This is a genomic window from Blastococcus sp. SYSU DS0973 (assembly GCF_054051055.1).
In genome coordinates this window covers 55,655-100,100 of record NZ_JBJHAN010000011.1, presented here as the reverse complement: position 1 = coordinate 100,100, position 44,446 = coordinate 55,655, and the positions used below count along the sequence as shown (strand labels likewise).

The window sequence follows — 44,446 nt, the reverse complement described above, 5'->3', positions numbered from 1 at the left end:
GCGGACGCGCAGACACTCAACCCTTCCGGGCCTCGTCCCTGGCTGGATGTCCAACTCTACGCCGGTTTCCAGCAGCCCGTCGAGCGGGGGGCTGGTCCGGCGGCCCTTCCGGGCCGCGCGGCGCAAAAAGAAAACTACACGCCCCCACCAGCCCCGTGCAACCCGACCCCCCGGTGACGCCCGCCACGCGTCCGCCACGTCCCTGTCACGCGCCGTTCACGCGGGGCCGAGGGGCCCACCCCAGGCGGGCGGCGGTGACGCGGGGGCGTCGCGGCCTGGGACGGCGGCCCCTTCCCGGCGACCGGCCGGTTCACGCGACGCCGCAGGGGCGGAACTGGACGCTCACGCGCGGTCCGATCGGCTTCGTGGTCTTCGGGATGCAGTGCTCCCAGGTGCGCTGGCACGAGCCACCCATCACCACGAGGTCGCCGTGGCCCAGCGGGAAGCGTAGGGAGTCGCCGCCGCCCATGCGGCGCAGCAGCAGCGGACGAGGGGAGCCGAACGAGACGATGGCGACCATCGTGTCGCTGGAGCGCCCGCGCCCGATGCGGTCGCCGTGCCAGGCGACGCTGTCCCGACCGTCGCGGTACAGGCACATCCCGGCGGTCACGAAGGGCTCGCCCAGCTCGGGCCCGTAGTGGCGGTTCAGCTCTGCCCGGGCCTCGCTCAGGAGCGCGTGGGGCAGCTCCTCCCGGCCGGAGTACCAGCGCAGCAGGCGCGGCACGGCGACGTCCCGGTCGTACATCTGGCGGCGGTCCTCCCGCCAGCCGATGTCACCGAGCAGGACGTCGAGCACCTCGTCGGACCCGGAGACCCAGCCCGGCAGGTGGTCGACCCAGGCCCCTCGGCCCAGGGCGTGGCGGGTGACGCCCTTCAGCGGCGCGAGCGTCGCCTCCTCGGCGAGGTCCCACATCGAGGGCTGGTGCGCCAGCGTCATACCGGCACGCTACCCGGACTTTCGCACATCTGTGCGAAAAGCTGTGGACGGAGCTCACTCAGGCGGCGAGGGCGAGGGCGAACGGGAGGACGGCCGATGCACCGGCCCGGCGCAGCTCACGCCCGGCGACGGTCACGGTCCAGCGCGAGTCGGCGAGGTCGTCCACCAGGAGCACCGGGCCGTTCACCGACGCGAGGGCCTCGCGCAGCTCCGGGCCGACGACGACCCGGCCCCACACGGCGGCGAGCCGGAAGGCGCTGTTCCCGCCCGGCTGCCCCGTGGGCCCGCCGTGGGCGAGCGAGAGTTCCCCCAGGTAGGGCAGCCGGCCCATCCGCGCGAGCCCCTGCGCCACCCCGCGCACCAACTGGGGACGCCGGCGCGACGGCACGGCCACCACGGCCGCCGGGCGCTCCTTCCAGTCCCAGGCAGCGAGCACCCGGCCGCAGGCCCGCAGCAGCTCTTCATCCGGTGGGACGTCGGAGACGGAGCGGCGCCCGGGCACGTCGAACGCGGCGTCGGGGTCCTCCTCGATGCTCGGCGCCTCGAGGTCGAGCTCCACCACGCCGCCGACGCCGTCGTCCCCGAGCAGGGAGCGCAGCCGCTGCCCCCAGCCCAGGTCGGTGAGCCGAGCGACGGCGCGACCGGTCTCCAGCTGGTCGGAGGGCGGGATCTTGCCCTTGACGTCGACGCCCAGCCGGTCCGCGCCGGTCGGCCACATCGCCCGTGGGGCCAGCTCCACGCCCGGCCGGTCGAGGGCGGCGGAGGCGGCGTCCGCCGCGGCCTCGGGGACGTCGGTGGCGTACCAGGGCGCGGCGCAGACGTCACAGCGTCCGCAGGGCGCGGCCGTGGGGTCGTCCAGCGCGGACTGCAGGAAGGCCATGCGGCACTCCGCCTCGTCCACCGGCTTGGCGTAGGCCAGCATCGCGCGCTGCTCGGCCTCCCGGGTGCGCGTGACGCGGGCGTAGCGGTCGGCGTCGTAGACCCACGGCCGCCCGGTCGAGCGCCAGCCGCCCTGCACCCGCTCCACGGCGCCGTCGACGGCGAGCACCTTGAGCAGCAGCTCGAGCCGGGAGCGGCGCACGTCGGCCACCGTCTCCAGCCGGGCCACCGACCACGCCTTGCCGTCGGCCATCGCCGTGAGCACCGCGGCGGCGTGGTCCTCCCGCGGCATGGAGGAGGTGGCGAACCACTGCCAGATCGCGATGTCCTCCGGCCCGGGCAGCAGCAGGACGTCGGCGTGCTCGACGGCCCGGCCCGCGCGGCCGACCTGCTGGTAGTAGCTGACCGGGGAGGAGGGGGCGCCCAGGTGGACGACGAACCCCAGATCGGGCTTGTCGAACCCCATGCCGAGGGCCGAGGTGGCGACCAGCGCCTTCACCTCGTTCTTCCGCAGCGCCTCCTCCGCGTCCTTGCGGTCGGCGTCGTCCAGCCGGCCGGTGTAGGCCCGGACCTCGTGTCCGGCGCCGCGGAGCAGGTTCGCCGTCTCCTCGGCCGCGGCGACGGTGAGGGTGTAGACGATGCCGCTGCCCGGCAGGTCGCCCAGGTGGGCAGCCAGCCAGGCCAGCCGCGCCCGGTCCGACGGCAGTCGGAGCACGCCCAGCCGCAGCGAGTCGCGGGAGAGCGGGCCGCGCACGGTCGTCACCTCGACGCCGCCGGCTCCCAGCTGCTCCGCGACGTCGGCCACCACGCGCTCGTTCGCCGTCGCCGTGGTCGCGAGGACGGGTGTGCCGTCCGGCAGCGTGCCCAGCAGATCGCGGATGCGGCGATAGTCGGGGCGGAAGTCGTGCCCCCAGTCGGAGACGCAGTGGGCCTCGTCGACGACGACCAGCCCGCACCGGGCGACCAGGCCGGGCAGCTGCTCCTCGCGGAAGCGGGGGTTGGTGAGCCGCTCCGGGGAGACGAGCAGGACGTCGACGTCGTCGGCGGTCAGGCGGGCGGCGATGTCGTCCCACTCGGTCATGTTCGCGCTGGAGATCTCGACCGCGCGGATGCCGGCGCGGGCGGCGGCGGCCACCTGGTCGCGCATCAGGGCCAGCAGCGGGCTCACCAGCAGCGTGGGCCCGGCGCCGCGGCGGCGCAGGAGCGCGGTGGAGACGAAGTAGACGGCCGACTTGCCCCAGCCGGTGCGCTGCACGACCAGCGCCCGTTGGGAGCGCTCGACCAGCGCGGCGACCGCAGCGTCCTGCCCCTCGCGGAAGACCGCGTCGGGCCGGCCGGTGAGCTCCCGGAGGATCTCCAGGGCTTCGTCGGCGATCGAGGACGGCGGTGCGGCGGTGCTCATGCCGACGACAGTAGGCACCCCGAGGGACGAGAACGGGTGCCCGCGCGCGGCCTGGGGACGACGGTGGAGAATCCCCAGGCGATGGCACACCAGGGGCAGCTTCCGGCCGACAACCACGTGCACACCCACTGGTCGTGGGACACCCCCGACTCGTCCACCATGCGCAAGGCCTGCGAGCGGGCGATCGCCCAGGGCCTGCCCGCGATCGCCTTCACCGAGCACCTGGACTTCACCGTCTGGCACGACGAGGACCGGGCCACCGAGGAGGGGCTGGTCGACCGCAACCCGGCGCACCAGCTGCCGATCGACGTCGAGGGCTACTTCGCCGAACTGGCGGAGGTCCGGGACCGGTTCCCGGACCTGCGGATCTGGTCGGGCGTCGAGACCGGTGAGCCGCACCTGTTCGCCGCGAGCATCGCCCGCCACCTCGAGGACTCACCGGTCGACCGCATCCTCGGTTCCCTGCACTCGCTGTCCGACCAGGGCCGGCTGGTCGGCGTCGGCCGGCTGCTGCACGTCGACGCCGACGCCACGATGCGCCGCTACCTCGGCGAGATGGTCGGGATGATCGAGAGCAGCGAGGTCTTCCAGGTGCTGGCGCACGTGGACTTCCCGCGGCGGTACTGGCCCGGCGGATCGCACCGGTATGTGGAGAAGGACTACGAAGCGGAGTACCGGGCGGTGTTCCGCGCGCTGGCCGGCAGCGGCCGCGCGCTCGAGATCAACACGAGCAGCCCGCTCGCCTCGGCCGACCAGGTGCGCTGGTTCCGCGAGGAGGGCGGCGAGGCGGTCAGCTTCGGCAGCGACGCGCACGCCCCCACCGCGGTGGGCCAGAAGTTCGACCTCGCGGTGGCCGTCGCCGAGGCCGCCGGGTTCCGGCCGGGACGCGACCGGTTCGACTTCTGGCGCCGCTGACCGTCCCCCCTCACGCCGAGACGACCGCGCCCTGAGGCCGGGTCGGGGACCAGGCCCAGAAAGCCAGGCCCACGACCAGCGACCAGAAGGCCGACCCGATGCCGCCCACGGTGATGCCGCTGATCGCCACGAGGAAGGTCGCGACGACGGGGATCCGGTCCTCCGGTCGCGCCAGGGCTCCGCTCAGGGACGAAGCCAGCACCGGCCAGAGCGCCAGGCCAGCAGCCGCGGCGACGAACCCGGCGGGGGCCGTGACCACGAGCGCGGCGACGGCGGCGGAGACGAGCGCGAACCCGACGTAGGTCAGCCCCGCGGCGCGAGCGGCCCGGTAGCGGCGTCCCGGGTCGGCGTCCGCCTCGGGACCGGCCGCCAGGGCGGCGCTGATGGCGGCCAGGTTGATTGCGTGACCACCGAACGGCGCACCGAGGACCGTCCCGGCTCCGGTGACGGCCATGGCCGGCCGCCAGGGCGCCCGGTAGCCGTGGGCGGCCAGCACGGCCATGCCCGGCACGTTCTGGGAGGCCATGGTGACCAGGAAGAGCGGCAGCGCGAGCCCGATCACCGCAGTGGAGGCGAAGTCCGGCGTCGTCCACTCCAGGGTGGGGACCAGGGCGGCGGCCGGGACACCCCCCTCGCGCCAGGCGAGCCACCCGATGATGCCGAGGGTGAGGGCGAAGGCGGCCGGCACCGCCCAGCGCGGGGAGAACCGCAGCAGCACCGCCCAGACCAGGACCACCGGCGCCACCAGCCAGGGCATCTCCAGCGCGGAGCGGACCGGCTGGAGGCACAGGGGGACGAGCACGCCGGCCAGCATCGCCTGAGCCAGCACCGGCGGGATGGCTGCGATCGCGCTGCCCAGCCGGGGCCACCCCGCGGTGAGCAGGACGAGGGCGCCGACCAGGACGAAGGCGGCGACGGCCACGGGCCAGGACGGCGCGGCGGCGGTCGCCAGCAGGGCCGCGCCGGGCGTGGACCAGGCCACGGTGATCGGCATCCGCGTCCGCTGGGCCAGCAGCACGGTGGCGATCCCCATGGTGAGCGACAGGACCACCAGCCCCGAAGCCGCCTGCCCCGGCGTGGCCCCGACCGCGCGGAGGCCGGTGAGCACGACGGCGAAGGAGCTCAGGAACCCGACGAGTGCGGTCACCAGCCCGGCGACGGTCGTCGACGACGGGGCGGCGGGCACGGCGCGGAACGCTAGCGGAGCCACCCTGATGCAGACCGCCACCGCAGGCGGACGGCCGGAAGCGGGTGGCCGACGTCACCTCCGGGGCGGGTGGCCGGTCCCGCAGACGGTCGCCGCCGGGCAGGGGGCGCACGTCAGCCCCGGGTGCCGGCACCCCGAAAGCGGACCTCGAGCGGACAGCCGTCCCCAGGTCCTTCACCGCTAAGGAATTTCCGGCTAGGGTCGGCGGGGTGACGTCGAGCCGCGTGGTCATCGCCCTCGGAGGCAACGCCATGACCGGAGCCGACGGGTCGGCGACGCCGGCGGCCCAGCGCGCCGCGCTCGCCGAGGCGGCCACCCACATCGCCGCCGTCGTCGCCGCAGGCGCCGAGGTGGTGATCACCCACGGCAACGGCCCCCAGGTGGGCAACCTGCTGGTGAAGAACGAGCTGGCCGCGCACGAGGTGCCGCCGGTGCCGCTGGACTGGAACGTCGCGCAGACGCAGGCCACCATCGGTTTCACCCTCGCCGACGAGCTCGACGCCACCCTGCGGGCCCGTGGCCTTCCGCAGCGCACCGCGGGCCTGATCACCCGGACGCTGGTCGACGCCGACGACCCGCACTTCGCCGAGCCGTCCAAGCCGGTCGGCCGCTACCTCCCCCGCGAGAAGGCGGACCGGTTCATCGCGCTCGGCCAGACGTGGGAGGACCGCGGCGACCGCGGCTGGCGGCGGGTCGTCGCCTCCCCGGAGCCGAAGGCCGTCATCGACTCCGCGGCGATTCACGCGCTGGCGGGGGCCGGGTTCGTCGTCGTCTGCGCCGGCGGAGGCGGCATCCCCGTGGTCGACGACAGCCGCGACCACGACCGGGTCCGGTCGCCGCTGCACGGCGTCGAGGCCGTCATCGACAAGGACCTCACCGCGGCCATCCTGGCCCGGGACGTCAAGGCCGACACCCTGGTCATCGCCACCGACGTCACGAACGTGATGGTCGACTTCGGCACGCCGGACCAGCGCCCGCTCGGCCGGATCACCGCGGCCCAGATGCGCGATCTCGCCGCGGCCGGCCAGTTCGCCCGCGGCTCGATGGGCCCGAAGGTGGAAGCAGCTCTCCGCTTCGTCGAGGCCGGCGGCGCCCGCGCCGTCATCACCTCGCTCGAGCACATCGCCGACGCCGTCCGTGGTGACGACGCCGGCACCGTCCTCACCCACTCCTGAAGGGAACCCGCATGCCCGCACCGATCGAGGTCCGCAAGGTCCCGCTGCACAACGTCTCCGACGCCTCGGAGCTGGCCAAGCTCATCGACGACGGCGTCATGGACGCCGACCGCGTCATCGCGGTCATCGGCAAGACCGAGGGCAACGGCGGGATCAACGACTACACCCGGATCATCGCCGACCGCGCGTTCCGCGAGGTGCTCATGGAGAAGGGCAGCCGGTCGAAGGAGGAGGTCGGGGACATCCCGATCGTGTGGTCCGGCGGCACCGACGGCGTCATCAGCCCGCACGCGACCGTTTTCGCGACCCTCCCCGAGGAGTCCGTCGAGAAGACCGACGAGCCGCGGCTGACCGTGGGATACGCGATGAGCGACGTCCTGCTGCCCGAGGACATCGGCCGCGTCGCCATGGTGGAGAAGGTGGCCGCCGGCGTGAGGAAGGCGATGGCCGAGGCCGGCATCACCGACCCGGCCGACGTGCACTACGTGCAGACCAAGACGCCGCTGCTCACGATCGACACGATCCGCGACGCCCACGAGCGCGGCCAGACCACCATCCTGGAGGAGCCCCACGGCTCCATGGACATCTCCAACGGCACGACGGCGCTGGGCATCGCGGTGGCGCTCGGCGAGATCGAGATGCCGACGCAGGACCAGATCATGCGCGACCTGTCCCTGTACTCCTCGGTCGCGTCCTGCTCGTCGGGCGTGGAGCTGGACCGGGCGCAGATCGTCGTCGTCGGCAACGCCCGCGGCCACGGCGGCACCTACCGCGTCGGCCACTCCGTGATGAAGGATGCTCTCGACCAGGACGGCATCTGGGCGGCGATCCGCGACGCCGGCCTGGAGCTGCCCGAGCGGCCGCACCACACCGACCTCGGCGACCGCCTGGTCAACGTCTTCCTCAAGTGCGAGGCCTCCCCCGACGGGAAGGTCCGCGGGCGGCGCAACGCGATGCTCGACGACTCCGACGTCTCCTGGCACCGCCAGATCAAGGCGTGCGTCGGCGGCGTGACGGCGTCGGTCACCGGTGACCCGGCGGTCTTCGTCTCGGTCGCCGCGGTCCACCAGGGCCCGTCGGGCGGCGGCCCGGTCGCCGCGATCGTCAGGGCGTGACGACAGCCCCGGGAGCATCGCAGCGAGGGGCGGACCGGGCCGCGCGGTCGCGCCGGCATCGAGGCCTGACCACCGGGTGACGCAGGAGGAGGGGTCCGGGACGTCGTCCCGGACCCCTCCTCCTGCGCATCCGGGGCGGACGCCGGGCCAGGAGCCGGCGGGGGCGACGTGGTGCAGGACGACGGTGTCGCACCGCTCCCCGACACGGCGCAGGAACTCGGCAGCGAGTGGTCGATGACGGTCCGGCCCGGGGTGAAGGCGGCGCCGGGCACGATCCGCTCGGTCTGTCCGTGCGGGACCGGGCCACTCACCGGCGCGCCTTCCCGGGGCTCCGGGCGTACGCCTTACGGTGCTCCTCGAACCTCCCCGGCTGCGGGCGGTCAGATGGTTCTCCAGGCAGCTGTGGGAGGGATCGGTCGTGCGCTCGTCGACGTCACGGGGTTCCACGTCCTCACCACCGGTGGCACCCCCGCGCGCCGTTCCGGCGTCTCCGGGCCGGCGACGCACCGTCGAGCGGGACACCAGCATGGAGGCCGCGGCCCAGCAGGCGGGCGTCCTCGCGCAGGCGTCGCGGGAGGTCTCCGACACCTCCGCAGAGGCGGCCGCATCGCTGGCCGAGCTCCGGTCCGCCATCGGGGACATCTCGGCCAGCACCGGTCGCGCCTCCGCCGTCGCCGAGGAGGCGGTGCGTGATGCGCGAGCCGTGGACGAACGGATCGCGGCGCTGCAGGCCGCGAGCGAGTCGATCACCCAGTTCGTCCGCCTGATCACGGCCATCAGCCAGCAGAGCCGTTTCCTGGCGCTCAACGCGTCCGTGGAGGCCGCGCGGGCCGGCGGCGTGGGCCGCGGGTTCGCCGTCGTCGCCGACGAGGTCAAGGAGCTCGCCGGGCGCACCGCCCAGGCCGCGCAGGACATCGACGCGCAGATCAAGGCGGTGCAGAAGGAGACCGAGCAGGCGGTCGAGGTGATCTCGCGCATCACCGGCACCCTCGGCTCCATCGCCGACGCCCAGGACACGATCGCCGCCGCCGTGGAACAGCAGCGGGCGGCCACGGAGCGGGTCGTGGAGAACGTCGACCGGGCGGCGAGCGGATCAGCCCGCATCACCGACGCGGTGGCCCAGCTCGCCGACAGCCAGCGCGTCATCTACGTCCGCCGGGCGCTGTCGGTCGCCGAGCAGCACCTCGCCGAGCTCGGCGGAGCGCGGCTGGGTAGCACCCGCGCGCCGGTGACCGTGCGCGACCAGGCCACCGGCGCCACCTCCACCGCCCAGCTGGCCGACGTCCTCATCGGGGAGGTGCCGCTGGACCGCAGCGACGACCCCCGTCGCCCCGCGCTGCTCGTCGACGAGGTGGTCCGCCGGGCCGGCGGCAGCTGCACGCTGTTCCAGCGGCTCGATGACCAGGGCAGCATGGTGCGGGCGGCGACGACCGTGCTCGACGCCGCCGGGCGGCGCAACGTCGGCACCTCCATCGCGCGGACGAACCTCGACGGCTCCCCCAACCCGGTGCTGGCCGCGGTCCACGCCGGCGACGTGTACACCGGCGCAGCCACCGTAGCCGACCGGCCCTACTTCACCGCGTACGCCGGCCTGCACGACGAGGCCGGCGTCCTCATCGGGATGCTGTACGTCGGGCTGCCCATGGACGCCATGCCGGGCTCCACGGGCTGATCGGCTCCCCGGCGGAACGGCCCGCCGGTCCAGGCGTCGTCCTCTAGGTTGGACGCCGCTGGAGGGGCAGGCGGCAGCTCGCGGCCGGACGAGGGGGACGTGGTGGACCGGTCGGAGCGCTTCCACCAGGCGCTGCCCGCCCTCGCCCTGGCCCTGGTGGTGCTCGCGGAGGCCCTCAGTGGCCGCGGCCAGGTGGTGCTCGGGCTGGCCGTGGTCGCGCCGCTGGTGGCCGCGACCGCGCTGAGCCGGCGGGCGACCGTCGCCTACGGGGCGGCCGCCTTCGTCGTCGGCACGCTGCTGGGCCTCTACGAGCAGCAGTACACCGCCGAGACGGCGGTGGCCCAGAGCGTCCGGCTCGTCGCCGTCGCCCTCGCCGGGGTGCTCGCCGTCGCCACCTGCGAGCTGCGGCTGCGCCGGGAGGCGCAGCTGGCCCGGCTCGGCGCCGAGGCGGCGGCGACGCGCGCCGCCGTCCGGACCGGCGAGACGCTGCAGCGGGCCCTGCTCGGCGACGCCCCGCGGGTGCCCGGCATGGAGACCGCCGCCCGCTACCTGCCGGGCGCGCGGGAGGCCCAGGTCGGCGGGGACTGGTACGACGCCTTCCCGCTCGCCGACGGCCGCACCATGCTGGTCATCGGCGACGTCGCCGGGCACGACGCCCCCGCCGCGGCCACGATGGCCCAGACCCGCGGCATGCTGCGGGCCCTGGCCCGGTCGGGGCACACCTCGCCGGCGGCCGCCCTCACCGCGCTGGACGACGTCCTGGCCGGTCTGTCGCTGGAGACCCTGGTGACCGTCGCCGTGTCCACCGTGGACGTGCGCGGTCTCGCCGCCGGCGCCGTCCCGCTGCGCTGGTCCAACGCCGGGCACCCGCCGCCGGTGCTCGTCCGCGCCGACGGCAGCGCCGAGGTGCTCCAGCGGGTGCCCGACCGACTGCTCGGGACCACGCCCACCGACGCCCCGCGCAGCGACCACGAGCTCGTCCTGCACCGCGGGGACACGCTGCTGCTCTACACCGACGGCCTGATCGAGCGGCGCGGCATGACGCTCGACGACGGCACCGCCTGGCTGGTGCGGGCGCTGCGGCAACTGGGGCGCGAGCCGCTGGACCGGATGTGCGACGGGCTGCTGAGCGCCCTGGGCACCCGGGGCGACGACGACATCGCGCTGCTGGCGGTCCGGCTCCCTGCCTGACCGTGCGCCGGGAATCCGCGCGCAGCGTGCCCCCGTGGCCCGGATACCGCACGATGGATCCACCGCCCGACACGGACGGGGCCCGGTGCGGCGACGACGCCGTCACCCCACGTCAGGAGATCCGATGAGACCTGCCCGCGTGCTCGCCGCCCTCCTCGCCACCTCCCTGCTGACCGCGTGCGGCGGTGAGGACTCCGGATCCGGCGGGGACGCCGCGGGCGACTTCCCGACGCAGAACGTCCGGCTGCTCGTCCCCTACACAGCCGGCGGGCCGACCGACATCGCGGCGCGCGCCCTCGCCGCGCACATGGAGCAGGAGCTCGACGAGTCGGTCGTCGTCGAGAACCTCCCGGGCGCCTCGGGCGCCACCGCCTACCAGCAGCTGATCCAGGCCGAGGCCGACGGGCACACCCTCTCCATGACCGCGCTGCCGACCGCGGTCCTGAACTACCTGAGCAACGACGTCGGGTACACCCGCGAGGACTTCACGCCGGTCGGCGTCGTCACCCGCGTGCCGTCGGGGATCGTGGTGCCGGCCGACTCGCCGTACCAGGACCTGGCGTCGCTCTTCGGGGCCGCGCAGGCCGAGCCCGGGTCGATCACCGTGGGCACGCCCGGCGCCACCAACACGCACGCCGCCGAGACCCGGCGGATCACCCAGCTCTACGACGTGCCCCTGACCGTGGTGCCGTTCGAGGGCAACTCGGAGGTGCAGACGGCGCTGCTGGGCGAGAACGTCAGCGCCGGGTTCGTGAACCTCTCGCAGGACATGCTGCCGGCGATCGAGTCCGGCGACCTCCGGGTGCTCGCCGTCGGCAGCGAGGAACCGCTCCCCTACGTCGACGCGCCCACGTTCGTCGAGGAGGGCTTCCCCGAGCTGGTGCAGAGCACGACCACCTTCGGGGTCATCGCGCCCGCCGGCGTCCCGGACGAGGTGCGCCAGACCCTCGAGGACACGCTGCGCAGCGCGGCGGAGGAGCCGTCCGTGGTGGAGACGCTGGGCGAGCGGTACGTGCCCGAGGAGTTCATCGGCGGCGAGGGCCTGCAGGAGCTGTTCGTCGAGACCGAGGAGACCTTCCGCGACGTGATGGCCGGGTGACCGACGGGGTGGTCAGCCGTCCGGCGCGGACGCGGCGTCCACCACGGTCAGGAACCGCGGGGGGACGGTGTCGACGAGCCACACGCCGTTGGCCGAGCGGCTGAAGGAGGACCCGCCGGCGGCCATGCCGGCGGCGTCCACCCGGAGCACGACCGGGCGGCCCCGCCGGCCGCCCACGGCCCGGGCGGTGACGACGTCGGCGGAGAGGTGCACCGCGTGCCGGCGCCCCGGCCGCAGCCCCTCGGCGAGGATGGCCGGGAGGACGCGCTCGACCGTGCCGTGGAACAGCACCTCCGGCGGCTGCTCGGGCCCGTAGCCGAGGTCCACGGCGACGCTGTGCCCCTGACTGGCCCGGATCCGCGTGCCGGTCGGGTCGAAGGCGAACCGGCGCTTGTCGTTCGTGGCGACGACGAGCTCGAGCTGCTCCCTGGAGATCCGCAGCGCGGCGAGCAGCTGGCCGACGTCGGCCCAGCCGGCGTCGTCGAGAGTGAGCCCCACCGAGTCGGGGCGGTGCCGCAGCACGAACGACAGCCGCTTGCTCGTCCGGACGACGTCCATCTCGGCCTCCCGGGCGTCAGCCGCAGCGGAACAGGACGAACGCGACGTCGTCGTCCGGCGCGTCACCGAGCAACCGCTCGGTGAGCCTCGCCTTCAGCTCGGCGGGACCGAGGTGCCGCCCCGCCACCAGCGCCTCCGCGGCCCGGCCGATCCCCTCGTCCAGCGCCTCGTCCCGCCGCTCGACCAGGCCGTCGGTGTAGAGCAGCAGCGTGGAGCCGGCAGGCAGCGCGACCCCCGCCGCGGGGCGGCGGGCCCCCGCCACGACGGCGAGCGGGAGGGCGCTCCCGCCCTCCAGCAGGTGGACGGCGCCGCCGTCCTCCACGAGCACCGCCGGCGGGTGCCCGGCGCTGCTGTAGCAGAGGCTGCCCGCACGAGGGTCGATGACGGCGCAGAACACGGTGCTCACGGCCGCACCGGGGACCAGCGCCGCGAACCGGTCGAGGGCCGACAGCACGTGGGCGGGCGACCGGCTCTCCAGCAGCAGCGCCCGGCCGGCGCTGCGCAGCTGGCCCATCACGGCCGCGGCGGGCAGGCCGCGGCCGACGACGTCGCCGACGACCACGCCGTAGCCGCCGCCGGGCAGGTCCACCACGTCGTACCAGTCGCCGCCCACCTCCAGCGTGCCGGTGGCCGGTTCGTAGTGGACGGCGAAGCCCTCGGGCAGCACGGTCGGACCGAGGACCGCGCGCTGCAGGGTCACGGCGACGTCGGTGAAGAACTGCGCTCGCGCCTGGTCCGACCGCGCCCGCTCCTCGGCCCGGCGGCGCTCGGCCGCGACCGCCTGCGCATCGGCGACCGCCGCGGCGACCTGCCCGGCCGCCAGGGCCATGAAGATGCGATAGCCCTCGTCCAGGGGGAGGTGCGGGCTGGCGCCCAGGACCAGCGCGCCGATCGGCCGCTCGGCACCGGCGGCGGTGAGCGGTAGGACGACCGCGGTGCGGACGTCGGCCTGCCCGGCGGGGCTCGCGGCGGCGCTGGACAGCCCCGGCAGGAGCGCGGCCAGCGAGGTCACCGTCTGCGCCTCCCCGGTCGCCATCGCGCGGAGCACCTGCCCGGGGACGACGCCGCCGGCCGGCTCCCCGCGCACGTCGAGGCCCTGCCCGGCGACGAACCGCGGGGTCCCGTCGTCGCCGTCGGCCAGGTAGACCAGACCGAAGGGGCAGTCCGCCCGGGCATCGGCGAGCACCCCGAGCGCGGTCGACACCGCTTCGGTCGTGTCCCCGTGCGAGGCGCGCGGCAGGCTGCCCAGCCGCTGCAGGACGCCGAGCCGGCGGGCCGCCAGTACGCGCTGGGTGGTCTCGACGACCGTGTCGAGCAGGCCGACCACCTGGCCACCCGGCTCGAGGACCGGGCTGAACGAGAAGGAGAAGTAGGTCTCCTCCTCGTAGCCGTGCCGCGTCATGACCAGGGGCAGGTCCTCGGAGTACGTGGCTCGTCCGGCCATCACCTCGGCGACCATCGGCTCGAGGGCGGCCCAGATGTCGGACCAGACGTCGCGCGCCGACCGGCCCAGCGCGGCGGGGTGCCGGGCGCCGAGCATGGGGGCGTAGCCGTCGTTGTAGATCATGACGAGCTCCGGGCCCCACATGAGCAGGAACGGGAACCGCGAGTTGAGCGCGGTGCTGACCGCCGTCCGGAGCGTCGGTGACCAGTCCGCCTGAGGCCCGAGGGCGGTCGTCCCCCAGTCGTGCTCGAGGACCAGTCGTTGCAGCCCGGTCCGGGGACCGCTGGGAATCAGCTCCGCCAGGTGCCTGTTCAGCTTCGCTCCCCCACGCGGCCGGGGCGCTGCGCCGCCGTTCCAGCGGCCGCTCGATCGTGTACCGAGCATCATCGCATCCGCGTGACGGGCAGGCTAATTGGGCACTACCTACCGCATCTTCGCTGGGGCCCGCGGGACGTCGCCGCCGTCGACGACCTGCTCGCGGCGGCCCGACCCGGCTGGATCGGGGCGAGATCGCCGATCTCGCCAGTTTTCCCGGCCGGATGGGGGCGAGATCGCCGATCTCGCCCAGAGGCCTCAGCCGGCGAACCAGCTGTCCGGCGGCAGGTCGGGCCGGGGCCGGTGCTGTTCACCTCGCGGGGCGGGCGGCGCCCACGCCAGAGCGTCACGACGTTCTCGGCCGCGCGGGACGACGACCCGGAGCGGACCCTCGGGCGGCAGCGAGTGCAGCCACCAGTCCAGCTCCAGCTCCCCGCCGGAGCCTGACCCCTGGTTGAGCACGATGCCGTCGTCGAGCTCGTCCGCGGAGCCGACCGTGCTGGCCCGCCGGCCGTCGGCGAGTAGACCTGGAGGCCGACGAGCGCGATCGCGGCGTCGTCCGTGCGGGCCAGCAGCGCCTTCACCGGCAGGGCGGCCGGGATTCCGTTCGTCCGGGGCCACCGGAGCCCGACTCGGGATCTGCGCGCACCGTCCGCCAGGTGGCCCCCACCGCGGGTCGGTGGCGCAGCTCCCGCCCGGGGGTCAGCGGGAGTAGTACTCCACGACCAGCTGCTCCTCGCAGACGACCGGGACCTCCTCGCGGTTCGGCGTCCGCTCGTAGCGGGCCACCAGGTCGGCCAGCCGCACCTCGAGGTACTTCGGCGCCTCGGCGTGCGCGCCGGAGGCGGCGACGACGAACGGCTCCCTGGTGCGGGACTTCTCCGCGATCTGCACGAAGTCACCCGGCACGAGCCGGTAGGAGGGCCGGTCGACGCGCTTGCCGTTGACCAGCACGTGCTGGTGGGTGACGAACTGGCGAGCCTGGTAGATCGTGCGGGCGAAGCCGGCGCGCAGGACGGTGGCGTCGAGCCGCGACTCGAGGTCCTGGATCAGGGCCTCACCGGTCTTGCCGCCCGACCGCCTTGCGCGGTCGAAGGCCGCTCGCAGCTGCGTCTCGCTGATGTCGTACTGGGCGCGCAGGCGCTGCTTCTCCCTGAGGCGGGTGGAGTAGTCGCTGTCCTTGCGACGCTTCCGCCCGTGCTCGCCCGGCGGGTACGGGCGGCGCTCGAAGTACTGGACGGACTTCGGCGTGAGGGGGATGCCCAGCGCGCGACTGAGCCGGACCTTGGGACGGGGCGTGTTCACTCAGATCTCCAACTCGGCGGTGGCGGAGGCGACCGCCACCCGCGACGGCGACGTCCCCGCGCAGCTGACCACCCCGGGCAAGGCGCCGTTCCGTTGCGCCACCCGGTTCGTGAGCTCGTGCAGGAGACGGGCGTGACAACCCGCGTGCACGGTCAGGACATTCCCGGGTGCCGTTCGCCGCCCCGCTGGACGACGTGGACGGACTTGCCTCCGCCGTGACCCCCTGCCCACCTGCGGCCCCGCTTCAGTTCCGCCCGGACCTCCCGCCCGGGGCGGACGACACGCCCGACGGCGACACCCCGGCCAACCGGCCTGGGACGGCATCCCGCCCCGATAGCCTGCGCGGGTTCCAAGACGCGTCCGTTCTAGAAGGAGAGGGGGGCAATGATGGCGGAGAACCCGGGGGTGGACTACCCGGAGCCGCGGACGGTGGTGGACCTGCTGGCCACCAGCAGGGGCGACGTCCTGATGAGCCTGGTCGAGTCGTCGGGCAGCGCCGAGATCGTGGTGTCGATCGGCGAGGACCGCTCGAGACGGCGGGTGCGGCTGGAGCCCGGTGAGCACGTCGAGGTGATCTGGCGCGGACCCGAGGAGCTGCGGTCCCTCCCGACCGAGCTCGTCGCCGCGGAACTCGGCCCGCCGCAGTGGCGACTGCGCCCCGTCGGCCCTTCCACCCGGGGCCAGCGCCGGTCCGCGGTGCGAGCGCCGCTGACCCTGCAGGTGCGGATGACCGTCGGCACCGACGCGCTGCACGGCGTGACGGTGGACATCAGCGAGGGCGGGATCCGGGCCCTGTTCCCGCGGCTCGACGCCGGACGTCCCGCCGCGCCCCGCGCAGCCACGACGACCGAGCAGCCCGGAACCGGCACGGACACCACACCGGAGCCGGCGGCGACGGACGGCGCGGGCGGCACGGAGCAGGCGCTGCGCGTGGGCGCCGTCCTCCCGCTCGCCGTGTGCCTGGAGCAGGACGAGCTGCCCTGCCAGGGCGAGGTGATCCGGCGCGTCACGCGCCAGGACGGCGGTACGGAGGTGAGCCTGCGCTTCGTCGGCATGCCGGACAAGACGCAGGACCTGATCCGCCGGCACGTCTTCGCCGGGCTGCGCTCGCTGCGCGCCCGCGGCCTGCTGTGAGCCGACACCGGCACAGGGCCCGGGGCGTCCGGCTGGGAGGACCCCGGGTCCTGCCGGGTCGGCTCAGGCCTTCCGCGCCTCCTCGGCGAGCGCGACCAGGGCCTGCTCGAAGCACTGCTGCGGGGGCTGCACCAGCCCGGCGCCGACCTGGCCGGTGCCGGCGATCCGCCCGGCCATGCCGGTGTTGATCTGCGGCAGCCAGCCGGTGCGGGCGACCCTGAGCACGTCGATGCCGGTCGGTGACCCACGGAAGCCCATGATCGGGATCGCCATCGCCGGGTTCTCGGTGAGCGTCAGCTGGTACATGCGCTCCGTCGTCGCCAGGGCGTCGGGGACGGTGCCGCCGACGAACCGGACGATCGCCGGGGCCGCGGCCATGGCGAAGCCGCCGATGCCGTAGGTCTCCATGATCGCGGAGTCGCCGATGTCGGGGTTGGCGTCGTCCGGGCCGTAGTCGCCCAGGAAGAGCCCGACCGGGGTGTTCGCCGGGCCGGTGAACCAGCGGTCGCCGGTGCCGGCGGTCTGGATGCCGAACTCCGTGCCGTTGCGCGACATCACGGTGAGCATCGTGGAGCCGGGGACGTCGCGGGCGGCGTCGAGCGCGAGCTTCGCCGTCGGCATGCCGAGGTTGAGGAAGAAGTGCTCGTTGCCGCCGATGAACCGCAGCACCGCGGCGATGTCCGACGACGGCACGCCTTCCACCGCGACGATCGACGGCGACAGCTCGCGCAGCGCCATCAGCGAGCCGGCGCGGTTGCGGTTGTGCCCCTCGTCGCCCATCTGGAGCATCTGCGCCAGCACGGCCTTCACGTCGAGCGGGTCGTTGCCGGCGTCGATCGAGCCGCGCACGGCCTTGGACAGCACCGGGCCCAGCACGTCGCGCATCCAGCGCAGCCGGGCCTGCACCTCCTCGTTGAAGGCGCCCATCCGCAGCACCTTGCCGAGGCCCTCGTTGAGGTTGCAGAACGCCTGCCCGCCGGTGACCGGGTCCTCCAGGCACCACATCCACATCGACGGGCTGGTGACCCCGGCCATGGGGCCGACCGTGCGGTGGTGGTGGCAGGGATCGAGGGTCACCGCGCCGGTGGAGAGGAGGATCTCCGCCTCCTCGACGTCCGCCGCCCACCCCTCGAACAGGCAGGCGCCGATCAGCGCGCCGCGCATGGGGCCGGAGGCGTTCTCCCACTCCAGCGGCGGGCCGGAGTGGAGCAACATCCGGTCGGCCAGGCCGATGACCTCGCGGGCGGGCCGGACGTCGACCAGCACCGACCCGGCGGCGAGCAGCCGCTCCACCGCGGTGCGGTTGGCGGCGGCGCGGCGGGTGTCCAGGGCGAGCGCGGCGAGGTCGCCCGGGTCGCCGAAGCCCGGCGGCCGCCAGTCGACGTCGGCCACCTCGGCGCCCTGGGCGCGCAGCGCGTCGGAGAAGACATCGACGCCGGCCGCCACGACGGACGGCGGGCCGGAGAGCAGGTTCCCGAGGTTCATGCGGATGCTCCCAGCAGGTCGAGGGCGTACCGCGTGGCCGCGGCGTTGGACGAGAAGACGGCACAGCCGGCGGCGGCCAGGGCGTCGGCCTGGCGCGACCAGCCCTGCGGATCGCCCTCGGTGCCGATCAGCGCGACGACGACCGGCAGCTGCTTCTGCGCCCGGGCCGCCTGCAGCGCAGGGACCAGCGCGCCGGCCGGATCGGGGTCGGCCCCGTACCCGAGGACGACGTCGAGCAGCAGGACCGCCGGCTCGTCGGCGGCGGCGACGCCGGCGATGGCCTCCAGCCGCAGCGTCGGGTCGATCATCGGGTGCGCGCGGCCCACGGTGAGGGCGTCGTCGCCGAAGTCGACGACCAGGTGGCCGGAGGCGGACAGGTCCGTACCGAGGTCGAGCTCCGGCTCCAGCGGGGTGTTCGAGCGGATGCCGCCGAGCGCCGGGGCGGCGATCAACATGGCCTCGTCGGCGAGCGTGCCGCCGGAGTAGAGGCCCTTGAGCGCCGCGCCGGGAACGGCGGCCTCCGCGGGCCCGGGGCGCGACGGCCACACCGGGACGTCGAGCCCCATGTCGGTCAGCAGCGCCTCGACGGCGGCGGTGAGATCCGGGGTCTCCGCCGACAGCGCGGCGCTGCTGACGGGGACGGAGAGCCCGTCGGCGAACGACGTCACCGCGGCGGCGACCGAGGGCGCCGGCGGCTTGGACACCACCAGCACCCGCTCGGTGGCGGGGTCGGCGTCCAGCGCGGCGAGCGCGTCGAGGGTGGCCAGCCCGCCGACCTCCTCCTTGAGGTCGCGGCCGCCGACGCCGAGCACGTGGGAGACCCCGACGCCGGCCATGTCGAGCAGGCAGGACACCTGCTGGGCGCCCGTGCCCGACGCGGCGACGAGCCCGACCGGGCCGGGGCGGACGACGTTGGCGAAGCCGAGGGCGACGCCGGAGACGATCGCGGTGCCGCAGTCGGGCCCCATGACGAGCACGCCGGCGTCGTGGGCGGCGCGCTTGAGCGCGACCTCGTGCTCGACGGGAACGCCGTCGGAGAAGACCAGCACGCTGCGGCCGGCGGCGATGGCGTCGGCGGCCTCGGCGACGGCGTACTGGCCGGGGACGCTCACGATGGCCAGCGCCGGGGAGTCGGGCGCGAGCTCGTCGAGCCCGGCCCCGACCGTGCGGTGCGCGACGGCGGTGGCGCTGCCGGTGGAGCGCTCCCGCTCGGCCAGCGCGGCGTCGACGTCGGCGAGCGCATCGGCCAGCGCGGCGTCGTCCTCGGCGCGAACGGCGATCAGGAGCTGCTCGGGCGAGGCGTCGCCGGCAGGGGCGAGCCCCATGTTCGCGGCGAGCTCCAGGTTCAGCGGCGTCGCCATGGCGACGAGCACGGCCGAGACGCCGTCGCGGGCGCCGACGCGGCGGCTCACCTGCATCAACTTCACCGAGTCGGCATAGACCCCGGATCGCAGCTGCACCGAGACCGCGGCGTCTCCACAGGAGGGGGCTGAGGGGCTCATCCTCGAAACCGTACCGACAGATCTCTCAGCGGTGAAGTATCGGCATCTGCGTGCAATAACGATTTAGCATTGAGGTACTTCCGCCCACCGGGTGGGGCGTGCCACATTGACGCCTCCCGGTGGGGACGACGACCCGTCGCCCGACACCGCACCGCATCGAAAGTGCACGTCGAGGAGGCACTCATGGCGTTCGGGTGGAAGCTCTACGGGGACGGCAAGACGCCCCCGCTCGGGGAGGCCGTCGCACCCGACGAGCGCCTCTCCTGGCCACGCACGGTCGGCATCGGCGCGCAGCACGTCGTCGCGATGTTCGGGGCGACGTTCGTCTTCCCGATCGTCATGGGGCTGGACCCCAACCTCGCCATCATGATGAGCGGCGTCGCCACGATCATCTTCCTGCTGATCGTGAAGAACCGGGTGCCGAGCTACCTCGGCACCAGCGCCGCCTTCGTCGGCGGTGTGGCCGCGATCCGGGCCAACGGCGGTGACTCCAGCGACGTCGTCGGCGCGCTGCTGGTCGCCGGCGTCGTCCTCGCCCTGGTCGGTCTGCTGATCCACTTCGCGGGCCTGGGCGTCATCAACCGGGTGCTCCCGCCGGCCGTCACCGGCGCGGTGGTCATGCTCATCGGCTTCAACCTCGCCCCGGTCGCCGCGGGCGTGTACTGGCCGCAGGACCAGTGGGTCGCGCTGGCCACGATGGCCTTCGTCATCGTCGCCTCGCTCGCCCTGCGCGGCTTCCTCGCCCGCATCTCGATCCTGCTCGGCCTGATCTTCGGCTACCTGCTGTCGGTCCTGCTGGACGCCACCGCCGGCCAGATCACCTCGGTCGACGGCACGGGCGCGGTCAGCACCCGTGACCGGATCAACTTCGACTCGGTCGCCGACGCCGACTGGTTCGGCTTCCCCGACTTCACCGGGCCGACCTTCTCGCTCAACTTCTCGCTGCTGGTGATCCCCGCGGTGATCGCCCTGGTGGCGGAGAACGCCGGCCACGTCAAGGCCGTCTCCGAGATGACCAAGCGCGACCTCGACCCGTACATGGGCCGTGCCGTCGCGGCCGACGGCATCGCGACCGTCGTCGCCACCTCCGTCGGCGGCTCCCCCACCACCACCTACGCCGAGAACATCGGCGTCATGGCTGCCACCCGCGTGTACTCGACGGCGGCCTACTACGTGGCCGCGGTCGTCGCCATCCTGCTGGGCCTGATCCCCAAGTTCGGCGCGCTGATCAACATCGTCCCGGGCGGCGTGCTCGGCGGCATCACCGTGGTCCTCTACGGGATGATCGGCCTGCTGGGCGCCAAGATCTGGAAGGAGAACCGGGTCGACTTCGCCAACCCGATCAACCTCGTGCCGCTCGCGGCCGGGATCATCATCGGCATCGGCAACGTCACCCTGACCTTCACCGACGAGTACGTGCTCAACGGCATCGCGCTGGGCTCGATCGTCGCGGTCGTCGCCTGGCACGTGGCGCGGGCACTGGCGCCGGCCGAGATGAAGGCGGCGCTGCTCCGCGAGGGCGCGCACCCGGCCGCCGGCAGCACCTTCGGGCACGGCGTCGGCGACGAGGTCAGCTCCGACCCGTCGTCGGTGGACGAGGTCGGCCGCCCCGGCGTCCTCGACGGCAAGACCCCGGGCTCGGACGCACACCGCCGCTGACGCCCGCACCACCCCCCGCCGCCCCCGGCGCCCGGACGACACCGTCCGGGCGCCGGGGGCGGCGTTCGTCCGGAGACGTCGCCGAGGACGTGCGGTGCCGGATACGGGCGGTTGGCGGGGAGCGGGTGGCGCTCCGCGGCCGCCGTTACGAAGTTTTAGCGCTGAGGTACTTTCGCCCGCCTCCACCCGGGTGACAGAGTGACTTCTCCGCCAGCCGCTCGCACGGAGGTGACCGCAGCCGGTGAAGCCCGCCCCCTTCCGCTACGCCGACCCAGGCTCCCTGGACGAGGCCCTCGAGGTCCTCGCCGAGGAGGGCGCCAAGGTGCTCGCCGGGGGCCAGTCGCTCCTGCCGCTCCTCTCGATGCGCCTCGCCGCGCCGGCCACGCTCGTGGACATCAACCGGGTCCCGGGCCTGGGCTCCGTCGAGGCCACCGACGACGGGGTCACCGTGGGGGCGCTGGTCCGCCACCACGCCCTCCTGCACGACGACGGCGCCGCCCGGGTCCAGCCCCTGCTGGCCCGCGCCACGGCGAACGTCGCCCACCCGGCGATCCGGAACCGAGGAACCACCGTCGGGTCGATCGCGCACGCCGACCCGTCGGGCGAGATGACGTCGGTGCTCGCCCTGACCGGCGGCTCCGTCACGGTGGCGACCGCGGCGGGCAGCGAGACCGTCGGGTGGCGGGACCTCTTCGTCGGCCCACTGGAGACGTCGATCACCGGGCCCGCCGTCGTCACCTCCGCCTTCTTCCCCGCCCTGCCGGCCCACTCGGGCACCGCGTTCGCCGAGGTCGCCCGCCGCAAGGGCGACTACGCGGTCTGCGGCGCGGGCGTCGTCGTCACGCTGGACGCCGACCGGCGGGTGGAGTCGGCCCGCGCCTCCTACGTCTCGGTGGGCCTGACCCCCGAGGTGCATGATCTGACCGAGGCCGTCGCCGGGTCGCCGGTGGAGAAGGCCGACTGGGCGGCTGCCGGCGCGCTGGCGCGGACACTGGTGGACCCGGACACCGACATCCACGCCAGCGCCGACTACCGGCGCCTGCTGGTGGGTGTGCTCACCGAACGAACTCTGGCCGAGGCTGCCGCCGAAGCCGCTGGGAGGGCCGCATGACCGCCGTCGACACCGAGCGGACCATCACCGTCACCGTGAACGGTGTTCCCCGTGAAGCCACCGTGCCGGTGCGCCGGCTGCTGTCCGACGCCCTGCGGCACGACCTGGGGCTGACCGGTACCCACGTCGGCTGCGAGCACGGCGTCTGCGGAGCGTGCACGGTGATCGTCGACGGCGCTCCGGTGCGCTCGTGCCTGATGCTCGCCGTCCAGGTGCACGGGTCGGAGGTGCGCACCGTGGAGGGGCTGGCGCACGACGACCACCAGGGCGGCCAGGTGCTGCACCCGGTGCAGGAGGCCTTCCGCGAGTGCCACGCGCTGCAGTGCGGGTTCTGCACGCCGGGCTTCCTCATGACGATCGCGGCCGGGCTCGAGGGGCGCGACAACTCGGTGGAGATCACCGAGGAGGAGGTCGACGAGATGGTCGGCGGCAACCTCTGCCGGTGCACCGGCTACGCCAACATCAAGAAGGCCGTGCACACCGCGGCCGCCGCGATGAGGGACGACGCGTGACGACGAAGCTCTTCGGCGAGCCGGTCCGCCGGCGTGAGGACCAGCGGCTGATCACCGGCAAGGGCCGCTACCTGGACGACATCGGCTCGCAGGCGCTGGCCGCCGCGTTCGTGCGCTCGCCGCACGCGCACGCCCGCATCGTCTCCGTCGACGTCGACGAGGCGCTGGACGTCGAGGGTCTGGTGGCCATCTACACCTACGAGGACCTGACCGGCCCGATGGCCGAGCCGCTGCCGGTGCTCATCCCGCACCCGCAGCTGCACGCCCCGCGCACCGGGTTCCCGCTCGCGAACGGCGAGGTCAACCACGTCGGCGAGCCCGTCGTCATGGTGGTGGCCACCGACCGGTACGTGGCCGAGGACGCCGTCGAGAAGATCGTCGTCACGTACGAGGAACTGCCCGTCGTGGTCGGCGTGGACGCCGCCCGCGCGGCGCGCCACGCGGTGCACGAGGAGATCCCGGACAACGTCGCGGCCCGGCACCACCAGGAGACCGGCGACGTCGAGCCGGTGCTGGCCGCCTCGCCGCGCACGCTGAGTTTCACCCAGTACATCGAGCGCAGCGCCTGCATGCCCATGGAGGGCAAGGGCGTGCACGCCCGCTGGGACGCCGACGACTCCTCGCTGCGCGTCTACACGAGCACCCAGGCGTCGACGTCGGTGCGCGCGGCGATCGCGGCGAAGTTGAACCTCTCGCTGGACAAGGTCGAGGTGATCGCGCCCGACGTCGGCGGCGGCTTCGGCGTGAAGATCGTGCACCCGTGGCCCGAGGAGCTGCTGGTGCCGATGGCCGCCATCGCCCTGGGCCAGGAGGTGAAGTGGGCCGAGGACCGGCGCGAGCACTTCATCGGCTCGGCGCACGAGCGCCAGCAGCGACAGGAGATCACCGTCGGGTACGACGACGACGGCCGGATCACCGCCCTCGACGTGCACATCTGGCACGACAACGGCGCCTACACGCCCTACGGGATCATCGTGCCGATCGTGACGGCGACCCAGCTGGTCGGGCCGTACGCGCTGCCGGTGTACCGGGTGATCGTGGAGTCGGTGTTCACCAACACCGTCATCGTGACGCCGTACCGCGGCGCCGGGCGGCCGCAGGGCTGCTACGCGATGGAGCGGACGATGGACCGCATCGCCGATGAGCTCGGCCTGGACCGGGCGCTGGTGCGCGAGCGGAACCTCATCCAGCCCGATCAGTTCCCCTACGACCACCACCTGACGTTCCAGGACGGCCGGCCGGTCATCTACGACTCGGGCGACTACCCGGGGCTGATGGTGAAGCTGAAGGACCTCGTGGGCTGGTCCTCGGTGGACGAGCTCCGAGCCGGAGCCGAGGCGCGCGGGAAGCTCCTCGGCGTCGGGATGGCGCTGTACGTGGAGGGCACCGGGCCCGGGCCGTACGAGGGCGGGCACGTGCAGGTGCTGGGTTCCGGCAAGGTGCTGGTGTCCACCGGGCTCACCTCGCAGGGACAGGGGCACGAGACGGCATTCGCGCAGATCGTCGCCTCCGAGCTCGGTGTGCCGATCGAGGACGTCGAGGTGACCACCGGCGACACCCGGCGCTTCGGCTACGCCGTCGGCACGTTCGCCTCGCGGGCCGCGGTGATGAGCGGCAACGCGATCGCGCTGGCCGCGCGCGGGGTGCGGGAGAAGGCGCTGCGGATCGCCGCCGAGGTGCTGGAGGCGTCGCCCGAGGACCTGGAGATCGACGAGGGCCTCGTGCAGGTGAAGGGCGTGCCGGGCACCTCGATCCCGCTGCGCACGGTGGCGGTGCTGTCGAACCCGCTGCGGTACGCCTTCGACGAGGCGGCCCGGCAGGCGACCCAGTTCGCCGGCCCGAACGACGACTCCAAGCCGCCGGTGGCGCCGGGCGACGCGCCCGGGCTGGAGCACCGCGACTACTACTCGCCGATCCGGTCGACGTTCGCCTCCGGGGCGCACGCGGCGATCGTGGAGATCGACCCGGCGACGTGGGAGATCGACGTCGTGAAGTACGCGGTGGTGCACGACTGCGGCAACGTGGTGAACCCGATGATCGTCGAGGGCCAGGTGCACGGCGGCGTGGCCCAGGGCGTCGGCGGGGCGCTGTACGAGCGGATGGCCTACGACGCCGACGGGCAGCTGCAGAACGCCTCGTTCATGGACTTCCTGATGCCCTACGCGTCGGAGGTCCCGGACATCGACATCGACCACCAGCAGACGCCGTCACCGCTGAACCCGCTGGGCATCAAGGGCGCCGGGGAGGCCGGCGTCATCCCGGGGACGGCGGCCCTGGCCTCGGCGATCGAGGACGCGGTGGGACGGCGGATCGCCTCGATGCCGATCTCGCCGACCGAGCTGTACGACCTGGTGCGTTCCCCTGATTCGGAGAAGACCGCTGCGGCCGGGCGCCGGGCGGGGACTGGAGTGATGGCGTGAACCTGGACGGCTCTGCGGTTCTCTCGGGCGACCCGGAGAAGGTGTGGTCGGTGATCACCGACCCGGCCGTGCTGGCGCGCACGATCCCGGGCTGCGAATCGCTGGAGCAGGTCGGGGACGACGAGTACAAGATGAACGTCTCCGTCGGCGTCGGCGCGATCCGCGGCACGTACGCCGGTGAGGTGAAGCTGTCCGACAAGCAGCACCCGGCGTCCTACGTGATGCACGCCTCCGGCGCCGGTGCCCCGGGGAACGCACGGGCGACGGTGACGATCAACCTCTCACCCGCCGAGGACGGCAGGACCAACCTGACCTACTCGGCCGACGCCGTGATCGGCGGACCGGTGGCCGGCGTGGGCCAGCGGATGATCACCGGCGTGGCCAAGCGGATGGCCGGCCAGTTCTTCAAGGCGATCGACGACGAGCTGACGGGCGCGGCTGTGGCTGCTCCGGCAGCGGCCCGGCCGACGGCCGCTGCGGTCAGCGGCACGTCGGTCTCTGCTTCCACTGGGGAGCAGAGCCCGACTGCTGCACCCCCCGTGTTCGCCGGCACGGCCGCCGGCGTTCCGGCGGGAACGTCCAGCGATGCGCAGACGCTCGCGCTGGGCGCCGCCGGCGGTGCCCTGCTGACGCTGATCGGTGTCCTCGTGGGCTACCGCCTCGGCCGCCGGGTGTAGTCCCGTCGCCCGTCCTGTGATCCCTGTCAGGGTCGGGCGCCGACATCGTCGACGAGCTGTCCTCCGACCACCGACCCTGGCGGACTCCCGTCATCCGGGCCACGCCGGCGGGGACGGAGCGGAACAGGACGGGGAACGCGGGCGCTGACGACGGCGGACGCCCGACGAAGGAGATTCCGCATGCCCAAGACCTGGTTCATCACCGGCGCATCCCGTGGCTTCGGCCGCGAGTGGTCGATCGCCGCCCTCGAGCGCGGCGACGCCGTCGCCGCCACCGCCCGGAACACCGACAGCCTCGGCGACCTGGTGCGGCAGTTCGGCGACAGGGTGCTGCCGGTCGAGCTCGACGTCGACGACCGCGATGCCGTCTTCGCGGCCGTGCAGCAGGCGCACGACCACTTCGGCGCGCTGGACGTCGTCGTCAACAACGCGGGCTACGGCCAGTTCGGCATGGTCGAGGAGATCAGCGAGGCCGAAGCCCGCGCCCAGTTCGACACCAACGTCCTCGGCGCCCTGTTCGTGACCCAGGCCGCCCTGCCCTACCTGCGGGCCCAGCGCTCCGGCCACATCCTGCAGGTCAGCAGCATCGGTGGGATCAGCGCGTTCCCGAACATCGGCATCTACCACGCCTCCAAGTGGGCGCTGGAGGGGTTCAGCCAGTCACTGGCCGCGGAGGTTGCCGACTTCGGCATCAAGGTGACGATCATCGAGCCCGGCGCCTACGCCACCGAGTGGGGCGGCGCCTCGGCCAAGCACGCCACCCCGAATCCGGCCTACGACGACTTCCGCGAGAAGGCCGCCGAGCAGCGGAAGGTCCGCGCCGGCAACCCGGGCGATCCGCTCGCCACCCGCGAGGCGGTGCTGCAGCTCGTCGATGCGGAGAACCCGCCGCTGCGCATCTTCTTCGGCGACGGCCCGCTGGCGATCGCCGAGCGCGACTACGAGTCCCGGCTGACCGAGTGGCGCGCATGGGAGCCGCTCTCCAAGGCGGCGCACGGCAGCAAGGGCTGAGCCGGGGCGGGCCACGCCGGGGACCGTGCCCGCGGGCCAGGTGATCAGCACCCACCGAGGGCTGTCCGCGAACCGGTCCGGGCAGCCCTCGGTACGTTCTCGTCGGCGTCAGCCCGCGAGCAGCCGCCGGGTCTGGCGGCCGAGGGCGACCAGCGAGCCGTCCTCCGCCCGCAGCCCCACGTCGTCGATCGCGACGTCGGCGTCGCACCAGACGGTGCGCTGGTCCACCCGCACCCACGCCCCGGTCCCGGGCACCGGCCCCGCGAGGTGGGCGGTCAGCTCGACCGTGGGCATCGCCGCCGGCACCGTACGGACGGCGAACAGCGACGGGGGGAGCACATCCAGCAGCACCCCGAGCTGGACCAGCGGCTCCAGCTCCGCGCCCCGGATGCGCACCCACGCGTGCAGGCGCGGCTCGGCGCCCCCGGCCAGCGGGCGCGACGTGCCCAGCGCCCGGATCTCGGTGTGCTCGGCGACCGGCACGTACTCGGGCGGCAGCTCGAACGGAACGCCGTCGGCGATCCGCGGCGGCTCGGCCGCCGCCCAGTGCTCGATCCCCGGGGACGCCGGGCGCGCCAGGGTGAGCGTCTGGGCCACCGCGCGGAGGACGCCGTCCTGGACCAGCTCGCTGCGCACGCTGCCGGTGCGGCCGCCGCGGTCGGCGGTCGCCGTCACCACCGCCTCGACGCCGGGGGCGACGCCGCCCGTCAGGTGCGCGGTCACCGCGCGCGGGGGCGCACCGGCCAGCGCCGCGGCGGCCGCGAGCAGGTGGCCGACGACCAGCCCGCCCTGCGTGTGGGTGAACGACCGCCAGCTCGGGTCGAAGGAGAGCCGACGTCCGGACGTGGTGGCGAGGGTCATGGGGTCCTCTCAGCGGACGGAAGGGGGTCGGGGTGCCGGTGGGCGGCGCGCCCGGGGGCAGGGCGGACGATGCCGCCGCCGCCGACAGGTTGGCGAGCGTCAGCCCGACGCCCAGGCCGGTGAGCAGCTGCCCGGGGAGGAAGGCGGTGACGTACTGGGGATCCGTGCCCACCTGCGCCAGCCACCAGGGCCCGCCGAGGGCGAACAGCGGAGCCCGCCTCGATCGCCGAGTAGCCCCAGCCGCCGGTCAGCCACAGCACGGTGCCCAGCAGCATCGCGGCGAAGGCGGCCATGAAGGCGTGCGCAGCAGCAGGGCCGACGACGTCGCCGTCACCATCGCCGCACCCGCAGACAGCACGACCCGGAAGGCGACCAGGCTGCCCACGCCCCAGGCGGGCGCGCAGCCCAGCGAGCCGGCACCGCAGGTGCCCAGGCCGGGGAGGACGACCCGCCGTCGTGCTCATGCGCACCCCTGCCGCCGACGGTTCGACATCCGAACCGAGGGAGTCGGACGTTACACGACTTGGTTCGACATGCGAACCTCGAGGCATGACGCGACTGGACGAGCTACCGGGCCGGCGCTGCTCCATCGCGGGCGCGCTCGACGTCGTCGGCGACCGGTGGGCGCTGCTGATCGTCCGCGAGGTGTCGCTGGGTGCCCACCGGTTCAGCGAGATCCTGCGGGGCACCGGTGCGCCCCGGGAGCGGCTGACCGCCCGGCTGAACGCCCTCGTGACCGCCGGCGTGCTGGAGCGTCGCGAGTACAGCCGGAGCCCGCCGCGGGCCGACTACCACCTGACGAAGGCCGGCCGGGACCTGCTCCCGGTGCTGCAGGCGCTCATGCAGTGGGGCGACCGCCACGTCGCCGACACCCCGCCGGTCGAGCTCCACCACCACGGGCACCGCATCTCGGCCTCCTGGGTGTGCGACGTCTGCGGCGAGCCGGTCGGGCGCGACACCGAGCGGCACGTTCCCGGCGGGCACTGACCGGACGCGCCTCGCGCGGGGGACGAGGGCTCCGGCCACCACCGGCAGCAACCGGGCGGCGCCGAGCCCCCTCAGCCCAGGGCGGCGTAGACGGCGCGGACGTAGGCCTCGCTCCGCGGAGAACCGATCAACCCGCTGCCCATCCTGTTCATCATGTAGCTGATCGTCAGCCGCCGGTCGAGGTCCATCACCACCAGCGAGCCACCCCAGCCGCCCCAGAAGAACGTCCGGCCCGCGGGCACGTAGGGGACCGTCGGGGAACCCAGGCAGAAGCCCATCCCCCACCGGAACGGCGCGCCGAGCACCAGGTCCTCGCCGTCGGCCTGCTGGTCGAACACCTTCTCGACCGTCTCCGGCGACAGCAGCCGGACACCACCGGCCTCGCCGCCCAGCGAGAGGATCCGCAGCACCCGCATGACGCCGCGGGCGTTGGAGTGCCCGTTCAGCGCGCCGAGGTCGGCGGCCCGCCACTCCGGGGAGTTCGCCGCCTTCGCCGACGCGGTCGGCCCGGTGAAGGTCTTGACGCTCACCGACCCGGGGTCCAGCGTGCGCGGGTCGACGTCGGGCCGCGGTGGGGGCACCACCGGCGCGATCCGGGACACCTCGGACTCCCGCGCCCCGACCTGGAAGTCCGCCCCCAGCGGATCGGCGACGTTGTCGGCGACGAACTTCTTGAACGTCGTGTTCGTGATCCGCCGGATGACCTCGCCGACCAGGTGCCCCTGGTTGTTGGCGTGGTAGCCCGAGGCCGTTCCCGGCTCCCACCAGGGACGCTGCTGGGCCAACCGCTCGGTGGCCGAAGGCCAGTCGTACATGTCGCGGATGGAGAAGGGCTGCTCCCAGCCCGAGACGCCGGAGGTGTGCGAGAGCAGATGGCGCACCTGGACGTGCTTCTTGCCCTTGGCGCAGAACTCCGGCCAGTAGTCGCCCACCGGCGCGTGGAGGTCCAGCTCGCCGCGCTCGACCAGCAGCAGCGCCGACAGCGCCAGCACGCACTTGGTCGTCGACCAGACGTTGACGATGGTGTGCTCGGACCACGGCTGGGTGCGGGCCTCGTCCCGGTAGCCGCCCCAGAGGTCGACGACGGTCTCGCCGTCGAGGTCGACGGCGATCGACGCGCCGAGCTCCTCGCCGTCCAGCTGCTGCGCCAGCGCTTCGCGCACCCCGGCGAACCGCTCGTCGCACCTGCCGTGGACCTCCGCCATGAGCCCTCCTCGTCGCGACCCCGACTGCCGCCTGCTGTGGATGAGACCACCACACACTCGCCGCCCGGACCGGTGCCCGCCACCGCGCGGGCCCGCCCGCCGAGGAGAGCGCCCGTTCGGCCGGGTGGGCCGCCGGCAACCCCGGACGACGTCGGCTCCCCGGTCGAGCGGCAGCGGTACCGCGCCACGTGGTGCGGCTACGCCCCGGCCGGCTCCGTTCTCATCGGCACAGACCCCGGTCAGTGATGGAATGCTCAACCATCGGTGCCCGTTGCCCCGCCCGGAACGACCACTCGAGCAGCACGGAGGAATCGACATGGCACGGATCGGCGTGTTCGGCGGAACCGGTTACGCGGGCGGCGCGCTCGTCGCCGAGGCGGCCCGGCGGGGTCACGCGGTGACCTCCTACAGCCGGAGCCTCCCCGACCAGCGGGTCGACGGCGTCGAGTACGTGGCGGGGTCGCTGCTGGACGAGGGCACCCGCCGCACCGCCGTCGAGGCCGCCGACGTGATCGTGGTCGCCGTCGCCCCCCGCGGGGACATGGCCGGCTCCGTGCGCGGTGGCATCGCCGCCCTGGCCGCCGACGCCGAGCGGGCCGGCGTCCGGCTGGGCGTCATCGGCGGTGCCGGGTCGCTGCAGGTCAGCGAGGGAGGACCGCTGCTGTTCGACACCTCCGAGTTCCCCGCCGACTACCGCCCCGAGAGCCTGGAGATGGCCGGGGCCCTGGACGACCTGCGGGCCACCGAAAGCCTGGACTGGTTCTACCTCTGCCCACCGGCGGGCTACGGCGCCTTCGCCCCCGGGGAGCCGCGGGGCACCTACCGGGTGGGCGACGACGTCCTGCTGACCGACGAGCAGGGCAACTCCTTCATCGGCGGCGCAGACTTCGCCCTCGCCCTGGTCGACGAGATCGAGCGGCCGGCCCACCGCCGGGCGCGCTTCACCGTCGCCTACTGATCCGCGGAACCCGGGGCGTGCACCGGGACCGGGTCGTCCAGGTCCTCGCGCGGAGCTCCGTTCAGCCGTCGGTACGGCCGGCGGCGCGGGCACACATCGGCCCGGTCAGGCGCGCGCGGTCCGCCGGCGCTGGGAGCTCTTCGCCCCGTACATGGCGCGGTCGGCGCGGGCGATCACGTCGTCGGCCGCCTCGTCGGGGTGCCCGACGGCCAGACCCACGCTGACCCCGATGACCAGCGGTCCGTCCGGCCCGGGAAAGGGCACGCCGAGCCGCGCGACGACGCGGCGGGAGAGGTCGGCGAGCTCCTGCTCGTCGCTGCGGGGGCTGAGGATGACGAACTCGTCGCCGCCGAAGCGCGCCACCAGGTGGTCCGCTCCGGCCACCTCCACCAGGCGGGTGGCCGCCTCGGCGAGCAGCCGGTCGCCGACCCCGTGCCCGTACTCGTCGTTGACCGTCTTGAAGTCGTCGAGGTCGCAGAACAGCACCCCGCAGCCGCCCGATCCGAGCTGGACGGCGAGCATGTCGAACAGCGCGCCCCGATTGGCCACGCCGGTGAGCAGGTCGGTCCGGGTCTGCTCGTGCAGCCGGGCCTCGCGCGCCCGGTCGTCGGTGACGTCGAGGCCGACGCAGGCGATCCCGTAGGGCCGCCCGTCGTCGTCGAGCAGGACGGTGTTGCGCATGGTCACCCGGCGCAGCTCGCCCCGGGCGTCGATCCAGTCGGCCTCCTGCGGGTGAGCCTTCCCGCTCGCGATCGCCAGGCGCACGGCGTCCTCGGCGTACGGCACGTCGGCCGGGGTCACCCACACGTCGACGAACCGCCGGCCGACCAGCGCGTCGTCGTCGCGGCCGGTGAAGCGCTGCAGGGCCGGGTTGGCGAGCACGATGCGGCCCTCGGCGTCGATGATGCACAGCAGCGCGTCCACCGCCTGCACGAAGGCGTGTGCCATCTGCACCTGCAGCAGGGCGGGGCCCGCCTCGCCCTGCTGGGCCGAGCCTCCCTGCGCCTTCATCAGGCCTCACTCCTGGCAGTCATCAGACGGATTCGTTCCGCACCCGGAGCTGCGAACATACGACGCCGCGGCGTTCCCCGGACCCTTTCCGGAGCTGCCCCGCCACCCCGGGTTGCCTAACGTGGATCGCGGAACCAGCACGCCGCAGCCCAGGGGGAAGGAACCCGCATGCTCTCCGAGAGGTCCACACCCGTCATCCAGGCGACGCTGCCGGTGGTGGCGGAGAACATCCAGGAGATCGCCCGGCGCTTCTACGCGCATCTGTTCGGAGAGCACCCGGAGCTGCTCGACGGCACGTTCAACCGGGGCAACCAGACCGAGGGCACCCAGCAGCTCGCGCTGGCCGGCTCGGTCGCGGTCTTCGCCAGCGCGCTGGTCAACCACCCCGACCGGTTGCCCGAGCACCTGATGAGCCGCATCGCGCACAAGCACACCTCGCTGGGCATCACGCCCGAGCAGTACCAGGTCGTCCACGACAACCTGTTCTGGGCGATCGTCGACGTCCTCGGCGACGCCGTCACACCCGAGGTGGCCGCCGCCTGGGACGAGGTCTACTGGTTGATGGCCAACGCGCTGATCAACCAGGAACGCGGCCTCTACAGCGCCCGCGGGGTGCGGCCGGACACCGTCTGGCGGCCGTGGGAGGTCACCGAGAAGGTCGCCGAGACCGACGACGTCGTCACCTTCCGGGTGCGGCGGGTCGACGACCGGCTGGTCAAGACGTCATTGCCCGGCCAGTACGTGACCGTGCGGCCGGTCATGCCCGACGGCGTCCGCCAGCCCCGGCAGTACAGCCTCACCCGGGCCGACGACGGCGAGCACCGCCAGTTCTCCGTCAAGCGGGTGCGCGGCGGCGACAAACCCGACGGGGAGGTCTCCAACCTGCTGCACGACTCCGTCGACGTCGGCGACCGGCTGGAGCTGTCAGTCCCCTTCGGCGACGTCGTCCTCGACGACTCCGGCCGGCCGGTGGTGTTCGCCAGCGCCGGCATCGGCATCACGCCGATGGCCGGGATGCTCTCGCACCTCGCGCACGCGGGTTCGGGTCTCGACGTCCGGCTGTGGCACGCCGACGTGGACGAGGAGTCCTGGGCGCTGCGGCAGCAGGTGCTCGGCGACCTCGGAAAGCTGCCGAAGGCCTCGGTGCACGTCTGGTTCGAGCGGGGAGCCGAGTGCTCGCTGCCGGTCACCGGGGTGCACGCCGGGCAGATGGACCTCGCCGACGTCGAGCTGCCGTGGGGCGCGGTCTACTACCTCTGCGGCCCGCTGCCGTTCATGCAGGCGCTGCGCAGCGCGCTGATCGACGAGGGCGTTCCGGCGAAGGACATCCAGTACGAGGTGTTCGGCCCCGACCTCTGGCAGGCCGACCTGGATTGAGCGCCGAGCCGCGCACCCGCCGGAGGAGCCTGGGCCCCGGCGGGTGCAGCGGAGCGGGTCAGCGGGCGGCGGCCAGGAACGGGTAGTCGACGTAGCCCTCGGGCCCGGGCGCGTAGAAGGTCAGCGGGTCGGGCTCGTTCTCGGGGTGCTCGCCCCGCCACCGCTCGACGAGGTCGGGGTTGGCCAGCACGGGGCGCCCGACGGCGACGGCCTCGGCGTGCGACTCGTCGACCAGCGCCACGGCCTCGTCCCGGGTGGTGACGGTGCCGAAGCCGCTGTTCGCGACCAGCGGACCGCCGAACCGGCGGCGCAGCTCCTGCACCAGGTCGCCGGCAGGTTCCACGTGCAACACGCTCAGGTAGGCGAGGCCGAGCGGGCGCAGCCCGTCCACCAGCGCGCCGTAGGTGGCGAGCACGTCCTCGCGGTCGGTCTCCAGGGCGTCCTGGATGTTGTGCTCGGGGGAGATCCGGAGGCCGACGCGGCCGGCCCCGACCGCCTCGGCCACGGCGGTGGCCACCTCGATGACGAAGCGGGCGCGGTTCTCCGGGCTCCCGCCGTAGACGTCGTCGCGCTGGTTGGCGGCCGGCGACAGGAACTCGTGCAGCAGGTAGCCGTTGGCCGAGTGCACCTCGACGCCGTCCACCCCCGCCTCCACGGCCCGCTTCGCGGCGGCGACGAAGTCGGCGATCGTCGCGCGCGCCTCCTCGGTGGTGAGCGCGTGCGGCACCGGGAAGGCCTTCTTCACACCTCCGCCGACGTGCACCTCGCCCCGGATGGCCACCGCGCTCGGTGCGACCACGCGGGTGCCGGTGAGCTCGGGGTGGGAGACCCGCCCGCCGTGCATGAGCTGCAGGACGATCCGGCCGCCGCGGGCGTGGACGGCGTCGGCGACCCTGCGCCAGCCCTCTGCCTGCTCGTCGGTGACGATGCCCGGCTGGCCGGCGAACGCGCGCGACTCGTCGTTCGGGAAGGTGCCCTCGGTGATGATCAGGCCGACGCCGGCCCGCTGCTCGTAGTGCTCGACGACGATGTCGCGGGGGATGCCGGCGCGGCCGGAGCGCATCCGGGTCAGCGGGGCCATGACGACGCGGTTGGCCAGCTCGAGGTCACCGAGCCGCACAGGGGAGAACAGGTCCATGCCGGCCGCAACCACCCGCCGAGCGGCAGGGATTCCGCGGTGCGGCGATCGTCACGCCGTCGCCGTCCGCGGACGAGGTCCTCGACCTCGCGGTACTGCAGCCGGCCCCGCGAGGGTGGCCGGCGGCGTCCTCGGCGGGCCTGGTCAGCCGGCGAGGACGGCGTCCCGCTGCGCGATGCCGGCCAGCCGGGCGTACCGGCCGCCGAGGGCCATGAGCTCCTCGTGCGAGCCCTGCTCGGCGACCCGCCCGGCGTCCAGGACGACGATCCGGTCGGCGTCGCGCACCGTGGAGAGCCGGTGCGCGATCGTGATCGTCGTGCGGCCGCGGCTGGCCTCGTCGAGCGCCGCCTGCACCGCCCGCTCCGTCTCGTTGTCCAGGGCGCTGGTCGCCTCGTCGAGAACGAGCACCCGGGGATCGCGCAGCAGCGTGCGGGCGATGGCCAGCCGCTGCTTCTCCCCGCCGGAGAACCGGTGCCCGCGGGCGCCGACGACCGTCTCGTACCCGTCGGGCAGCGCGGCGATGACCTGGTGCACCTGCGCCCGGCGGGCGGCGTCGACCAGCTCGGCGTCGGTGGCCTCCGGCCGGGCGTGCAGCAGGTTCTCCCGGACGGTGCCGTGCAGCAGGTAGGTGTCCTGCGAGACGACGCCGACGACGCGGGCCAGGTCGGCCAGCGACACGTCGCGCACGTCGACCCCGTCGATGAGCACCCGCCCGGTGGTGGGGTCGTTGAGCCGGGCCACCAGCGAGGCCAGCGTGCTCTTGCCCGAGCCGGTCTCGCCGACCAGCGCGAGCGCGGAGCCGGCGGGGACGGTGACATCGACGTCGGAGAGCGCGGGGCGGGCCCCGTCGGGGTAGCGGAAGCCGACGTGCTCGAACCGCACCTCGCCGCGGACGGCGGTGGCCTCGAGCGGAACCGGATCGGCGGGGTCGGCGATGTCGACGGGCAGGTCGAGGTACTCGAACACCCGGCTGAACAGCGCCATCGAGGCGGTGAGCGAGACGCCGATGTCCAGCAGCTGCATGAGCGGGCGGAAGAGCGCCCTGCAGGGTCGTGAAGGCGACGAGGGTGCCGATGGTCATGCCGCCCGAGGTCGCCGGCAGGCCCGCGGCCAGGTAGATCAGCGCCGGGATGCCCGCGAACACGATGCTCATCGTGGCCATGCGCCAGCGGCCGGCCAGCTGCGAGCGCACCTCGAGGTCGACCAGGAACTCCGAGGTGCCGGCGAACCGCTGCGACTGCGCCGGCCCCGCGCCCAGCGTCTTGCCCAGCAGCACGCCGCTGACGCTCAGGCCCTCCTCGACCTGGGAGTGCAGGTCGGCCAGGTGGCGCTGGCGCTGGGCGGTGATCGCCCGCCGCATGCGGGCGACCCGGCGGGTGAGCCAGACCGCCGGGGGCAGCACCACCAACGAGAGCAGGGACAGCCGCCAGCTCAGCACGGCCATCGCGACCACCGTGCCGATGACCGTGGTGGCGCTCGATGCGAAGGAGGTCGCCGTCGAGGTGACCACCGACTGCATGCTGCCGACGTCGTTCATCAGCCGGGACTGCACCTCACCGCCCTTGGTGCGGGTGAAGAAGCCCAGCGACTGGCGCTGCAGGTGGGTGAAGACCGCCGTCCGCAAACCATGCATGACCCGCTGCCCGACGGTGGTGGACAGCCAGGTCTGCACCACGCCGAGGACCGCCGTGACGACGGTGACGGCGAGCATCCCGCCGACGGCCCACAGCAGCAGGGGAACGTCCTGCTCGGGGATCGCCTCGTCGATGACCAGCCGGATGAGGAACGGGGTGGCCAGCGCGACGGCCGAGGACGCCACGATCAGGGCAACCACCACGGCCAGCTGCCACCGGTAGGGCCGGAAGAGCGTGGCCACCCGGCTCCACCGGACCGGGGAGCGCTCGAGCTGGGCGCGGTCGGCGGGGTCGGGCTTCCGCCCGGCGTTGCCGCCGCCACCACCGGGCCCGCCACCCCGGCCACCGGTCATCATCATCCCGCTGATGTCGCCACCTCCCGCCGTGGGTTGTTGAGGTTACCTCACTGTCCCCCAACCTCAGGACCGTCGTTACCATTCCTCCGTGGCGGATGACGGGGCCGGCGAGCTGGGTGACCTGCTGATGCGGGTGGCCCGCAGCCAGCGCCGCCGCTGGCGGGACGCTCTGGCTCCCTGGGACCTCTCCCCGCACCAGGCGCGGGCGCTGCGGGTGATCTGCGAGCGCGACGGCGTCCGGCTGTCCGACCTCGCCGAGTCCCTGCACATCGCCCCCCGCTCGGCGACCGAGGTGGCCGACGGGCTGCAGGAGCGCGGCCTGGTCGAGCGCACCCCCGATCCGGGCGACCGCCGGGCGGTGCTCCTCCGCCCGACCGCCGAGGGCCGGCGCGTCCGCGACGAGGTCGGGCGCGCACGGGCCGCCGACTCCGCCGAGCTCTTCGGCCGCCTCGGGCCCGAGGAGCAGGACGCGCTCACCCGGATCCTGCGCGCGCTCGCCGACTGAACCTCCGCTGCGCCGACAATGGGCACCCGTTCGCCGTCCGGGGAGGCCGATGATGGATCAGCTGGGGATCGACGCGGGAACGGCCGGGTTCGTCGTCCTGACCACCGTGGCCATGTACCTGCTCCTGGTGCTCTGCGTCCGGCTGGTGGGGCAGCGCAGCCTCGCCACCATGTCGAGCTTCGACCTCGGCTGCGCCATCGCGCTCGGCGCGGTCGTCGGCCGCACGGTGCTGCTGCTCGACCCCACGCTGGCCACCGGCGCCGTCGCCATGGTCACGCTGTTCGCGACCCAGACCGCGCTCGCCCGGCTACGGCAGAGCCGGTGGGCCGACCGGCTGATGAACCGGCCGCCGGTCCTGCTCATGGCCGGGGACACCCCGCTGCGGGAGAACATGCGCGCCGCCCACGTCGCCGAGGACGAGCTGCGCCAGAAGCTGCGGCTGGCCGGGATCCGCAACCTCGCCGAGGTGCGGTGCGTGGTCCTCGAGCGCACCGGGGCGGTGAGCGTGGTGCGCCGGTCGGAGCCGCTGGACCCGTGGCTGTTCTCCGACGTGCCCGGTGCCGAGCACCTCTGCGGGGCGGAGGAGCCCGGCGGGCGGCCGACGTCGTCCTGACTACTGCCGCTCCGGCGGGTGCTCGGCCCGCCAGGCGTCGAAGGCGTCGAGGAACGACACCGCCATCCGGTTCTCGGTGAGCACCTCCGCCTGGTCCCGCTCGTCGTGCATCCGGTCGGCCAGCGCCAGCGTGTTGAACTTGATGGCGCGGAAGTAGGGGATGAACGAGCCCGGCGTGAAGGCACGCTTCGACGGGCGGGGCTCGACGCCGTCGGGCGCCCACGGGGCGGGCTCCCGCAGCGCCGGAAGGCCCAGGCCCTCGAGCGCGGCCAGGAACGGTTCGTCGTCGGTCCGGTCGGTGAAGTCACGGGAGAGCTCGAAGAAGACCTGGGCGCCGTCCGGGGCCACGGCGACGACCACCGGCCGGAAGATCGCGGCGTCCTCGTCCCAGGCGCCCAGCGGCTTGGCCAGCCGCGCACCGTCCGGGTCGCTCGCCCAGCGGAACGGGACGTGCCAGGTGCGGTCGAACGCGAGCTGGACCTCCGTCGGGTCGACCGAGGCGAGGACGACCTCGGTGCCGGCGGCGGCGAGGCGGGGCAGCGACCGGGCCAGGCGGACCGCCTGGGCGCAGCAGTAGGGCTACCAGTCGCCGCGCAGACCGACCAGGAGCAGGGCGGCGCGGTCGTCGGAGCGCAGGGCGAGCAGATCCCGGGTGTCCATCCGCCTACGGTAGGAAGCGCGGGGCGACCGCGCACGGCGGAGCCCCGGGCTGTCGGGACCGCTCGCCACCGTCCGGGTCGAGCGGCCGGCCGCCTTCCGCGGCGGGAGGGGCGGTCCGGGGCGCAGGGCACCGGCGGGCCGGAACCTCGACGCCGGTGCTTCCCGAGCAGGTATCTCAGCGCTAAGCTTTCACCCATGACTGCGCGCCGGGTCCGCATCGGCATCGACACCGGCGGGACGTTCACCGACGTCGTCGCGGTGGACGAGGAGACCGGCGCGACCACCACCACCAAGACGCCGTCCACGCCCGCCGATCCGGCCGAGGGCTTCCTGAACGGGGTCCGGAAGGTCCTGGGCATCATGGGCCTGGACGGGTCCGCCGTCACGGCCGTCAGCCACGGCACGACGGTCGCCACCAACCAGCTGCTCGAGGGCAAGCTGGACCGGATCGGCTTCATCACCACCGAGGGCTACGAGTCGGTGCTGGAGATCGCCCGCCAGTCGGTGCCCGACGGCTACGGCAACAGCTACTTCTGGGTGAAGCCGCCGCGGATCGTCCCGGCCGACCTGGTGCGCACCGTGCGCGGTCGCCTGGACCACACCGGCGCCGAGGTCCGCCCGTTCGACGTGGACGACGCGCGTGCGGCCGCCCGCTTCTTCCGCGACGCCGGCATCACCACCATCGGCGTCTGCTTCCTGCACGCCTACGCGAACGACGCCCACGAGCGGGCGATGCTCGAGCTGATCCGCGCGGAGCACCCTGGCGCCGTGGTGAGCATCAGCTCGCAGGTGCTGCGGGAGTACCGGGAGTACGAGCGCTCGGTGACCACGCTCGTCGACGCCGCGGTCAAGCCCAAGGTCGGCGCCTACGTCACCAACATCCGCACCCGCCTGGACGAGATCGCGCCGGGCGTGCCGTTCTACGTGATGAAGAGCAACGGCGGCGTCCTGTCGGCGACCGAGGTGGTGCACCAGCCGATCACCACGATGCTCTCCGGCCCGGCGGCCGGCGCCCTGGGCGCGGCGCTGATCGCGGGAACCGCCGGGTTCGACCGCGTACTCACCTGCGACGGCGGCGGCACCTCGACCGACGTCACCGTCGTCATCGACGGTGAGCCGGCGCTCACCACCGAGGGCTCGGTCGGTGACTACCCGTCGAAGATCCCGATGATCGACGTCGTCACCGTCGGTGCGGGCGGCGGCTCGATCGCCTGGCTGTCCCCCGAGGGCACCTTGAAGGTGGGGCCGAAGTCGGCCGGCGCGGACCCCGGACCGATCTGCTACCCGTCGGGCGGCGACCAGCCGACGGTCACCGACGCGCACGTCGTCCTCGGCCGCATCCCCCCGCACCTGCTGGGCGGGGAGATCCCGCTGTCGGTGGACGCGGCGCGCGCGGGCCTCGAGCAGCTCGGTGGAAAGCTGGACCTCACGCTGGAGCGCACCGCCACCGGGATCCTGGAGATCTCCGCGTGGAACCAGGCGAACGCGCTGCGCCAGGTGACCGTGGCCAAGGGCCTCGACGTCCGCGATTTCACGCTCACCACCTTCGGCGGTTCGGGCTCGCTGCTGGCCTGCCGGCTGATGGACATCCTCAACCTGCCGCGCACGCTGGTTCCCCCGAACCCGGGCAACGTGAGCGCGTTCGGGCTGCTGACCGTGGACGTCCGCAACGACTACGTGCAGACCGTGGTCAGCAAGCACCTCGACCTGGACCTGGATCGGGTGCGCTCGGTCTACGGCGCGCTGGAGGACCAGGCCCGCGAGGCGCTGGACGGCGAGGGCTTCGGCCGCGACGAGCAGCGCATGCAGCGGACGGCGGACCTGCGCTACGTCGGCCAGGCATTCGAGGTGCGGGTGCCCGTGCCCGACGGCCGACTCGACGCCGAGGGCAGTGACACGGTTGCGCAGGCGTTCCATGCCGCGCACCGCCAGCTCTACGGCTACGACTTCGCCGACGACCCGCGCCAGGCCGTGGAGTGGGTGAACCTCCGGGTCAGCGGGATCGGGCCGATCCGCCGTCCCGACCTCGTCGAGCTGCCCGCGAAGCCGGGGGGCGTGGACCGCGCCGTCACCGGTTCCCGCCCGGTCTTCTTCGACGACTGGGTGGACACCCCGACCTACGACCGGCTCGGCCTCGCCCCCGGCGACGTCGTGCACGGCCCGGCGATCGTCGAGGAGTTCGGCTCGACCGTCCCGGTGCACCCCGGCTTCACCGCCACCGTCGATGCCCACGGGAACCTCATCCTCACGCGAGAGACCACGAGCGACCCGCTGCTCACGAAGGAGACCGGCCGATGAGCCTCACCGACAGCAGCGTCGCCGCCGACCCGGTTCTCGTCGAGATCGTCGCCGGCACGCTCGCGGCGATCGAGAAGGAGGTCGAGACCTCCATCGGGCGGACCTCGCGCTCGCCGATGATCCGCGACGCCCACGACTTCCGGGCCGGCATCCACGACCGGCAGCTGCGCAAGCTCACCGGCCGCTCGTACTCGGCGCTGGTGCACCCGGTGGTGCGCGACTACCCGATCGAGACGATGAACGCCGGGGACGTCTACTTCCACAACGACGTCTACCTGTCCGAGGGGGGCATCGGCCACCTGCCGGACCTCTGCGTCACCGTGCCGGTGTTCGCGCACGTGGACGGCGCGGAGCGCGTGGTCGCCTTCGTGCAGGCGTTCGGCCACCACGACGACATCGGCGGCGCCGTCCCCGGCTCGATGCCGAGCGCGGCCACCAGCGTGTACGAGGAGGGGCTGATGGTCCCCCCGATCAAGCTGTGGGACCGCGGCGTGCCCAACGAGAGCGCGCTGAAGATCATGACCCGCAACTCGCGGATGCCCGACTCGCTGGCCGCCGACCTCGACGCCGAGTGCTCGGCCTGCCTGGCCGGCGCCCGGCGGCTGGGCGAGCTGTTCGACCGGTACGGCGTGACCGCGGTCGAGGCCTGCTTCGACGCGATCCTGGACGGCTCCACCGAGATCTACCGGCGCGAGATCCTGTCGCAGATCCCCGACGGCACCTACGTCTGGGAGGACTACGCCGAGCACGACGGCGTCGAGGAGCCGCAGCTGCACCGCCAGCGGATCACGCTGACCATGGACTCGGCGCGGGAGACCCCGCTGGTCATCGACTTCACCGGCACCGGCCCGCAGGCCAAGGGCCCGATCAACCACTGCGGCGACTACGCCGACGGCAACTTCCTGAAGAAGTGGCTGGCGCCGATCCTGCGCAACCTGGCCGAGAGCCCGGAGCGGATGGCCCAGCTCGACGTCAACGAGGGCGTCGTCCCGCTGATCGAGATGCGCTTCCCCGAGAAGGGCACGCTGCTCACCCCGATCTTCCCGGCGCCGACCAACGCCCGGACGTTCGTCATCCTGCGGCTGCTCGGCGTCCTCGCGGGCGTGCTCGCCAAGGCCACCGGCGGCCGGATGCCCGCCGACCAGGAGACGATCCGCTACACCGGCGTCTACGGCACGGACTTCGACGGGCAGCCCTACCTGATGCGCGAGGTGCTCGGCGGCGGTTCGGGCGGGCGCTACTACGCCGACGGCGAGGACACGATCCACGTCGTCCCCGACTCCCGGAACCTGCCCACCGAGTTCACCGAGGGCCGCTTCCCCCTCCGCGTGGAGCGGCTCGGTCTGGCGACGGACTCCGGCGGCCCTGGGCGCTACCGCGGTGGCTGCGGCTACGAGAAGCACATCCGGGTGCTGCGCGACGCCCACTTCATGTCGATCGCCGACCGCTCGATCCTCGCCTGCTGGGGCGTCAGAGGCGGCAAGGCGGGGCGGCCGTTCCAGATCACCGTCGACCCGGGCGGTCCGGACGAGCACGAGGTGGACGCGCTGGCCGACGCCGAGCCGCTCAAGGCCGGCACCGTCGTCCGGATCCGGACGACGGGCGGCGGCGGCTGGGGCGACCCGCTGGACCGGCCGGTCGAGGAGGTGCTGCGCGACATCGCCTGGCGCAAGGTGTCGGTCCAGGGCGCGCGGGACGACTACGGCGTGGTGGTCCGCGAGGACGGCACCGCCGACGAGGCCGCCACCGAGACGCTGCGCGCGGAGCTGCGGGGCGCCCGCACCGGCGAGGAGCCGTTCTTCGACCGCGGCCCGGGGTACGCCACCCTCTCCGGCGGCGCGGCCTTCAACGAGTTCGACGTCCTGTAGGCCTGCCGCGGACGGTCGGTCTCTGCTTCGCATGGGAAGCGGAGACCGACCGCGCGCCGGCTAGGTGACGGGGTCGGTGCTCCCCGACGCAGGCTTGGCGTCGTCCCCGGTCACGCCCTCGTCCCCCGTCGGGCGGGCCTCGTCGTCGGCGCGCTCGACGTCGTCGGGGACGAGCGGGGTCTGCTCGTCCACGTTCTCGCGGGCCTGGTCGCGGTCGGTGCCGGGCACCTCGGTCATGGGACCTCCTCGGGCTGGGATCCGCGTTCCCTACCCCGTCGGCCGGTGGCAGGCACGCGGCCGACGACCGAGCCGGGCTCAGGTCCGGCGGGGCAGGCGCCGCCACCAGGGCCGCCGCCGCGCCACCTCCGCCACCGGGGGTGCCGGCGGCGGCTCCGGCGGGCGGGCCGCCAGCCATCCCGCCACCAGCGCCTCGACGTCGGCCAGGCCGGGCACCGGCGCCCAGCGGCTGGGCTGGGGTGTGCGCCAGAAGGCCTCCACGCGGGCGTTGTAGTCCTCGGCCAGCGCCCGGACGGCCACCTCGCTGTCCAGCCGCGCCGCGCGTTCGGGCAGCACGTCCCGCTCGCGGCGCAGCGCGAGGCCCGGCGGCAGCATCTCCGCGGTCTCGATGCCCTCGCGGCGAGCCTTGGCGACCGCCCAGTCGTAGGCGGTCATCTCCCGGTGCAGGTCGGCGATCGGCTTGCCCGCGCCGCCGAGGCGGTCGAAGTCACCGCGCTCCCGGGCTCGCGCGATCTGGGTGTCCACCCAGGTCTCGAAGGAGACCCCCGGCGGCTTTCGCTCGGTCATCACCGTCCATGGTCCACGCCTGTGCCAGGCTCGCCACCATGCGGACGACGGGCAGTCGGGAGGTCTACCGCAACCCGTGGATCCGGGTGCGGGAGGACACCGTCGAGCGGGCCGACGGGTCCAGCGGGGTGTACGGCGTCGTGGAGAAGCCGCACTTCGCGCTGGTGCTGCCCGCCGAGCGGAACGGCTTCTGGCTGGTGGAGCAGTTCCGTCACCCGCTCGGCCGGCGCGCCTGGGAGTTCCCGCAGGGCACCTGGTCGCAGGGCGTGGACGGGACCGCGGAGGAGCTCGCCCGGGCGGAGCTCGCCGAGGAGACCGGGTTGCGGGCCGGCACCCTGACCCACCTCGGCCACCTCGACCTGGCACCGGGCCTGTCCACCCAGGAGTTCGACGTCTGGCTGGCCACGGACCTGACGCCCGGCTCCACCGCGCGCGAGGCGACCGAGGCAGACATGGTCTCCGCGTTCGTGCCGGAACGAGAGCTGCGGGCGATGATCCGGGACGGCCGGTTCACCGACGGACCGTCACTGGCCGCCTTCGCGCTGCTCCTCCTCGACCGTGCCTGACCAGGACTTGCCGGCTCGCGCTCCGGCGGGTTGACGCCGCCGCCGGGGCGTGCCGCCCACCGGCGTCACAGCGGAGCGTGGCGACCTGCCACGAAGGAGTGAACCGGCCGCTCACGGGGCTGCGAGCCGGCTCGGCACCCCACAGGCTGGTCGCCGTGCCGCTGTCCGTCCCGGGTCTGCCCGCGCTGCCGCCGGAGCTGGCCGGTCCGGTCGCCGTGGAGCTGGCCAAGCCGGTCCGGGAGATCCCGCACCCGGGAGCCCTGGCCGGCGGTTGCCGCTACGAGCCCAAGTGGGACGGCTACCGGCTGGTGATCGTGCGCGACCGGAGCTCCACCCGGCTGTGGTCGAAGCAGGGACGGGACCTGACCGACCGCTTCCCCGACGTCGCGGCGGCCGCCCTCGCCCAGCTGCCCCCGGGCTCGGTGGTCGACGGCGAGGTCGTCATCTGGAACGGCGACCGGCTGGACTTCGGGCTGCTGCAGCGCCGGATGGTCGCCTCCAGCGGCCGCATCGCCGCGCAGGCCACCGCCACGCCGGCCTCCTACGTCGCCTTCGACCTCCTGGCCGCCGGCGGGGAGGACCTGCGCGGCCGCACCCTCACCCGCCGCCGGGCCGCCCTCGAGCAGCTGGCCGGCCGCTGGGCGCCGCCGCTGCAGCTCTCCCTGATCACCGCCGACCCCGCGCAGGCCCGGCAGTGGTTCGACGACTTCCGGCCCGCCGGCGTCGAGGGCCTGGTGGTGAAGGGCGCGGCCACCCGCTACGCCCCTGGCCGCCGCGAGTGGTTGAAGGTGAAGAGCTGGGAGACCACCGAGGTACTCGCCGGCGGGGTGATCGGCTCCCTGGAGCGGCCAGGCCAGCTGGTCGCCGGCCGCTACCGCGA

Annotated in this window: 38 protein-coding genes and 2 pseudogenes (1 of these 40 only partly in view); 23 read left to right on the top strand and 17 right to left on the bottom strand. The window is 73.9% G+C overall.

All coding sequences use genetic code 11. The annotated features are described in order from the left end of the window. Positions 1–310: 310 nt before the first annotated feature. Positions 311–937, bottom strand: a complete 627-nt coding sequence (locus tag ACI791_RS16410; protein ID WP_456587007.1) for an alpha-ketoglutarate-dependent dioxygenase AlkB — start codon at positions 935–937, stop codon at positions 311–313. Positions 938–995: 58 nt separating this feature from the next. After that, a complete protein-coding gene (locus ACI791_RS16405) occupies positions 996–3,218 on the bottom strand; it encodes a DEAD/DEAH box helicase (RefSeq protein ID WP_456587006.1) in 2,223 nt (740 codons plus the stop codon). A 36-nt stretch (positions 3,219–3,254) separates the two neighbouring features. Between ACI791_RS16405 and ACI791_RS16400 the strand changes: the two genes are divergently transcribed. Then, the gene (locus ACI791_RS16400) at positions 3,255–4,133 is read left to right on the top strand and encodes a PHP domain-containing protein (protein ID WP_456587005.1); all 879 of its coding nucleotides are present in this window, start codon (positions 3,255–3,257) and stop codon (positions 4,131–4,133) included. A 10-nt stretch (positions 4,134–4,143) separates the two neighbouring features. Here the strand turns inward: ACI791_RS16400 and ACI791_RS16395 are convergent, their stop codons facing one another. Continuing rightward, positions 4,144–5,319, bottom strand: coding sequence for a benzoate/H(+) symporter BenE family transporter (locus ACI791_RS16395; protein WP_456587004.1), 1,176 nt, complete (start codon positions 5,317–5,319; stop codon positions 4,144–4,146). 230 nt (positions 5,320–5,549) lie between these two features. Between ACI791_RS16395 and ACI791_RS16390 the strand changes: the two genes are divergently transcribed. The 5 genes from ACI791_RS16390 to ACI791_RS16370 all read left to right on the top strand — a co-directional run bounded on the left by ACI791_RS16390 (position 5,550) and on the right by ACI791_RS16370 (position 11,592). After that, positions 5,550–6,515, top strand: coding sequence for a carbamate kinase (locus tag ACI791_RS16390; protein WP_456587003.1), 966 nt, complete (start codon positions 5,550–5,552; stop codon positions 6,513–6,515). Positions 6,516–6,526: 11 nt separating this feature from the next. Then, entirely contained in the window at positions 6,527–7,630 is a 1,104-nt protein-coding gene (bar, locus tag ACI791_RS16385; protein WP_456587002.1) for a barbiturase, read from the top strand. 526 nt (positions 7,631–8,156) lie between these two features. Further along, positions 8,157–9,302, top strand: a complete 1,146-nt coding sequence (locus tag ACI791_RS16380; RefSeq protein WP_456587001.1) for a Cache 3/Cache 2 fusion domain-containing protein — start codon at positions 8,157–8,159, stop codon at positions 9,300–9,302. A 99-nt stretch (positions 9,303–9,401) separates the two neighbouring features. Next, complete coding sequence (locus ACI791_RS16375; RefSeq protein WP_456587000.1) at positions 9,402–10,493, top strand: PP2C family protein-serine/threonine phosphatase; 1,092 nt, start codon at positions 9,402–9,404, stop codon at positions 10,491–10,493. A 124-nt stretch (positions 10,494–10,617) separates the two neighbouring features. Beyond that, positions 10,618–11,592, top strand: coding sequence for a tripartite tricarboxylate transporter substrate binding protein (locus ACI791_RS16370; RefSeq protein WP_456586999.1), 975 nt, complete (start codon positions 10,618–10,620; stop codon positions 11,590–11,592). Positions 11,593–11,604: 12 nt separating this feature from the next. Here the strand turns inward: ACI791_RS16370 and ACI791_RS16365 are convergent, their stop codons facing one another. The 3 genes from ACI791_RS16365 to rpsD form a co-directional block, all read right to left on the bottom strand. Then, a complete protein-coding gene (locus ACI791_RS16365) occupies positions 11,605–12,150 on the bottom strand; it encodes an RNA 2'-phosphotransferase (protein WP_456586998.1) in 546 nt (181 codons plus the stop codon). Positions 12,151–12,166: 16 nt separating this feature from the next. Then, complete coding sequence (locus ACI791_RS16360; protein WP_456586997.1) at positions 12,167–13,978, bottom strand: SpoIIE family protein phosphatase; 1,812 nt, start codon at positions 13,976–13,978, stop codon at positions 12,167–12,169. A 633-nt stretch (positions 13,979–14,611) separates the two neighbouring features. Continuing rightward, complete coding sequence (rpsD, locus tag ACI791_RS16355; protein WP_456586996.1) at positions 14,612–15,214, bottom strand: 30S ribosomal protein S4; 603 nt, start codon at positions 15,212–15,214, stop codon at positions 14,612–14,614. On the opposite strand from rpsD, the gene ACI791_RS16350 reads away from it, so the two are divergent. Beyond that, a complete protein-coding gene (locus tag ACI791_RS16350; protein ID WP_456586995.1) occupies positions 15,207–15,350 on the top strand; it encodes a hypothetical protein in 144 nt (47 codons plus the stop codon). The genes rpsD and ACI791_RS16350 overlap by 8 nt on opposite strands. 248 nt (positions 15,351–15,598) lie before the next feature. Further along, the gene (locus ACI791_RS16345; RefSeq protein ID WP_456586994.1) at positions 15,599–16,348 is read left to right on the top strand and encodes a PilZ domain-containing protein; all 750 of its coding nucleotides are present in this window, start codon (positions 15,599–15,601) and stop codon (positions 16,346–16,348) included. 63 nt (positions 16,349–16,411) lie between these two features. Here ACI791_RS16345 and ACI791_RS16340 read toward each other — a convergent pair whose 3' ends face one another. Further along, positions 16,412–17,833: a DUF1116 domain-containing protein gene (locus tag ACI791_RS16340; protein WP_456586993.1), complete on the bottom strand. Its 1,422-nt coding sequence runs from the start codon at positions 17,831–17,833 to the stop codon at positions 16,412–16,414. Next, positions 17,830–19,335, bottom strand: a complete 1,506-nt coding sequence (locus ACI791_RS16335) for an FdrA family protein (RefSeq protein ID WP_456586992.1) — start codon at positions 19,333–19,335, stop codon at positions 17,830–17,832. Before ACI791_RS16335 ends, ACI791_RS16340 begins: the two co-directional genes overlap by 4 nt. A gap of 183 nt (positions 19,336–19,518) precedes the next feature. Here ACI791_RS16335 and ACI791_RS16330 point away from each other — a divergent pair, with 183 nt between their 5' ends. The 6 genes from ACI791_RS16330 to ACI791_RS16305 all read left to right on the top strand — a co-directional run bounded on the left by ACI791_RS16330 (position 19,519) and on the right by ACI791_RS16305 (position 26,725). Beyond that, the gene (locus ACI791_RS16330) at positions 19,519–20,994 is read left to right on the top strand and encodes a uracil-xanthine permease family protein (RefSeq protein ID WP_456586991.1); all 1,476 of its coding nucleotides are present in this window, start codon (positions 19,519–19,521) and stop codon (positions 20,992–20,994) included. 241 nt (positions 20,995–21,235) lie between these two features. Further along, positions 21,236–22,105 carry an FAD binding domain-containing protein gene (locus tag ACI791_RS16325; RefSeq protein ID WP_347058836.1) on the top strand — a complete coding sequence of 290 codons (870 nt, stop codon included), beginning with the start codon at positions 21,236–21,238 and terminating at the stop codon, positions 22,103–22,105. Continuing rightward, entirely contained in the window at positions 22,102–22,617 is a 516-nt protein-coding gene (locus ACI791_RS16320; protein WP_456586990.1) for a (2Fe-2S)-binding protein, read from the top strand. The genes ACI791_RS16325 and ACI791_RS16320 overlap by 4 nt, the downstream gene beginning before the upstream one ends. Further along, positions 22,614–25,037, top strand: coding sequence for an aerobic carbon-monoxide dehydrogenase large subunit (gene cutA, locus ACI791_RS16315; RefSeq protein ID WP_456586989.1), 2,424 nt, complete (start codon positions 22,614–22,616; stop codon positions 25,035–25,037). The genes ACI791_RS16320 and cutA overlap by 4 nt, the downstream gene beginning before the upstream one ends. Continuing rightward, positions 25,034–25,714, top strand: coding sequence for an SRPBCC family protein (locus tag ACI791_RS16310; RefSeq protein WP_456586988.1), 681 nt, complete (start codon positions 25,034–25,036; stop codon positions 25,712–25,714). Before cutA ends, ACI791_RS16310 begins: the two co-directional genes overlap by 4 nt. A 180-nt stretch (positions 25,715–25,894) precedes the next feature. After that, positions 25,895–26,725 carry an SDR family oxidoreductase gene (locus ACI791_RS16305; protein ID WP_456586987.1) on the top strand — a complete coding sequence of 277 codons (831 nt, stop codon included), beginning with the start codon at positions 25,895–25,897 and terminating at the stop codon, positions 26,723–26,725. Between the two features lie 108 nt (positions 26,726–26,833). On the opposite strand, the gene ACI791_RS16300 is transcribed toward ACI791_RS16305, so the two are convergent. Continuing rightward, positions 26,834–27,586, bottom strand: coding sequence for a thioesterase family protein (locus ACI791_RS16300; protein WP_456586986.1), 753 nt, complete (start codon positions 27,584–27,586; stop codon positions 26,834–26,836). 549 nt (positions 27,587–28,135) lie between these two features. Between ACI791_RS16300 and ACI791_RS16295 the strand changes: the two genes are divergently transcribed. Then, positions 28,136–28,573, top strand: coding sequence for a winged helix-turn-helix transcriptional regulator (locus ACI791_RS16295; protein WP_456586985.1), 438 nt, complete (start codon positions 28,136–28,138; stop codon positions 28,571–28,573). 71 nt (positions 28,574–28,644) lie between these two features. On the opposite strand, the gene ACI791_RS16290 is transcribed toward ACI791_RS16295, so the two are convergent. Continuing rightward, complete coding sequence (locus tag ACI791_RS16290) at positions 28,645–29,778, bottom strand: serine hydrolase domain-containing protein (RefSeq protein ID WP_456586984.1); 1,134 nt, start codon at positions 29,776–29,778, stop codon at positions 28,645–28,647. A gap of 316 nt (positions 29,779–30,094) precedes the next feature. Between ACI791_RS16290 and ACI791_RS16285 the strand changes: the two genes are divergently transcribed. Then, positions 30,095–30,736: an NAD(P)-dependent oxidoreductase gene (locus ACI791_RS16285; protein ID WP_456586983.1), complete on the top strand. Its 642-nt coding sequence runs from the start codon at positions 30,095–30,097 to the stop codon at positions 30,734–30,736. Between the two features lie 105 nt (positions 30,737–30,841). Here ACI791_RS16285 and ACI791_RS16280 read toward each other — a convergent pair whose 3' ends face one another. Continuing rightward, positions 30,842–31,747: a GGDEF domain-containing protein gene (locus ACI791_RS16280; RefSeq protein ID WP_456586982.1), complete on the bottom strand. Its 906-nt coding sequence runs from the start codon at positions 31,745–31,747 to the stop codon at positions 30,842–30,844. A 168-nt stretch (positions 31,748–31,915) separates the two neighbouring features. On the opposite strand from ACI791_RS16280, the gene ACI791_RS16275 reads away from it, so the two are divergent. After that, positions 31,916–33,124: a globin domain-containing protein gene (locus ACI791_RS16275; RefSeq protein ID WP_456586981.1), complete on the top strand. Its 1,209-nt coding sequence runs from the start codon at positions 31,916–31,918 to the stop codon at positions 33,122–33,124. Positions 33,125–33,182: 58 nt separating this feature from the next. Here the strand turns inward: ACI791_RS16275 and ACI791_RS16270 are convergent, their stop codons facing one another. The 3 genes and pseudogenes from ACI791_RS16270 to ACI791_RS16260 form a co-directional block, all read right to left on the bottom strand. Beyond that, entirely contained in the window at positions 33,183–34,262 is a 1,080-nt protein-coding gene (locus ACI791_RS16270) for an alkene reductase (RefSeq protein WP_456586980.1), read from the bottom strand. A 144-nt stretch (positions 34,263–34,406) separates the two neighbouring features. Continuing rightward, positions 34,407–35,285, bottom strand: a complete 879-nt coding sequence (locus tag ACI791_RS16265; RefSeq protein ID WP_456586979.1) for an ABC transporter ATP-binding protein — start codon at positions 35,283–35,285, stop codon at positions 34,407–34,409. A gap of 76 nt (positions 35,286–35,361) precedes the next feature. Next, a pseudogene (locus ACI791_RS16260) lies at positions 35,362–36,249 on the bottom strand (ABC transporter transmembrane domain-containing protein); the annotation flags it as partial. A 91-nt stretch (positions 36,250–36,340) separates the two neighbouring features. On the opposite strand from ACI791_RS16260, the gene ACI791_RS16255 reads away from it, so the two are divergent. Both ACI791_RS16255 and ACI791_RS16250 read left to right on the top strand, forming a co-directional pair. After that, positions 36,341–36,757: a MarR family winged helix-turn-helix transcriptional regulator gene (locus tag ACI791_RS16255; protein WP_456586978.1), complete on the top strand. Its 417-nt coding sequence runs from the start codon at positions 36,341–36,343 to the stop codon at positions 36,755–36,757. A 49-nt stretch (positions 36,758–36,806) separates the two neighbouring features. Then, positions 36,807–37,370, top strand: coding sequence for a DUF421 domain-containing protein (locus ACI791_RS16250; RefSeq protein WP_347058823.1), 564 nt, complete (start codon positions 36,807–36,809; stop codon positions 37,368–37,370). Here the strand turns inward: ACI791_RS16250 and ACI791_RS16245 are convergent. Continuing rightward, a pseudogene (locus ACI791_RS16245) lies at positions 37,371–37,937 on the bottom strand (peroxiredoxin family protein); the annotation flags it as partial. 288 nt (positions 37,938–38,225) lie between these two features. On the opposite strand from ACI791_RS16245, the gene ACI791_RS16240 reads away from it, so the two are divergent. Both ACI791_RS16240 and ACI791_RS16235 read left to right on the top strand, forming a co-directional pair. Next, the gene (locus ACI791_RS16240) at positions 38,226–40,328 is read left to right on the top strand and encodes a hydantoinase/oxoprolinase family protein (protein ID WP_456586977.1); all 2,103 of its coding nucleotides are present in this window, start codon (positions 38,226–38,228) and stop codon (positions 40,326–40,328) included. Continuing rightward, positions 40,325–42,196 (top strand): hydantoinase B/oxoprolinase family protein, encoded by a 1,872-nt coding sequence (locus tag ACI791_RS16235; RefSeq protein WP_456586976.1) that lies wholly within the window; start codon positions 40,325–40,327, stop codon positions 42,194–42,196. The genes ACI791_RS16240 and ACI791_RS16235 overlap by 4 nt, the downstream gene beginning before the upstream one ends. 60 nt (positions 42,197–42,256) lie before the next feature. Here the strand turns inward: ACI791_RS16235 and ACI791_RS16230 are convergent, their stop codons facing one another. Both ACI791_RS16230 and ACI791_RS16225 read right to left on the bottom strand, forming a co-directional pair. Further along, on the bottom strand, positions 42,257–42,433 hold the full coding sequence (locus tag ACI791_RS16230) for a hypothetical protein (protein ID WP_456586975.1): 177 nt from the start codon (positions 42,431–42,433) through the stop codon (positions 42,257–42,259). 78 nt (positions 42,434–42,511) lie between these two features. After that, a complete protein-coding gene (locus ACI791_RS16225; protein ID WP_456586974.1) occupies positions 42,512–43,000 on the bottom strand; it encodes a DnaJ family domain-containing protein in 489 nt (162 codons plus the stop codon). Between the two features lie 38 nt (positions 43,001–43,038). On the opposite strand from ACI791_RS16225, the gene ACI791_RS16220 reads away from it, so the two are divergent. Continuing rightward, positions 43,039–43,566: an NUDIX domain-containing protein gene (locus ACI791_RS16220; protein ID WP_456586973.1), complete on the top strand. Its 528-nt coding sequence runs from the start codon at positions 43,039–43,041 to the stop codon at positions 43,564–43,566. A gap of 155 nt (positions 43,567–43,721) precedes the next feature. Continuing rightward, on the top strand, positions 43,722–44,446 hold the 5' portion of the coding sequence (locus ACI791_RS16215; protein ID WP_456586972.1) for an ATP-dependent DNA ligase. The gene runs 286 nt beyond the window's last position; 725 of the gene's 1,011 nt are visible here — the first part of the coding sequence; its start codon is at positions 43,722–43,724; its stop codon lies beyond the right edge, outside the window.

Excerpts from the sequence above, each read along its gene's own strand:
- ACI791_RS16410 (WP_456587007.1), bottom strand. The coding sequence starts at position 937 with ATGACGCTGGCGCACCAGCCCTCGATGTGGGACCTCGCCGAGGAGGCG.
- ACI791_RS16405 (WP_456587006.1), bottom strand. The coding sequence starts at position 3,218 with ATGAGCACCGCCGCACCGCCGTCCTCGATCGCCGACGAAGCCCTGGAG.
- bar (WP_456587002.1), top strand. The coding sequence starts at position 6,527 with ATGCCCGCACCGATCGAGGTCCGCAAGGTCCCGCTGCACAACGTCTCC.
- ACI791_RS16380 (WP_456587001.1), top strand. The coding sequence starts at position 8,157 with ATGGAGGCCGCGGCCCAGCAGGCGGGCGTCCTCGCGCAGGCGTCGCGG.
- ACI791_RS16370 (WP_456586999.1), top strand. The coding sequence starts at position 10,618 with ATGAGACCTGCCCGCGTGCTCGCCGCCCTCCTCGCCACCTCCCTGCTG.
- ACI791_RS16365 (WP_456586998.1), bottom strand. The coding sequence starts at position 12,150 with ATGGACGTCGTCCGGACGAGCAAGCGGCTGTCGTTCGTGCTGCGGCAC.
- ACI791_RS16360 (WP_456586997.1), bottom strand. The coding sequence starts at position 13,978 with ATGCTCGGTACACGATCGAGCGGCCGCTGGAACGGCGGCGCAGCGCCC.
- ACI791_RS16345 (WP_456586994.1), top strand. The coding sequence starts at position 15,599 with ATGATGGCGGAGAACCCGGGGGTGGACTACCCGGAGCCGCGGACGGTG.
- ACI791_RS16340 (WP_456586993.1), bottom strand. The coding sequence starts at position 17,833 with ATGAACCTCGGGAACCTGCTCTCCGGCCCGCCGTCCGTCGTGGCGGCC.
- ACI791_RS16335 (WP_456586992.1), bottom strand. The coding sequence starts at position 19,335 with ATGAGCCCCTCAGCCCCCTCCTGTGGAGACGCCGCGGTCTCGGTGCAG.
- ACI791_RS16330 (WP_456586991.1), top strand. The coding sequence starts at position 19,519 with ATGGCGTTCGGGTGGAAGCTCTACGGGGACGGCAAGACGCCCCCGCTC.
- ACI791_RS16320 (WP_456586990.1), top strand. The coding sequence starts at position 22,102 with ATGACCGCCGTCGACACCGAGCGGACCATCACCGTCACCGTGAACGGT.
- ACI791_RS16305 (WP_456586987.1), top strand. The coding sequence starts at position 25,895 with ATGCCCAAGACCTGGTTCATCACCGGCGCATCCCGTGGCTTCGGCCGC.
- ACI791_RS16300 (WP_456586986.1), bottom strand. The coding sequence starts at position 27,586 with ATGACCCTCGCCACCACGTCCGGACGTCGGCTCTCCTTCGACCCGAGC.
- ACI791_RS16295 (WP_456586985.1), top strand. The coding sequence starts at position 28,136 with ATGACGCGACTGGACGAGCTACCGGGCCGGCGCTGCTCCATCGCGGGC.
- ACI791_RS16290 (WP_456586984.1), bottom strand. The coding sequence starts at position 29,778 with ATGGCGGAGGTCCACGGCAGGTGCGACGAGCGGTTCGCCGGGGTGCGC.
- ACI791_RS16285 (WP_456586983.1), top strand. The coding sequence starts at position 30,095 with ATGGCACGGATCGGCGTGTTCGGCGGAACCGGTTACGCGGGCGGCGCG.
- ACI791_RS16280 (WP_456586982.1), bottom strand. The coding sequence starts at position 31,747 with ATGAAGGCGCAGGGAGGCTCGGCCCAGCAGGGCGAGGCGGGCCCCGCC.
- ACI791_RS16275 (WP_456586981.1), top strand. The coding sequence starts at position 31,916 with ATGCTCTCCGAGAGGTCCACACCCGTCATCCAGGCGACGCTGCCGGTG.
- ACI791_RS16270 (WP_456586980.1), bottom strand. The coding sequence starts at position 34,262 with ATGGACCTGTTCTCCCCTGTGCGGCTCGGTGACCTCGAGCTGGCCAAC.
- ACI791_RS16265 (WP_456586979.1), bottom strand. The coding sequence starts at position 35,285 with ATGCAGCTGCTGGACATCGGCGTCTCGCTCACCGCCTCGATGGCGCTG.
- ACI791_RS16250 (WP_347058823.1), top strand. The coding sequence starts at position 36,807 with ATGATGGATCAGCTGGGGATCGACGCGGGAACGGCCGGGTTCGTCGTC.
- ACI791_RS16240 (WP_456586977.1), top strand. The coding sequence starts at position 38,226 with ATGACTGCGCGCCGGGTCCGCATCGGCATCGACACCGGCGGGACGTTC.
- ACI791_RS16235 (WP_456586976.1), top strand. The coding sequence starts at position 40,325 with ATGAGCCTCACCGACAGCAGCGTCGCCGCCGACCCGGTTCTCGTCGAG.
- ACI791_RS16230 (WP_456586975.1), bottom strand. The coding sequence starts at position 42,433 with ATGACCGAGGTGCCCGGCACCGACCGCGACCAGGCCCGCGAGAACGTG.
- ACI791_RS16225 (WP_456586974.1), bottom strand. The coding sequence starts at position 43,000 with ATGACCGAGCGAAAGCCGCCGGGGGTCTCCTTCGAGACCTGGGTGGAC.
- ACI791_RS16220 (WP_456586973.1), top strand. The coding sequence starts at position 43,039 with ATGCGGACGACGGGCAGTCGGGAGGTCTACCGCAACCCGTGGATCCGG.